Origin of the sequence: Gluconacetobacter entanii, from assembly GCF_003206495.1 — a bacterium.
Classification (GTDB): domain Bacteria; phylum Pseudomonadota; class Alphaproteobacteria; order Acetobacterales; family Acetobacteraceae; genus Novacetimonas; species Novacetimonas entanii.
Genome location: NZ_NKUF01000002.1, coordinates 115,344 through 173,014, shown reverse-complemented (window position 1 = coordinate 173,014; position 57,671 = coordinate 115,344). Strand labels below are relative to the sequence as shown.

The window sequence follows — 57,671 nt, the reverse complement described above, 5'->3', positions numbered from 1 at the left end:
CCTCGGTTCCTTCGATGCCGAACAATTCCTCCTCGAACCGGCCCGGCGCAAGGGTGGCGCAGTTCAGGACGATGAACGGCCCCTCCGCACGGCGCGAACTGGCATGGATCATGCGCGCGGCCACTTCCTTGCCCGCACCCGCGGCCCCGGAAATCAGCACCCGCGATCCGGTGGGCGCCACGCGGTCGATCTGGTTGCGCACCGCGACGATCGCCGCACTGCGCCCGTCAAGCATCGCCTCTGATCCCGCGCGCAGGCGCAGTTCCGCATTTTCACGCGCAAGACGCGACGCCTCCAGCGCACGGCGCACCACGACAAGCAGGCGGTCCGACTGGAAAGGCTTTTCGATAAAGTCATACGCCCCGTGCTGGAGCGCCGCGACAGCGGTCTCGATCGTGCCATGACCCGAGATCATGACAACCGGCACGGAGGGTTCTTCCTTGTGGAAGACATTGAGGATCCCCAGCCCGTCAAGGCGTGATCCCTGCAGCCACACATCGAGGATGACAAGCGACGGGCGGCGTTCGCGAAAGGCGCTGATGGCGGAATCGGCATCGCCTGCCAGCCGTGTCTCGTATCCCTCGTCGCTCAGGATTCCCTCGATAAGCAGCCTTATGTCAGGCTCGTCATCGACGATCAGGATTTCATGTCCCATGGTCGTCCTTTATCGGCAAAATCAACGTCGAAACAGCTCCCCTACCTTCGGGACAATCTTCTAGACCTACACTGCCCCCATGGTCTTCCAGAATCTTCTTGACGATTGCAAGACCCAGACCCGTGCCCTTGGGCTTGTGCGTCACATAGGGCTCCGTCAGGCGGGTGCGGTCTTCCACCGGCAACCCGATCCCGTCATCCGCAACCGACAGGCGCACGACGCCATGCCCGCAGGACAGGTCAAGGCGGATCGTCCCGGCAATGCCATCGCCATCGTGCGCAGCATCCCCTTCTTTGGGGCGCATGGCAATGGCGTCGGCGGAATTCTGCAGAAGGTTTGTCAGCGCCTGCCCGATCAGGCGACGGTCGCATTCGACCATCGGCCCACGATCCGGCAGGTTGACCACATACCGGATTTCAGGATGCGCGCTGCGTTGCAGGATCAGGGTTTCGCGCACGATCCGCGAAAAATCCTCGTCGCGCATCACTGGCTGCGGCATCCGCGCGAACGCGGAAAATTCATCGACCATGCGCCCGATATCGCCCACATGGCGCACGATCGTGTCCACACATTGCGAAAATGTGTCCGGGTCGGAGGCGATTTCACGCAGGAACCGACGCTTCAGCCGCTCCGCCGCAAGCTGGATCGGGGTCAGGGGATTCTTGATCTCGTGCGCGATGCGGCGCGCCACGTCCGCCCACGCCGCCTTGCGCTGCGCCACCTGCAGCGCCGTGATGTCATCGAACGTCACGACATAGCCATCCGCCACGTCGCCGGTCACACTGCTCTGCATCTCCGCGCCGATACGCACCAGCAGCGTGCATGAACGCGTGCCCGCGACCACATGCACCTCGTCCGTCAGTTCGCGGTTCACCCCGCGCGCCACCTGTTCCAGCATGGGCGCGAATTCCGGCACCACATCCACCAGCCGCATACCCACCGCGTCATTGAGGTCGCGGTGCAGAAGCACGCTGGCCGCGCGATTGGGCAGTTCGATGACATGATGGGAATCGAGGCCGATCACCCCCGCCGACACGCCCGACAGCACGGCCTCGGTAAAGCGGCGGCGCTCGTTGATCTGGGTGGAGGCGTTCATCAGTTCGGTGCGCTGGGTCGAAAGCTGGTCGGTCATGCGGTTGAACGCACGCGACAGGCTGGAGACCTCGTCATCGCCATCGCCCTCGGGCACGCGGGAGGCGAGATCGCCGCGACTGACCCGTTCGGAGGCAAGGATCAGCAGGCTGAGCGGACGCACGATCTGCGTCGCCAGCACCAGTCCGATCAGGATCGCAGCCCCCAGCACGAGGATCGCGACCAGCGCGAAGATCAGCACGAAGGTGAACTGGATCTTCGCGCGGTTGCGGTTGAGGCGCTGGTAATCGCTGACCACGCTTTCGGTCTTGCGCATGTGGCCAAGGATGTCGGGATCCACCGGGCGGGAGATCATCAGCATCAGCGGCGGCGTATCACCAAGGGAGATGACCGCGCGCACCGTCTTTTCATCCGGGGAATCGAGGATGGCGATATCGTTGGTCCGCGCCATCAGCGTCGCGGCCGGCGGCGGCAGGTCCTGGCGGTATCCCGAATGTCCCATCAGCCCGCCGGAGGCGACGACGGTATTGGTGATCGGGTCATAGATGACCGCCATGTTCAGCCCGCGCAGCGTCGCCTGCGAATCCAGGATCTGCCCCAGCGCGTCGGGATCGCGCATCAGGTCGGTCCCGTTGCCGAGCAGCCCGCTCTGCGCGCTGACGAGGTAATTGGCGAGCGAGAACGCCTCCGTGCGGATATTGGCGTTATGTTCCTGCAGGTATCCGCGCGATGCCTCCAGCGCCTCGTTCAGGGCGGTGTTGACGCGGTCGCTGAACCAGATCTGGATGCCATAGTGGAAGAAGATGGCCGCGAACACGCCCACGACGATGGTCGGCGCCACCGCGACAATGCCAAACAGCGTCATCAGCCGTACATGCAGCCGTGCCCCCGCCAGCCCGCTGCGCCGTTCGGCCAGCATCCGCCCCACCTGTTCCGTAAGCGCGGTTGCCAGCAGCAGCAGCACGAGGAAATTGAGGATGAAGATCAGCGCCTCGATCTGCGGATGGCGCGCAAGCGACATCCCCCCCGACAGCACGACGAACGTCGCCACCCCGAGGCACAGCGCAAGCAGCACCAGCAGGAGCGAGACATTGCGCTGCACCAGCAGGTCCAGCCCGCGCCGTACCAGCCCATGCGCGCCATCGAGGTCGCCACCCGTTCCCGACATGGATCAGCCACCACCGCGCACGACGGGAATGTCGAGGTCGCGTATCTTCTTGCGTAGCGTGTTGCGGTTCAGGCCCAGCATCGCCGCCGCCTTGATCTGGTTGCCGCGCGTGGCCGACAGCGTCATGCTGATGAGCGGGCGTTCGACCTCCGCGATCACCTTGTCGTAAATGTCGTGCAGCGGCATCCCGTCCTGCCCCGTTTCCAGGAAATGGCGGATATGCCGTCCCACCGCGTCCGACAGCGTTTCGTTATCGCGCACGGCCCCTTCCGCCGCCGGGGTGGACATGGCCTGCGCCTCCGCCAGTTCATGTTCGATCAGGTCCGCGCCCAGCGTCTCCTGCGGATACAGTGCGTTGAGCCTGCGCATCAGGTTTTCAAGCTCACGCACGTTCCCCGGCCAGCGATAGGCCTGCAGCGGCGCGATCGCCGCGTCCTCCAGTATCTTGGCGGGCGTGCCGTCCTCATGGCAGGCATTGAGGAAATGCCGCGCCAGCAGGGGAATGTCCTCCACCCGTTCGCGCAGCGGCGGCAGGCGCATCGGCACGACATTGAGGCGGTAGTACAGGTCCTCGCGGAACGTGCCGGCGCGGATCGCCTGGCGCAGGTCGCGATGGGTGGCGGCGATGATGCGCACGTTCGCCTGCACCGGCTGCACGCCGCCCACGGTCGTGAACTCCCCATCCTGCAGCACGCGCAAAAGCCGCGTCTGCGCCTCGGGCGGCATGTCCCCGATCTCGTCAAGGAACAGCGTCCCGCCCGCCGCCTGCTCGAACCGGCCGGCGACACGGCTGGTCGCCCCCGCGAACGCGCCGCGTTCATGGCCGAACAGTTCGCTTTCGATCATGTCGCGCGGGACGGCGGCCATGTTGATCGCGACGAACGGCCCGGCGCGGCGGCGGCCATATTCATGCAGCGCGCGCGCGACGAGTTCCTTGCCCGTGCCGCTCTCGCCCGAGATCATGACCGTCAGGTCCGACGTCGTCAGCCGCGCGATGATGCGGTAGATGTCCTGCATCACGACCGAACGCCCGATCAGGGGCATCTGCTCCTCGGGCTGGGCCACGGCGGGCGCGGGCACGACGGTGGCGGGCGTCGCCAGCGCGCGCGCCACCACGGCAAGGACTTCCTTCAGGTCGAACGGCTTGGGCAGGTATTCGAACGCCACGCGCTGCGTCGCCTGCACGGCCGTCGTCAGCGTGGACTGCGCGCTCATGACCACGACACGCAGGTCGGGCCGCACCCGGCGGATGCGCGGGATCAGGTCCAGCCCGTTGATGTCCGGCATCACGACATCGGTGATGACCAGGTCGCCTTCGCCTTCCTCCACCCACTGCCACAGGGTGGCGGCATGCGCCGTGGCGCGCACCTGGTATCCCGCGCGCCCAAGCGCCTGGCTGAGCACGGTGCGGATGGAACGGTCATCATCGGCAACAAGGATGGTCGGCAGCGACATGGGGGCTTTACAGTCTTTCAGCTTTTCATGACCCGGGCGCGTGAGGGAGAGGGGCACGGGCGGATGTTCGTAACGGATCGGGGGCAACGGCATGGCCCCTTACGGCATGTCGCGGTCTTCGGCCACCACCGGCAGGTGCAGCAGGACATCGGTCTGGCCCGGGCGGCTTTCGACCTCGATGACGCCACCATGATCGCCCACGATCTTACCCGCGAGCGCCAGTCCAAGCCCGCTGCCACTCGCCTTGGTGGTCAGGAAGGGTTCGAACAGGTGGGGCCGGATGTTTTCGGGAATGCCCGGCCCGTTGTCACGCACCGACACCAGCAGCGGCAACTGCACCCGGCGCTTGCCCCCCACGGTGGAGACCCAGATGCCGGGGCGGTAGCTTGTGCTCAGCGTGATCTGCGCATCAGGCGTCGCGTCGGGGCCATGCAGGGCTTCGGCCGCGTTCTTTACAAGGTTGAGCAGCACCTGCACCAGTTGGTCGCGGTTGCCCCATACCGGCGGGAGCGAGGGGTCATAGACCTCCTCGAAGCGGATGTCGGCGGCAAATCCCTGCTGCGCAAGGCGGCGGACATGTTCAAGGACACGGTGGATGTTGACGGGACGGCGCTCGATCGGCTTGTCGCTGAACATGTCCATCCGGTCCACGAGGTCGCGGATGCGGTTGACCTCGTCCTGGATCAGGACCGCGAGTTCACGGTCCGCCTCCCCCACCGAACTTTCCAGCAACTGCGCAGCACCCCGGATGCCCGACAGCGGGTTCTTGACCTCATGCGCCAGGATCGCGGCCATGCCCGCCACGCTGCGGGCGGCGGAACGGAAGGTCAGTTGCCGGTCAAGCACGCGCGCGGCCGACGAATCATGGAACGTGAGGACGACCGAACCCGGCTCCTCCATCATCGGCGCGCCGTGGACGGTCACGCCCTCGCGGTGAAGGCGCGGCCCCTCGAGTGTGACTTCATGCTCCACCACGGTCTGGCCATGGTCGCGCACCTGCTCGATCAGCAGGAAGACAGGATGGTCGGCGGGGATAATGTCCGTCAGGCGCATCTGCACCAGATGGGTGCGCGACATGCCAAGGAAGGGTTCGGCACTGGCATTGACGTAATGGATCGCCATGTCGCGTCCCACCACCATGACCGGCAGCGGCAGGGCGTCGAGGACGATGCGGCCCGGCCCGGTGATGGTCGCGGGCGTACAGAGGGGGGCGGGAGCCTGCCCCGTCATGCCGCGCGTGCGCTCGGCCCGGCGCCGGAGTCCGTGTTGGTGGTTGACGGGCGCGGCCCGCGCGCATGCCCGGCCGCGATCTGGCGGTCATAGAACTCCCCGATCATCGCCAGCGCGGTCTCCACCGTGTCCACGCGGTTGATCGCGGCACGGAACCCCGCCGAATCCGGCAGGCCGGCGGAGTACCATGACACATGCTTGCGCGCCAGGCGCAGGCCGGGATGCGCGCCGAAATGCTCCACCATCATGTTGTAGTGTTCGAGGACGATGTCCTTTTCCGTCGGCAGGTCGGGTTCATCCACGATCACGCCGCGCGTCAGCGCCGCACCCACCTGCGCGGGGAACCACGGTCGGCCATAGCAGCCACGCCCGATCATCACCCCGTCCGCGCCCGACTGCGCCAGTGCCTCGCGCGCGTCACCCACCGTCAGGATGTCGCCATTGACGATCACCGGCAGGTCGATCGCCTCCTTCACCCGGCGCACGAAGCGCCAGTCCGCCGTGCCGTTATAGAACTGCTGGCGGGTGCGGCCATGGACGGTCACCATGCGGATCCCCGCCTCCTGCGCGATGCGCGCAAGGGTTGGCGCATTGAGGCTGTCATGGTCCCAGCCCATGCGCATCTTGAGCGTGACGGGCACGTCCACCGCACGCACGACGGTGGCCAGCAGGCGCGCGGCCAGTGCCTCGTCACGCATCAGGGCCGAACCTGCCTGCTGCCCCACGGCCACCTTCTTGACCGGGCAGCCGAAATTGATGTCGATCAGGTTCGCGCCACGGTCCACCGCGATCCGCGCGGCCTGCGCCATCGCGTCGGGATCGCACCCGGCCAACTGCACGGCGTTGAGGCCATCGCCCGCAACCTCCGCCATGCGCAGGGTGTTGCTGTTTTCGCGCACCATCGCCCATGACGCGATCATTTCCGACACGACCAGTCCCGCGCCCAGCCGCCGCGCCAGGCGCCGGAACGGCAGGTCGGTCACGCCGGACATGGGGGCAAGGATCACCGGCACGTCAATGACAATGCCGTTTCCCAGATCAATCGGCGACAACAGTTCAGATGACATCAAAAATCCGCTTTCCCCGGCGGCCTGCCCACCCGCACGCCATGTTGCATGCCAGGCGCCACGCCAGCCGTCACCGGCCGGGACACGCCCTGCCGTCCAGACACCACAATGCTTATGATTTAGGCAGAATACCTTTTCCGTTTCCGTCACGCAATTGATGATAATGCACAGGGGGAACGAAATTGGCCGCCATGATGCTTGACGTCGGCGCGACATGGCCGCATTCCTGCCGACCATGCGTGTTGCAGCCATCCTCCTTGCCGCAGGCCAGGGCCGCCGTTTCAGCGCCCAGACCGCGTCCCCCGTCGCCAAGCAGTATCTGACGCTCGGCGGCAGGCCCGTCATCCGCCATGCCGCGGATGCCCTGATCCCGCATGTCCAGATCCTCCAGCCCGTGGGAGAGCGCGCGTCGCTTGACGAGGCGCTGTCGGGTCTGCGCGCCCCGAGCGGATGCACCATCGCGCCGTGCGTCCCCGGCGGGGAAACCCGGCAGGACAGCGTGCGCGCCGGACTCGAGGCGCTCGACCGCCTGCCCGAAGGGGAGAAGCCCGACCTCGTGCTGATCCACGACGGCGCACGCCCCTATGTCCCGGCGGAGGTCACGCGCGCGGTCATCGACGCGCTTTCGGCCCACGGCGGCGCCATTCCCGGCGTGCCGGTCGCCGACACGATCAAGCGCGTGCGCGACGGCGTGATTACCGACACCGTGCCGCGCACCGACCTGTACCGCGCGCAGACGCCGCAGGGCTTCCGCTTTGGCCTGCTGCGCGACCTGCATCGCGGGGCGGCGGCGTCGGATGCGACCGATGATGCCGCACTGCTGGAAACCGCGGGCCACCATGTCGCCATGGTCGCGGGATCCGAAGACAATATCAAACTGACCTACAAGGAGGATCTGGTGCGCCTCGAACGCCTGATCGGCCCGACCCTGCTGCCGCGCACGGGGCTTGGGTATGACGTGCATGCCTTCGCCGAAGGGCGCCCCCTGATCCTGTGTGGCATCACCGTGCCGCACACGCGCGGCCTTGCGGGACATTCGGACGCGGATGTCGGCATCCATGCGCTATGCGATGCGATCTATGGCGCGCTGGCCGAAGGCGATATCGGCCGCCACTTCCCGCCGAGCCAGAATGAATGGAAGGACGCCGACAGCGCGCGCTTCCTGGTCCATGCGGGCGAACGCATCCGCGCGCGTGGCGGCATGCTGATCAATGCCGACCTGACGCTGATCTGCGAACGGCCCAAGATCGGCCCGCATGCGCAGGCGATGCGCGAACGCCTTGCCGACCTGCTGCAGGTCGTGGTGGACCGGATTTCGGTCAAGGCGACAACGTCCGAACGCCTCGGCTTCACCGGGCGGGAGGAAGGCATCGCCTGCACCGCCGCCGTCAGCGTGCTGGTGCCGTGAACCTGCTGACAAACCAATAAGGAGTCTTCGGATGCCGCCTTTAATCCACAAAGGCGGCATTCTTTTTTGAAGCTTTTGTGCGTTACCCCCTGCGGGCGAGTTCGAGGAACGAAGCCGCTTCGGCCACCTCGCGCGCCGTGACCGCCAGCATCGCCTCCTGCTGCGCATCACGGCCCCAGATCTCCATCTGCGTGCGTTCATCAAGTGTCGCGACCTGTGCCGCACGCGCCGCATCGCACGCCCCCGTCACCACCGCGATCCCGAGCACGAGGCTCTTCATCGCCGGCACCATGACGCCAAGTGCGGCAAGCGTCGCGTCGTCATAGCCACGCAGGATCGTGCCCAGCGCCTCCAGCGCCTGCGGCGTCTGGGTGATGGGCATGACCCCTTCGGTCGTATGCAGCGCAATACCGTACCGTTCCCGCAGCCAGTCCAGCCACGGCGTCCACTGCGCCGCCTGACGTTCGCACAATGTCGCAGGATGCGTCGCGCGATAGCACAGCAGTTCGCCATTGGCGTAGTGCAGAAGGGCCGCAACCGTGGCCTCCCGGTCGGGGGCGATACGTTCGATCATCGTGCCCGCGATCCGCGTCAGGGGCAGGTCCTCCGGCGCAAAGAGGCCGCCCTTCCCGCCGCCGGCCTGCGCCCATTCCGCCGCCAGCGCCTGCGCCAGCGCGTGGCTGCGCACCAGCAGCAGCGCACGCCCCGGCAGCCGCACCGGCCTGCCGTCGAGGTTCACGGTATATCCCGCCTCCTCCGCCACCACGGCTGCGCTGTCCCAGAAACGCCTGCGCGCCGGTTTTCCATCCGGGGTTGGCGATGTGCGTTGCGTCGTATCCGTCAATGTATCAGTCCCAGTCCCTTGAGCAGGCTTTTCGCCCTGTCGATCTTCTGCGCGGCCTTGGGGTTGTCACGCACCAGGCTGCCCACATTGCCGGTGGGCTGTGGCGCGGCACCCGTGGGTTCGGGGCCTGCCTGCCCTTCACGCGCGGCCTTCAGCGTGGCGGGGCACAGGTCCGGCACGGTGGTGCCCTTCCCCGACGTACCGCCCAGCAGCAGGCCGATGGCATAACGCCCGTCCGCCCCGGCATCCATGCGCGGGCGTGGCGCCGACAGCGTGCCACCCACGCGCACCGGCACCGACGCCCCCGTCCCGCCGATCATCACCAGCGGTACCAGACGCATGTCCAGCGCATAGGAAGCAAGTCCCACGCTGCCCTGCCCCGTCATGCTGAGCACGGGGGTCTGCAGGCCGAGCGTATCGACATTGGCCTGCCCCTTCGCCATGGTCATGTGCAGCCCGAAGCAGCGCAGCGGGATCGCCCCCGATCCCGTCACACCCCGCGCCGCCTGCCCCACCAGAGAGCCGAGCGCCGCACCGTCGATCGTGCCGTTGACCAGCGACGCCCCCATGTGCCAGTCCATGCTGGCGCGCAGTTCGGCGGCCGTGTTCCCCCGGGCGGAGGCCTCACCCACCAACTGGAACGCCCCCTGCACCGCCACGGGCATGCCTGCATGCTGTTCGATCCATGTCGCGGGCAGTACCAGCGTGGCGATGGTGCCGGACACGACCGGCACGTCACCCGACGCATCAACCGACAGGCGCCCCGAAATCCTGCGTCCCGTGCCCGTGGCCTGCAGCGGGTCGATGCCCAGCCGCCCCTCACGCAGGGCGACATGCATCAGCGCCTGGCGGTAGACATCACTGGCCAGTTCCATCTGCGCCACGCTGACGCGCACATCCATGTCGATATCGCGCAGCCGTTCAAACGCGATGCGCTCCGTCCCCGGCTTCTGCGCCGTGGGGACGGGGGCCGCCTTTGCCGGGGTGGCGGGACCACGCAGGGCGTCGGCGTCAAGCCAACTGGCATCGACCGCGCCGCTGAGCAGCGGGACACCGCCATGCCCGCCATGGACAGTCAGGTCCAGCGTGCCGGTCAGCGCAAGCTGGGTGCTGTGGACATTAAGTTCCGACAGGGCGAAATGCGCGCCGTTGCCGTCGCTGACCAGATGGGTCGTCGCCTCCAGATGGTCGAGGGCCGCGCCATTGGGCAGCGCAAGATGCCCCGACGATGCCGTCACGTTCACCACCGCGCGCGCGCCACCCAGCATCCCCGCGACCCGCAGCGATCCTGCCCCCCCCGACAGGTCCACCGACAGCGGCAGCGAGTCCGACAGGTGCGTCAGCACGGCATGTTCCGCCTGGTCCAGCGATCCGAACTACGCGGCGAGCTTCAGGTCCTGCCCGCTCCATGTGCCGGTGCCCGCGACCGACAGCGTCTCCTTCGGCCCGGCGGCATCGACCGACAGGCTGCCGACCTGCAGGCCGGACAGGTACCGCCCCGCATCGAACGGCCCCGTGCGCAGGTGCAGCGCCTGCACCTGCGGGACGATTTTCGTATCCGTGGGCGCGGAACCATCAACGACACGCGCCGACAGCGTGACATCACGCGCGGCAGGCACGTCATGGCCCGCAAACCATGGCGCAAGGTCCGCAAGCTGCGAAACCTGCCCGTCCACCTTCAGGTCGTATCCCTTCGCCCGGTCGGGGTCGGCCACGGTGCCGTCAAGCGTGAAGGTCCCGGCGGGCCGGTCATGATCGGCGAACGCCACCTGGAAATGGACCGGCCATTTCACGTCCCTTCCGCCCCCGCCCTGCGTCAGGGAGATCGCCCCGGTATGGCCCGACAGGGTAAAGGCCGCGCCATCGCGTGTGCCCGCAACGTCAAATGAAGGCTGCGCGCCCGCAAGGCCATCGACCCTGACATGGGCCAGCGCCAGTTGCATCTTCACCCCGCTCAGGCGATCATCCCATCCCACGCTGGCGTCACTGATGCGCAGGCTGCCGGGCTGGATAACCCATGGCGTGCCGGAGGGAGGCTGCGCGGCGGCAGGCAGGCTGGCCTGCGGGCCATTGGGGATCATGCGCCAGTTGGCCTGCCCGTCCGCATCGCGGCGCAGGTGCAGCACGGGATGGTCCAGCGTGACGTTTTCAAGGGCGATGCGATGATGCAGCAGCGCCATCACCCCCACATCCGCATTCAGCGCGCGGGCGCTGAACATCGGCGTCCCGTCACCGCCCTTCATGTCCGCAAGGGTGATGTCGCGCACGGAAACGGAGGCGGGAAAGACATGCACCTGCACCGAACCGAGCGTGACTTCACGCCCGGTCTGGCGTTCGATCGCCGCGATGGCGCGCGCCCGCAGGGCCTGCGGGTCAAGGACACTGTGCACCGCGAAGGCGCCACCACCCGCCACCACGATGATCGCGGCGGCGCAGGCCAGCAGGCCACGCCGCAAAGTCGCGCTGTTCGCCATGTTCGCGTCCCAATCCCGTGCCGTTGCCCGTGGCGGTGGAATTACCGCCGGGCGGTCATTTACGCTGCGGCGCGGGGGCCGCAGGCGTTGCAAAGCCAAGCTGGCGGAACGTGTCCTTCATGTGTGCCGGCAGGTCCGCCGACACCACCAGTCGCCCGCCCGCCGGATGCGGCAGGTCCAGCATGCGCGCATGCAGGTGCAACTGGTCGGGGAAGCCCTCCACATGGGCACGGTCATCGCCATATTTCGGGTCGCCAAGGATCGGGGTGCCCAGCGCCTCGCAATGCACGCGAAGCTGGTGGGTGCGCCCCGTCAGCGGCGACAGCGCAAGCCATGACAGCTTTCGCCCCGCCGCGTCCAGCACTTCATATTCCGACAGCGCATGCACCGCGTCCTTGTCGCGCCGCCCGGCGACCACCATGATCGCACCCGCCCCCGCGCCAAGGCGGGTCAGGGGCTGGTCGATCACGCCGGATGCGGGCGTGGGACGGCCCACCGTCACAGCCCAGTAGACCTTGTGCACGTCGCGCGAACGAAAGGACGCCGCAAGCTTCGCCGCCACACCGGGCGTACGCGCCAGCAGAAGCAGCCCCGACGTATCGCGGTCAATGCGGTGGACAAGGCGCGGGCGCGGGTCATCGGGCTGGTCCTTCAGCCCGTCGAGCAGCCCGTCGATATGGTGCGTGATGCCCGGCCCGCCCTGCACGGCGATGCCTGCGGGCTTGTTCAGGACGATCACCTGATCGTCGCTGTAGATCACCATCTTGCGGATTTCGCGCACCTGGCGTTCATCGAGCGCCCTGTGCGTCACCGGGGGGGGACGGCTGGCCTGCGGGATCGGGGGCACGCGCACCGCCTGCCCGGGGGCAAGGCGGGTGGACGTGCTGACACGCCCGCCATCGACACGGATCTGTCCCGTGCGGCACAGCTTCTGCAGCGCGCCCTGCGTCAGGTGCGGGTAATGCCGCCTGAACCAGCGGTCAAGGCGGATATCGGCTTCGTCATCACTGACGGTAAGGGTCACGACACTCATGACCCACGGCTTTCGCGCACTCTGTCCCAACTGTCCAGACGTCGTGCGACCTCACGTTCATATCCGCGCCCCGTGGGACGGTAGAATTGCGGGCGGCGCATGCCGTCGGGGAAGTAGTTCTGGCCCGAAATCCCCTCCGCCTGGTCATGGTCGTATTCATACCCCTTGCCATAGCCGATATCCTTCATCAGCTTCGTCGGCGCATTGAGGATATGGGCGGGCGGCATCAGGCTGCCGGTGGCGCGCGCAGCCCGGCGTGCACGGCCATAGGCGACATAGACCGCATTCGATTTCGGCGCCGTGGACAGGTGCACCACAAGCTGCGCCAGCGCCAGTTCCCCTTCGGGCGAGCCCATGCGTTCGTACGTCTCCCACGCAGCAACCGCCAGCGGCAGGGCCTGCGGGTCGGCCATGCCCACGTCCTCCGCCGCGAAGCGGGTCAGGCGGCGGGCGATGTAGCGCGGGTCCTCCACCCCTTCGAGCATCCGGGCAAACCAGTACAGCGCCGCATCCGGGTCCGAACCGCGCATGGATTTATGCAGTGCGGAGATCAGGTTGTAATGTTCCTCCCGGTCCTTGTCATACAGCGCCGCGCGTTTTGCCAGCAGCCGTGACAGGGATTGCGGGTCGAACACCGTATCGCCCGGCTGTGCCAGGATCTGCTCCACCATGTTCAGCAGGTACCGCCCGTCGCCATCGGCCATGGCGCGTAATGTCGCACGTGCGGGCGGTGTCAGCGGCAGGGCGCGCCCGGTCTCCGCCTCCGCCCGGTACAGCAACTGTTCCAGTGCCGCATCATCCAGCCGGCGCAGCACCAGCACCTGACAGCGCGACAGCAGCGCGCCATTGAGCGCGAAGGACGGGTTTTCCGTCGTCGCCCCCACCAGCACGACCGTCCCGTCCTCGACCACCGGCAGGAACCCGTCCTGCTGCGCGCGGTTGAAGCGGTGGATTTCATCCACGAACAACAGCGTGCCTTCGCCATTGGCGGCACGGCGGCGCGCATCCTCGAACGCACGCTTGAGGTCGGCCACGCCAGAAAACACCGCCGAGATCTGCACGAAGCGCAGGCCCGCCGCATGGGCCAGCAGGCGCGCGATGGTCGTCTTGCCAACACCCGGCCCGCCCCACAGGATCAGGCTGGCGAGGCTGTGGTTGCGCAGCATCAGGCTCAGCGTGCCCTCAGGGCCAAGCAGGTGGTCCTGCCCCACGACCTGGTCCAGCGCCTCCGGCCGCAGGCGGTCCGCAAGCGGCCGGTGGCGTGATGCGGCCTCGCCCCCGCGTCCTGTCGCGGGCGCGGCCTGGGGGCGCGCCATGTCCGGCATGTCCCCGAACAGGTCCTGGGTGGGATCGTGCATGGGCTGTGTCTTGTTCCATGAAAAAAGGACGCCACGTCACATCGTAGCGTGTCAGCATGACATATGGGAACACAAACGGCGCGATACACCCCACGCGCCCGACAAAGGTGACGGGTCGGTAAAAAAAGAAAGTCATAAAAGTTTTTGGTGAAGCTTTTTCAAAAAGCTTCAAAGAACGCCGCCTTTTTCGATCAAAAGGCGGCACCCAAAAACTTTTATGACTTTGAATCAGAACTGGAAATAGATGAACGGATCGGGGATACGCCCACCGATCAGCAGGATCAGCAGGACGAAGGCAATCCCGCCCGCCACCGCGACCCATGGCGCGGGCGGCATGTCGCGCAGGATCGCGCGCTGCGACGACGGCCCCACTACCGCCACGGCCATCGCGATGGCCAGCACGACGCCATGGTGCCCGGTCGCGGCGTGGTCATGCCCGCCCATGCCCGCCATCGCCAGCAGCATCGTGCGCGCCGCCCCCATGTCGGGCGCGCGGAACACCACCCATGACAGCATGACGAACAGCATCGTCACCACCCATCCCGCCAGTGCGGGCATGTTGCCGCCCCGCCGCCCCCACCAGTGCGCAACCGCCAGCGCACCGCCATGCAGGCCGCCCCACACAAGATAGGTCCACCCCGCGCCATGCCACGCACCGGCCAGCAGCATCGTCGCCCCGAGGTTGCACGCCTGCCGCGCGGCGCCGCAGCGGTTGCCGCCCATGGGGATGTAAAGGTAATCGCGCAGGAACCGCGACAGGGTCATATGCCACCGCCGCCAGAAATCACGGATGGAGACCGATCGGTACGGGGCCTCGAAATTGAATGGCAGGCGCAGCCCGAACATCAGCGCCATACCGATCGCCATGTCGGAATATCCCGAAAAATCGAAATAGATCTGCAAGGTATAGGCCAGCGCCGCAAGCCACGCCTGCCCCATCCCCGGCACATGTCCCTGCGTCAGCAGGGCAAAGACCGGATCGCACAGGCTCGCCAGCGTATCGGCCAGTCCCGCCTTCTTCGCCAGTCCGACCAGCAGCAGCATCGCCCCGCGCGACAGGTTTTCCCACATCGCGCCGTTACGCGGGGATTGGGCGAACTGCGGCACGATCTCGTTATGCCGCACGATCGGCCCTGCGATCAGTTGCGGAAAGAACGTCACGAATTCAAGGAAGTCCACCAGCCCATAGACCGGGGCCTGCCCCCGCAGCAGGTCCACGAGGTAGGAAATCTTCTGGAACACGAAAAACGACAGGCCCAGCGGCAGGACGATGTCCCACGGATGGAACGCCTGCCCGCGCAGCGCCGCGATCACGCCCGCCAGCCAGTTCGCGTCCTTGAAGAACACCAGCACACATATGTTGAAGGCAATCCCGCCCAGCAGCCACGCCCGCCTGCGTGTGCGCCCCCACAGGCACGCCAGCGCCCAGTTGAGCAGCGTCATCCCCACAAGGAACGGCACGAAGCGCCAGTCCCACAGGCCATAGAACACCAGCGATGCCGCGATCATCAGGCCCTGCCGCGCCCGGCGCACGGGGGCGCACAGGTAATACAGCACCAGCACCACCGGCAGGAACCCAAGCAGGAAGCCCTGCGTGCTGAACAGCATCAGCCCTGCCGCTCCGCCAGAGCCCGCCCCGCCGCATGGCCGCTCGACCATGCCCACTGGAAATTATGGCCGCCCAGCCACCCGGTCACGTCCACGGCCTCGCCCACCGCGAACAGGCCGGGCACGTCGTGCGCCTCCATCGTCTGCGATGACAGGCCATCGGTATCAATGCCGCCGCGCGTGACCTCGGCCTTGGCATAGCCTTCGGTGCCGTTGGGTTTCAGCCGCCATGACGACAGCATCGCCGCCAGCGCGTCCAGCACGCTGTCGGGCATTTCCCCCACCGGGCCATCGGGCAGGTGGCGCGCCGCCAGCATCTGCGCCAGGCGCTGGGGCAGCACGCTCGCCAGCATGGCCGCGCCCCCCATGCGGGGGCGTCCCTTCTTCAGGTCACGCAGGCACCGCGCCGCATCGCGTCCGGGCAGGCAGTCGATATCCAGCGCCGTCCCCGCCGACCAGTAGGACGAGGCCTGCAGGATCGCGGGACCAGACAGGCCACGATGCGTAAACAGCATCCCGTCACGGAACACGACGTCACGTTCACGCCGCCCCGCCCCGTCATGGCACCGTGTCGCAACGTCCAGCGACACACCCGCCAGTTCGACCATCCATTCCCGGTCGGCGACCCCGAATGTCAGCGGCACGAGGGCGGGCGCAGGCTCGACGATCTTCAGGCCGAAGCGGCGCGCGACATCATGCGACAGGCCCGTCGCCCCCAGCTTGGGAATCGACAGCCCCCCTGTCGCCAGCACCACCGCGCGGGCATGCAGCACCATGCGGTCGGTCTCCACCACGAAATGCCCGCCGGCGTCGCGCCGCACCGCGATGATGCGATTCGACAGCGCCATCTCCACCCGGCCCTGCCGGCATTCGCGCACCAGCATCTCCACGATCTCGCTGGCGGAGCGGTCGCAGAACAACTGGCCCGGTGCCTTGGCGTGCCAGGCGATGCGGTGGCGGGCGATCAGGTCGAGGAAATCGCGCGGGGTGTAGCGCGCCAGCGCGGACTTGGCGAAATGCGGGTTGGCCGACAGGAACATCCCCGGCCCCGACTCCAGATGGGTGAAATTGCAGCGCCCGCCCCCCGAAATCAGGATCTTGCGCCCCGGTTGGGCGGCATGGTCCACCACGACGACACGGCATCCCGCCTGCCCCGCCGTCGCGGCCGCCATCATCCCGGCGGCCCCCGCCCCCAGGATTACGGCGTCAAGCACATCGGCACGGGACACGGGCGCGCTCAGAAATCGAGGTCGGCGTAATGGGCGGGCGGCGTCATCCCGCTGACACGGTCCTGCAGCAGGGAGCGAAAGCACGGCCTGCTCTTGATCCGGGCGTACCAGTCCTTGGCCGCAGGTGCCGTGTCCCATGCGATATCGTCGATGAAATCGAGGCACGATAGATGGGCGGCGGCCGCGAAATCCGCAAGCGAGAGCATGTTGCCCGCCATCCACTGCCGCGTTTCCGCCAGCCAGTCGATATAGGACAGGTGAAAGCGGATATTGGCATATCCCGCCCGCAGCGCGCCGCCATCGGGATTGCCCCGGCCGGAGATGCGCTTCATCACCTTTTCATTGAGCAGGTTGCGCGTCACCTCGCTGCCGAATTTTTCGTCGAACCAGACGACAAGCCGCCGCACTTCCACCCGTTCGGCCAGCGTGCGCCCCAGAAGCGGCGTGTCGGGATAGGCTTCCTCCAGGTATTCGCAGATCACCCACGAATCGGGGATCGCAAGGCCCGTCTCCTCCACCAGCATCGGCACGGTGCCGGCAGGGTTCAGCGCAAGGTAATCAGGGCGGCGTTCCCATACCCGTTCCATCTTCAGTTCGAACGGCAACCGCTTCTCTCCCAGCGCAAGGCGCACCTTGCGGGAATAGGGTGAAAGGGGGAGGTGATAGAGGATACGCATGCATCCGCTTTATTGCATCGCGCCACCCTTAGCCAAGCCTTCATGTCAACAAAACCGCATTGCATCGCGCGCCGGCATGCCAAAGGGCTACTGGCCGTGGCATCGGGCATCTTTTTCTGGCACATTGGCGGCATGCCCATGATACCGGTCGGGTCGCAGGCAGACGAATCCCAGGCAGACGAAGGCTGTAACCACTTGTCCGACGAATTGCGTTCCCTTCCGAAAATCCGCGCGCGTGGCCGCTCCTTCCTGGCGCTGGTGCTGTCACCCGAACCCGGCCTGTCCGACTGGATGGCCGGACTGGATGCGCAGATCGCCCGTTCCGCCGCCTTTTTCGCCAGCAAGCCGGTCATCCTCGACCTCTCCCTGCTCGGCCCGGACGAACCCGGCCTGGGCAAGCTGTATCCAGCGCTGCTCGAACGGGGCATCCGCATCATCGCGATCGAGGGCGCCGATCCCACCACGCCCGCCATCGCCCACTGGCAATGGCCGGCGGGGCTGGAGGGGGGACGTGCGTCGGGCGCCGTGGACATTCCCGACGACCACGTCCCCGTCCCGGAACGGATACAGGGATCATCGCTGATCTTCGAACAGCCGATCCGTTCGGGGCAGACGATCGTGAACCCCGATGGCGACATCATCATCATCGGGTCGGTCGGGTCGGGGGCGGAAGTCACCGCCGCAGGGTCGATCCATGTCTATGGCGCGCTGCGCGGGCGGGCGATCGCGGGCATGAACGGGCAGCCCGAAGCCCGCATCTTCGCCCATGACATGCGCGCGGAACTTCTGGCGATCGATGGATATTATATGACCGCCGAGGATATCGACCCCCGATTTTCCGGCAACCCGTCACAGGCCATGCTCAATAATGACACAATCGTGGTGCAGCCACTCAGCCTGCGGACGGCGGCACCCTCAAGAAGATGAATTCAAGATACATTTTTCATCGTCGCAGCGGTTGCATCCCCCCCTGCCGCGCCCTTACTCTTAACAACCATATTTCAACCGTTATGGCCTATACCTCCCCGGGCCGCGGACGGAAATGACAGGACAAGGAAGAACTAGAATGGCGAAAGTGCTGGTCGTCACCTCCGGAAAGGGCGGGGTCGGCAAGACAACGTCCACCGCGGCACTGGGCGCGGCGCTGGCACAGACGGGGCAGAACGTGGTCGTGGTCGATTTCGATGTCGGCCTGCGTAACCTCGACCTTGTCATGGGCGCGGAACGCCGGGTCGTGTACGACCTGATCAATGTCATCCAGGGCGAAGCGAAGCTGTCGCAGGCGCTGATCCGTGACAAGCGCGTCGAAACCCTGTCGATCCTGCCCGCGTCGCAGACCCGCGACAAGGACGCCCTGACGGCCGAAGGCGTCGCCAAAGTGATCGGCGAACTGCGTGAAAAGTTCGACTGGATCATCTGCGACAGCCCTGCGGGCATCGAACGCGGCGCGCAACTGGCGATGTACCATGCGGATTACGCCGTCGTCGTCGCCAATCCCGAGGTATCGTCCGTGCGCGACAGCGACCGCATCATCGGCATGCTCGACAGCACGACTGAAAAGGCCAAGGGCGGCGGCAAGATCGAGAAATACCTGCTGGTGACACGTTATGACCCCGGCCGTGCCTCACGCGGGGAAATGCTGCGTACCGAAGACGTGCTTGAAATCCTGTCGATTCCGCTGCTGGGGATCATCCCCGAAAGCGAAGAAGTCCTGCGCGCGTCGAACCTCGGTTCGCCCGTCACGATTTCCAGCCCGCAAAGCCCGCCCGCCCGCGCCTATTTCGAGGCGGCGCGCAGGCTGGAAGGCGAAAAGATCGACGTCACCATACCAACTGAACGTAGCGGCCTGTTCGGGTGGCTGTTCAAGGGAAGATCCTGATCATGGGCCTGCTTGATACACTTTTCGGTCGCAACCGCAGTTCCGCGCCCGTCGCGCGTGACCGGTTGCAGATCCTGCTGGCGCACGAACGCGCCGGCACGGACGGGCAGGAATCCGAACTGCTCAACACCCTCCATAGCGAGATCCTCGAGGTCATAAAGAAACATATCCCCGTCGATCAGGACAAGGTCCAGATCAAGGTGGATCGGGGGACATCGGTTTCGATGCTGGAAATCGACATCGAAGTGCCCGCCCTCGAAAAAAAGAAACTGCGCGAGGGCCGATAATGCAAAAACGGGGCGATCGCCGTGGCGATGCCCCGTTTTTCATTTTCTATGTGCGGGCCACACCCAAAAACAATTCTTCGATAAATAGATAAACGTTTCCGGGTGCCGCCTTTTTAAAAAAGGCGGCGTCTTTCGAAGCTTTTTGAAAAAAGCTTCACCAAAAACTTTTAAATGTTTTCCATCATTTTTGGGGAATGGCGAGGTCCGGCCTTACGCCAGCATCGGTTCGATCCAGATCCGCGCATTGTTGAAATCCCGCGTGATCGCCTCACGCGCCGCCTGCGGGTCACGCGCGCGCAGCGCATCAATCAGTGCGGCGTGAGGATGAACATCCCCCATGCTGCGCATGCTTGGCATCGGGCGCGACAGGGCATAAAGCGGGCCAATACGCACCCACAGGTTACGCAGGATATTGGCCGTCAGCGGCAGGTCCGCCAGTGCCGCGATCGTGGTGTGGAAATCCGCGTTCAGGGCGGCAACCGCCCCGTCATCACGAATGGCCAGCGCATCGACGAACTGGCGATGCAGCATGGCAAGCGTCTCGATCCCGTGCGCGCTGGCCTTCAGGGCCGCGGCCTCCGCCAGCCTTACCTCAAGGTCGGAACGCAGGGCATGGATTTCCGCGAAATTACGGCGTGTCATCGCCGGCACGACAGCCGTATTGCGGTCATTGAGTTCCAGCGCATGTTCGGACACCAGACGCAGCAGCGCCTCACGCACGGGGGTCGGGCTCAGGCCAAGTTCGGCAGCAAGGGGACGCAGGACAAGACGTTCGCCCGCGCGGTAGCGACTGCGGATCAGGCCACGCCGGACATGTTCATAGGCATCAACGCTGAGGACACGTCGGGGGGGCTTGCTGTTCTGGTCCGTGATATCCGCCACCATACTGCTATCTTATCCTTCGTACAAATATATCTTATTAATCCGTATAAATAATGATCTCCCCGCAGATGGCAACTTGTACTGTGTGTCAGTTGCATTTTTTATGCATATTTCATTTAAATGACACACGACTACAGCCTAGGGTTGATAATCCAGCCCGATATCCATCGCCCTGACACTGTGGGTCAACCATCCCATCGAAATCAGGTCGATCCCTGTCGCGGCGATCGTGGCGGCCGTTTCCGGCGTAACCCCGCCTGAGGCCTCGGCCACGGCGCGGTGGTCGATCATGCTGACCGCCTTGCGCAACTGCTCCGGCGTCATGTTGTCAAGCAGGAAGACATCCACCCCCCCGACCTCAAGCCCCTCGGCCAACTGTTCCAGTGTATCGACTTCCAGTTCGATACTGACCAGATGCCCTGCCGCCGCCCGCGCCCGCGTCAGGGCGGGACGGATGCCCCCCGCGATCGCAAGGTGGTTGTCCTTGATCAGGATCGCATCATCCAGCCCGAAACGGTGGTTGGCGCCACCGCCCGCGCGCACGGCGTATTTCTGGATCGCGCGCATGCCCGGCATGGTCTTGCGCGTACAACTGACCTTGACGCCAAAAGGTTCCACCGCCGCCGCCACCTGCGCCGTCGCGGTGGCGATGCCACACAGGTGCGACAGGAAATTCAGCGCAACCCGTTCTCCCGACAGGATGCCACGCGCCGGACCGCGCACACTTGCGATCACCTGTCCGGGGGTGACATGGGTGCCATCAGGGGCCGCGACCGTGAATTCGATGCTCGGGTCCATCAGGGTGAAGGCCAGGCGCGCCATGTCCAGTCCCGCAACAACCCCGGCCTGCCGGGCGGACAGCACCGCATGGGCGGACGGATTGCCCTCCCCCAGCGTCACATCGGTGGTCAGGTCGCCACCACGGCCCAGATCCTCCATCAGGCCCGCGCGTACCAGCGGTTCAAGCATCAGGTCAGGCAGGGGGCGGATCGATGGGGAACGGATCGTCATGCGATCACTCCGTTATCAGGGGATAATGTCATCTTGCCGGCCTGCGCCATGATCGGCGCGATCGCATCACGCACCGCGCCAAGCGTCAGGCGCGACGGCACGGCCTCATGGGCGGTCCCGGGAAAATCGGCGCGGAAATGACCGCCACGGCTTTCCCTGCGCTGCTGGGCCGCAAGCACCACCATGGCGGCGACAAGGGCCGCATCATCATGTTCCATCCGTGACGCAAACCGCCACAGTGTTTCATGCAGTTCGTCATGCGTGCGCACCACACCCGCGCCACGGGCCATGACGCGACGCAGGGCCTCGCTCGGGGCAGGCGTGAGGGGGGGCGCGACACCATCTTCCCCCGGCGGGGCGGTGCGGGCCAGCGACAGGCCCGACAGGTCACGGGCGACCCATGTGCCGAACGACACGGCCTCCAGCAGGGAATTGCTGGCAAGGCGGTTCGCCCCGTGCAGGCCGGTGCAGGACACCTCCCCGCAGGCCCACAGGCCGGGCACGCCGGTACGCCCGCGACCGTCCACCACGACCCCGCCCATATGGTAATGGGCGGCGGGCCGCACCGGGATCGGCTGCCGGGCGGGGTCGATCCCCTGCGCACGGCACAGCGCGTCGATGGCGGGAAAGCGGGTGGCGAAACGCGCACCAAGCACCTGCCGCGCATCAAGGAAGACATGGTGGCCTGCCCGCATGTGCCGCCACACCGCGCGCGAGACGATGTCGCGTGCAGCCAGTTCCTCGGTAAAGCGGTCACCATTCTCATCCACCAGCACGGCACCTTCGCCACGCACGGCCTCGCTGATGAGCGGCATCGGACCGGCCACATGACGGGCGGCAAGGGCCGTGGGATGGAACTGCACGAACTCAAGGTTGCCCAGGACCGCGCCTGCGCGCGCGGCCAGCGCCAGTCCCTGCCCGCAGGATCCCAGCGGGTTGGTCGTATCGCCAAACAGGCCGCCGATCCCCCCCGTGGCCAGCACCACGGCGGGCGCGGGCCATGTGATGTCACGTCCCATCACGCTGGCGCGCAGGCCGGTTACGGCCCCGTCATGGGTCAGGAGCGCCTGCACGCGGGCATTTTCAAGGACGGTGATGCGCGGGGTTGCGCACACACGCGCCACCAGTGCCTCCATAATCGCGGCCCCGGACGCATCACCCCGCGCATGCACGATGCGATGGCGGCAGTGCGCGGCCTCCAGCCCCAGTTTCAGCGTGCCGTCGGCTGCACGGTCGAAATGCACCCCGAACGCCGAAAGGCGCGCAATGGCGTCCGGCCCGTCGGCGGTCACACGGTCCACGATGGCGGGATCACACAGCCCCGCCCCGGCGGCCAGCGTATCGGCCGCATGCAGCGCGGGCGTGTCATCCGCCCCCACCGCGGCGGCAATCCCGCCCTGCGCCAGCATGCTCGACGCCATTGCGGGACGCGCGGCGGCCAGTGGCCCGGCCGAGAGCAGCACGCATGGCCCCTCAAGCATCAGCGCCGTCATCACCCCGGCCAGTCCGCCGCCGACAATGACGGGTTGCCCGGCAAGGGCGCGCAGGCTTTCGCCGGTCATATCGCCAGCATGCGTTCGACCGCACGCCGCCCGCGTGCCGCCAGCGCCGGGTCGATCGTCACCTCATGCGTCATGGTCTCCAGCGCGTGGCGCAGGCCCGACAGGGTGATGCGCTTCATGTGCGGGCACATGTTGCACGGGCGGACGAAATCGATCTTCGGATGCAAAAGGGCGAGGTTGTCGCTCATGGAGCATTCGGTCACCAGCAGCACCTTGCCGCCGTCATGGGCCTGCACGTAATCGCTCATCATCGCGGTGGAGCCGGAAAAATCCGACACCGCGACGACTTCGGGCGGGCATTCCGGATGCGCCAGCACCACCACGCCGGGATTGTCCTCGCGCATGCGGGTGATTTCCTGCGGGGTGAAGCGTTCATGCACCTCGCAATGGCCGGGCCACGTGATCATCTGGATGCCGGTCTCCGACTCGATATTGCGGGCGAGGAATTCGTCGGGGATCATGATGACCCGGTCCGTGCCAAGGCTTTCGACCACACGCTTCGCATTGCCCGAGGTGCAGCAGATGTCGCTTTCGGCCTTCACCTCCGCCGAGGTGTTGACGTAGGTCACGACGGGCACGCCGGGATGGCGTTCACGCAGAAGGCGCACATCGGCCGCCGTGATGGAATCCGCCAGCGAACATCCTGCCCGCATGTCGGGGATCAGCACGGTACTGTCGGGATTGAGCATCTTCGCCGTCTCGGCCATGAAATGCACGCCCGCCATGACGATGACATCGGCGCTGGCCTCCTGCGCTTCCCGCGCGAGGGCGAGGCTGTCGCCACGGATGTCGGCAACGCAGTGGAAGATTTCCGGCGTCTGGTAATTATGCGCCAGGATGATCGCGTTGCGCTGCTGCTTGAGTTCCTCGATGGCGCGGATGTCGTCAAGGAACGTCGCCCACTCCATCTCGGGGACCAGATGGCGCACGCGGTCATAAAGCCGGTCAGCCGCTTGCCGGGGACCCAGTTGATTCATGATTGCCCTCCTCGCCGGTGGCCCCAGATTTCTTTATACTCAATTTGAGTATAAGTGAGGCACGATCATCCGGCCGGACACTTCCAACGTGAAACCCCGCCTGTGTCAATCAGGATTTTCGTGATCCTGTCCCTGCATCCATCCCGAAGGCGGGGGCGTTCAGCCTGAATGTACGATCGGCAGCTTGCTTCCCGCGAACTGCCGCGCCCGCCGCACCTCGCCACAGAAACGGAACAGGCGGGCGGGCCTGCCGCCGGTCTTTTCGTCAATCCTGCCTGTTTCCTCAATAAGTTGCTGCTGTGTCACCAGCCTGCGGAAATTCTGCTTGTGCACATGGCATCCCGCCAGGCTTTCGACCGTGCGCTGCAACTGGAACAGGGTGAACTCCTCGGGCATCAGTTCGAACACGACTGGGCGGTAACGTATCCTTGCACGCAGGCGCGCCATGGCCGTTGCCAATATGCGACGGTGGTCACGGTGCATGTACCGGCCGGGAATCGCCTGCACGGGGGGGCATCCGGCTTCGGCCACCAGGGTCGCCTCATACAGCAGTTCATAGCGCTGCAGCACGAGTTCATCATCCCACGCGCCGCCATCACCGATGGCGAACAGCGCCATGCAGCGCTGCCACTGGCGCATCCGCGTCTCGATATCCGCCATGCCCGCCACCCACGCGCACAGGCGGCGTTCGATCAGGTCCGTGACCTCCTGCGTCGTGTTGCTGGTGCGGTCCTCCCACGGGAAATAGTCGTACCAGTCCCGCCACCCCGTCTCCCGCGCGTGGCTGCGGGTCAGGGCGAGGTAGGAGATGGAGATGCTGCGGCCCTGTTCGGGATGCAGGGCACGGTCATGGTCGGCAAAGGTATAAAGCTGTTCCACATGGCCGATGGGATGGCCGGTCTGCTGCTCCACCCATGAACGCACGCCCGCCTGCAGGGAACGGTGGCCGCTTTCCAGCGGGCCGGAGGGCAGCAGGCGGCCATCGTCGATCGTCATCACCTGCGGCACGCCGTCACGCACCGCCGTCAGCACCGCGATCAGTTCCGTCACCACATGCGACATCATGCCATCCGCGCCCATCATGCCCCCATCATGCCCCGGTGTAACGTCCGGCGTACTGCCCCTGCCGTACTGCCCTGCCGTGCAGGACGTGCCGTATCACATGCCCATGTATAATGTGCCGGTGTGTTTCGCATGCAACCGTCATGCCCCTCCCCCGTTATGACAGGCACAATCCGCCACGAACGCCACAGGCGCGGGTCTTTCCCGATGCGTGCCCGTTCATGATCCGAAAGGAGCACCGGAATGGCGAAAGCCGCTGAAAACACATTCCTGACCGACGTGCAGACCCTGCGCGCCCGTGCGAAGGCCTCCATCGAACAGGGGGCGCTGACCCCTGCCTATCAGGGGAACGTCAAGACGGCCATCGACCTGCTGCAGACGGTTGTCGCGACGGAACTTGTCTGTGTCCTGCGCTATACCATGCATTCGATTTCCGTCGAAGGCATCACCAGTGAAAGCGTGGCCGCCGAATTCGCGACCCACGCCAAGGAAGAGCGCGCGCATATGATGTGGGCCGCCGAACGCATCGACCAGTTGGGCGGCGTGCCCAACCTGTCACCAGAAGGGCTGGCCACCCGTTCAGCCAGCGAATATGGCGCGGGCGGCAACCTGGTGGAAATGGTGCGCCAGAACCTCGTGGCCGAACGCCTCGTGATCGAGCATTACCGCGAACTGATCCGCTATTTCGCGGACCATGACCCGACCACGCGCATCATGCTTGAAAAGATCCTCGCCGAAGAAGAGGAACACGCAACGGACATGCATGACCTGCTGGTCGCGCATGAAGGCACGCCGTTCCTGCCCTGATCCCTACGTTCGGCCATTTTTCCCTTTTTCGCGGCGCCTGCGTCCCCCGGCCATGTCCCGACATGGCCGGTTGCCCCTGCACGCCCGGTCCCTGCCCTTTTCCCGCACACCGGACGCATCAAGCGCCGCATGACAGCATCCGGCACGGTCGATGGCCCCCTGAACAGGGATGGCCTGACCGCCTGCCAAAACCGGACCAACCATTACGGAGACCCTGACATGACGGACGTCAGAACCTACGACCTGTTCATTGGTGGCGAATGGGTGCCCGCCACGACCGAGGAACGCGACACCATCCGCAACCCCGCAACGGGCGAGGCGCTGGCCAGCGTCGGCATCGCCAGCAAGGACGACGTCGATCGCGCCCTGCAGACCGCGCAGGACGCCTTTGGCACCTGGAGCCGCCTGATCGCCACCGACCGCGCGGACTACCTGTACAAGCTGATCGACCTGATCCGCCGGGACGAGGACAGGCTGGCGCGCATCATCACCAGCGAAAACGGCAAGCCCATCCGCGAGGCGAAAGTGGAGGTCAACTTCGCCATCCAGTTGATCCGCTTCGCTGCGGAAAATGCCCGCAGGCTGGAGGGTAACATCATCCCCGGCAGCCGCCCGGGCGAAAAGATCCTGATCGAGAAGATCCCCCATGGCGTCGTCGCCGGGATTTCGGCATGGAACTTCCCCCTTGCCCTGACGGCGCGCAAGCTTGGCCCGGCGCTGGCGGCGGGCAACACCTTCGTCATCAAGCCGCATGAACTGACGCCGTTGGCCACACTCGCGCTGGCGGAACTGTCGGTGGAAGCAGGCTTCCCCAAGGGCGTGTTCAACGTCGTCACCGGCGGCGGCCTGACGGTGGGCAACCAGCTTGTCACCAACCCGATCACCAAGCTGATCACCATGACCGGCAGCACGCCCGCAGGCCGCAAGATCATGGCGGCGGCGTCCGAAGGGCTGAAGGAAGTGCGGCTTGAACTGGGCGGCAAGGCCCCGTTCATCGTCATGGACGACGCGGATATCGAGGCCGCGGCGAACGCTGCCGTTGCTGCACGATTCATGAATTGCGGGCAGGTCTGCACCGCCAACGAACGCACCTATGTCCACCAGGCGGTCTATGACCAGTTCCTCGACCTGCTGCGCAGGAAGATCGCGGAAATCAAGGTCGGCAACCCGCTTGACGCGGATACAACCATGGGGCCGAAGATCAGCAAGGCGGAGATGGAAAAGGTCGATGACATGGTCCAGCGCGCCGTGGCGCAGGGTGCGAAGGTCGAGATCGGGGGCAAGGCCCTGACGGGTGGCATCTATGACACGGGCAATTTCTATGCGCCCACGCTGCTGACGAACGTGACGAACGAAATGGACATCACGCAGAACGAGGTGTTCGGCCCGGTCCTGTCGCTCATCAAGGTCGAGGACTTTGACGAGGCGCTGATGATGGCCAACAAGTCGCGCTATGGCCTGTCGGCCTATATGTTCACGCAGGACCTGAAAAAGATCATGCGCATGAGCAATGAACTGAATTTTGGCGAGATCTACGTCAACCGCGAAGGGGGCGAGGCCGCGCAGGGCTTCCACCATGGTTATGGCGACAGCGGCATCGGGGGCGAGGACGGTCAGTACGGCCTCGAAGCCTATGTCGATACCAAGACCATCTACCTCAATTACTGAGGCGGTTTTCGCATCGCGCGACCATGACAGGGGGCCTTCGGGCTCCCTGTTTTCGTATGAACCGACTGAAGTAAAAGAAGTTTTTGGTGAAGCTTCTTCCAAAAAGCTTCAAAGAACGCCGCCCTTTCAGATCAAAAGGCGGCACCCAAAAACTTTTAATATTTATCCAAAAACACGCACGCCCTCAGATCTGGCGCATCCAGACCGTGCTGACGCTGTGGCTTGGCCCCTTGCGCAGGATCAGGCGCGCGCGTTCGCGCGTGGGCAGGATGTTTTCCTCAAGGTTCGGCAGGTTGATGCGCCGCCAGATATCATGCGCCACCTTCTCCGCCTGTTCCGGGGTCAGGTCGCGGTAATGGTGGAAATATGACGTCGGCTTGCGAAAGGCGGTCTGCTGCAGCAACTGGAAACGCTGCACGTACCACCGTTCGATATCCTGCGTATCCGCGTCGAGATAGATGGAAAAGTCAAAGAAGTCCGACGCCATGAAGGGCTGTTCGGACGCGGTCTGCAGCACGTTCAGTCCCTCGAAGATCAGGATGTCCGGCTGGTCCACCACCTGATAGCGGTCGGGGATGATGTCATAGGCCTCGTGCGAATAGATGGGCACGTCGAGGTTACGCTCCCCCGCCTTGAGCGCGGCGAGGAAGGAGATCATCTGCCGCAGGTCATAGCTTTCGGGAAAGCCCTTGCGCGCCATCAGGTCACGCTCCTGCAGCACGCGCGTCGGCAGCAGGAAGCCGTCCGTCGTCACCAGCGACACGTTGGGATGGTCGGGCCAGCGCGACATCACCGCCTGCAGCAGGCGGGCGAACGTGCTCTTGCCCACGCCCACACTTCCGGCGATGCCGATGATGAAGGGCACCGTCCGGCGCGGCACGCCGAGGAAGGCGCTCTTGACCATGTTGTTGAGGCTGCGACTGGCAAGCACATGCAGGTTGAGCAGGCGCGACAGCGGCAGGTACACCTCCGCAATGTCTTCCAGAGAGACCGGTTCGTTATGGCCGCGCAGGGACGCGACCTCCGCCTCGTTCAGGGACTGGGGCACATTGGCGCGCAGGGCCGCCCATTCGGGGCGGGGGAAAATCATGTATGGCCGGGTCGCGCCATATGACGGGACCTGTGGCGTGTCGGGACTGTTACCCTTTCCACTCTCCAAGGGCCGCTCTCCTCCTGATGGTCGATCCGGGCACAGGTGCCCTTATCCACGCCGGGCGGCGTAACATCTTACCCTGCCCCGATCCAGAGCCACGGGCCCCAATTTCGCGTGTGCAGGCCCTGTATCGCATCCTACGGCCCCTACCTGATACAGTCGTGACAATTGTGACACGCCTACGCCCCCCTGTCTGGCGGCCCTGTTCGGGTGCGATACAGGGGCGTGCAAGACGGGTTTGCAGGACGGCCCGGGAGACACTGGCCCTGTTAAGTGCTGGTGATGAGCATCAGGGCCCTGCCCTGAAACCCGCCAAAGGGGATTGCCCTTTGGAAACCATGACTTATCAGTGAATTGAGGGGGTGAGAGGTCAGCGACCCCTTGAAAAATCGCCCTTCAACACGCAACGAGAACAGAGCCTGCCCCCTTCCGCATGATGGATCGTCCGATGTCCCCCACACTTTTCCCCTCCGCAGCACCAGATGCGTGGCACGACGAGACCGCACGCGCCGCATTGCGACGGATCTTCGACGCCGCCATCCACAGCGCGCAGCCAGCACGCGTGCTGGCGCGCCACCTGCCCCCGCCACCAGCGGGACGGTGCGTGGTGATCGGCGCGGGCAAGGCCGCCGCTGCCATGGCCGCGGCCCTGGAACAGGCATGGCCGGACGTGCCGCTGCGTGGGGTTGTGGTGACGCGCGACGGGCACATGGCCACGACATCGCGCATCCGGGTGATGGAAGCCGCCCATCCCGTCCCCGACAGCCGCAGCGAGGACGCGGCGCGCGCCATGCTTGACGAAGTGCGGGGCCTTGGGCCGGATGACCTTGTCATCGCCCTGATTTCCGGGGGTGGTTCGGCGCTGATGGAACTGCCCGCACCGGGCCTGACGCTGGAGGACATGCGCGCACTCAACCGCGCCCTGCTCCATTCGGGGGCGGATATCGGCGACATGAACCTGGTGCGCCGCCACCTGTCGCAGGTCAAGGGGGGACGCCTGGCCTGCGCCTGCGCGCCAGCGCCCGTGCTGACACTGGCCATCAGCGACGTGCCGGGGGATGACCCGCTGACCATCGCAAGCGGGCCGACCGTGCCGGACCCCACGACACCTGCCGATGCGCTCGCGGTGCTGCGCCGCCGCGACATCACCGTCCCGCCACAGGTCATCGACGCCCTGACACATCCTGCGCCCGCACGCATGCAGCCCAACCCGGACAATCGCTACATCCTGATTTCCACACCGCTGATGGCGCTGGAGGCCGCGGCAGACGAGGCACGCAGCCTTGGCCTGACGCCGCTGATCCTTGGCGATGCGCTGGAGGGAGAAAGCCGGGAAGCCGCGATCATCATGGCTGGCATCGCGCAGTCCGCGCGTCACCACGGCATGCCGGTGGCGGGGCCTGCCGTGCTGCTGTCGGGTGGGGAGACGACCGTCAGCATCCGCCCGGCCGATGGCCCACCCGGGCGCGGCGGCCGCAATACGGAATTCCTGCTCTCCCTCGCCCTTGCGTTGCGGGGACAGGACGGGATCTGGGCCATCGCGGGGGACAGCGACGGCATCGACGGGACCGAGGACGCGGCAGGTGCGCTCATCACGCCCGATACGCTGTCACGCGCCCGCGCGCTGGGACTGGACCCGCGGGAGTTCCTGCGCCGCCATGACAGCTACGGCCTGTTTGACGCCACGGGAGACCTGATCCGCACCGGCCCGACGCTGACGAACGTCAACGACATCCGTGCAATCATGGTGCTGTAGGGGATTCGAAAAATCATTGATAAAATAAAAAGTTTTTGGTGAAGCTTTTTTCAAAAAGCTTCAAGGAACGCCGCCTTTTTGAAAAAAGGCGGCACCCAAAAACTTTTAATCATTCTTCCCGGACAGACGGGTCAGTTCGCATTGCCCCCATGCGGCTTGCCGTAACTGACCTGCGTGTCAGGCACGACGAAGTGCTTGGGATCTTCCTGATTCTGGGAATCATCGTCATCCCCCGCCTGCGACGGGTCGTAGCCGGAGGAGATCATCTGCATCGCCGCCGCGTCGGGCATGGGGTGATAGGCCTCGGTCGCGGCGTCGGGGTCCGGGTCGATGCGCGGCAACTGCCGCACATGCCCGGCGGCGGAGGCATGGGCCGGGCCTGGCACCGTGGTCCCGTTGGCGCGATGCCCGCCAATGGGGGGCATCGCCTCATCAACATCCACGGGATCGGTGGGGTCGCCATGCATCGTATCGGCGCACGACGCCAGGCACAGCAAAAGCCCGATCATGACAAGACGCGGTTTCATGCGCGCACAGTATCATCCCGCGCCACGGCACAAAGCCCGATTATTGCATATCCTGCCGTCACGCCATGGTGACGGCAGAAGACGTCCATGCGGGCGGGTGCGTCATTCCGCCTCATCTTCGGGATCGACCAGCATGGCTTCGGCCACCACGCCCGCCTGCTCACGCACGCGGCGTTCGATGTCGGCGGCCATTTCGGGATGCTCACGCAGGAACTGCTTGGCGTTTTCACGCCCCTGCCCGATGCGCTGGCTGTCGCAGGAGAACCACGCCCCGGACTTTTCCACAATCCCGGCCTTTACGCCAAGGTCGATCAGTTCGCCCATCTTGCTGATGCCTTCGCCATACATGATGTCGAATTCCACCTGCCGGAAGGGCGGCGCCATCTTGTTCTTGACCACCTTGACGCGGGTCTGGTTGCCCACGACCTCGTCCTTGTCCTTGATGGAGCCGATGCGGCGGATGTCCATGCGCACCGAGGCATAGAATTTCAGCGCATTGCCGCCCGTCGTCGTCTCCGGGCTGCCGAACATGACGCCGATCTTCAGGCGGATCTGGTTGAGGAAGATCATCATGGTGTTCGAACGCGACACCGATCCCGTCAGCTTGCGCAGCGCCTGGCTCATCAGGCGGGCATGCAGGCCGACATGGCTGTCGCCCATGTCGCCCTCAAGTTCCGCGCGTGGGACAAGGGCGGCCACACTGTCGATCACCAGCACGTCGATCGCCCCCGAACGCACCAGCGTATCGGCAATCTCCAGCGCCTGTTCGCCGGCGTCAGGCTGGCTGATGAGGAGGTTGTCCACATCCACCCCAAGCTTGCGCGCATAGCCGGGATCAAGCGCGTGCTCCGCGTCGATGAAGGCGCAGGTGCCGCCCTTTTTCTGCGCCTCCGCAATGGCGTGGAGCGCCATGGTCGTCTTGCCCGAACTTTCGGGGCCATAGATTTCCACGATACGCCCGCGCGGCAGGCCACCGATGCCAAGGCCGATATCAAGGCCAAGCGAGCCGGTGGAGATCACATCGACCTCCGCCTTGGGCCGTTCGCCCATGCGCATGATCGATCCCTTGCCGAATGCGCGTTCGATCTGGCTCAGCGCACCTTCGAGAGCCTTGCCTTTGTCAATACCCGGAGCCTGTGCCATGGCCTGCTTACCTTTTCGACGAAGCTGTGTTTCGCGCATTCCATGTTCCTGTCTGTGGGTCAACACAGGATCCGCCGGACGGGATGGACGTGTCCGGGGGCTTTCCACATGGAAGCGGCCTTGCTGCTTCCTATATGGAACAAAACAAGATCATTTACAACCTTGCCCCTGTCATTTGCCGTATCATTTCTCCCGCCCCGACATGACGCGGGAGGTCACGCCTCACCGTGGCCCGACCGCAAGGCCGGTTTCACGCGGGTCCGAACCGGCGACGCATGCCGCGCCATCACCGGGCAGGCCACGGGGACAGACGATGGCGTTGACGCGCCCTTCGGCCGTGACCGCGCGCGATGCGGGCGCCTGCCCGGACAGGACAAGCTTCATCTCCTCCGCCACGGCGGCGGCGGCATCGTTCTGGCCCGACCCGGCCACGGCGGCGCGGAAGGCATGGCCGTCACTGGCGATCGCGGCAGACAGCAGCGCTGCGGGCATGCGCGCGGGTGACGCCGCAAGCACGATGCCTGTATTGCCCGCGATGCGTCCCGTGCCGAACAGGTTGTTCATCGTCAGGCTGCACGCCACGGCCATCCCGGCATGGTCCACCACGGCAAAGGAGGTCGAGGCCGGAAGCGGCGGCAGCATGCCACTGCCCGGCGTGCCGGAATCAAGGACGGCCTGCGCGCGGGCGGTCTGGTCATCATTGGTCAGTTTGCCCTGCGTATCCCCGCCACGCGCGCGCCATGCGGCGACGGCCCCCTGTGACAGGGCCTCGGGGTTGCCCTGCCCGGCCAGCAGCGCGCGGAAGGCAACGGCGCTGCCGAGGCCACCATCGGCGGGGGGCGGCAGGAACGCGACCGTCAGGCCGCCTGCGGCACTGACCCGCAGCGGCAGGCGTTCGGAGGGGATGGCCGCGCGCAGGTCGCTGGTCTGCAACCCGCCGCCCGCGGCCTGGCTGCCTGCGGTGAAGGACTGCGCCAGCGCGCCGTTATACATGTCGCCCACGCCCATGCTGCGGATCTGGTCCAGCACGCCGGACAGGTGCGTCTGCACCAGTGCGTCCCCTTCGACCAGGGCCGTGCCGTCGGTGCGACTGAAGATCGCGCGCATGCCCGGATCCGCCAGCAGAGGTCCCTGCACGGTGGCAAGATCACTTGCCAACTGGTGGCTGACATTGACGCCATTGACCGCAAGCGACATCGCATCAGGCAGGATTTCGGCGAAGGAGGTGGTGCCATATTGCAGGTGCATCAGGTACATCCCGCGCGCCAGCATCGGGACCGCCGCGGGACGATCCGCATGGGGCGCGCCGGGGATGCCATCGGTGGTGCCCCCGCGCGGGGTGAAGATGAAGGCGCGGCCCCCTTCATTATCGCCGGGGCGGTAGGCAAGGCACGCCCCGCCCGATCCCATCGACGCGCGGGACGGCAGCGTCACCGCCAGCGCCATGCCCATTGCCGCCGCCGCATCGGCCGCATTGCCACCACGCGAAAGGATATCGCGCCCGACCATGGCGGCCTGTGGTTCATCGGCGGCCACGGTCCCGATCAGCGCACCGGGCGACGGGCCGAACATGTGGGTGACAAGGTGCATGGGCGAGGAATGGCCACATCCGGCGACGGAAACCGCAAGCATTGCCGACAACGCGACCCGGACGGACCTGCGCGCAAAGGAATTCATGGAATGCTCTGGCACGCGTCTTCTTCTCCATTTGACCACAACAGCATATGCCCCGCCAGCCATGGCATCGACACACCGGCATTCCGCCATTAGCGGTCTTGCGCGCAGGGGGCAAGCGGCCTTTTGCACCACTGCCACCACGGGCGCGGCGACATGAGAGCGCCCCCCGGCAGGCTGTTGCATGGATTTTCCATACCCCGGTTCCATGGACAGAAAACTGATGGAAAAGGCTTTTTCCAGACCATGTCCCCTGCTGGTGCCCGGCCGGCAGGGGAACTGCGGATCATTGCGCAAATATAGTGAACATGGGTGCCGACCACGCGAAAGACGGGATAACGAGGATATGGTCAGGGCATGTACCATGGATACGCCATGGGTATGCATGATCTGGTCACATCATGGCCGGACACAGGCCAAAGCGTAGGACAGGAAGAAAAACAATTCCCTAGAATATCTCATATTCTTTTTCGTTTAAGTTCGGTGAAAATTCAATCAGGCATACAACACGCAATCATGCCGGGATTCATAAATGAAATCGTTTCAATTTATTCGGGATAAGTATATAAATTAAAATAACATAATTTTAAATGCAGTTTCAATAATATATGCGGACATAAAATCACATTGAATTATTTTATATGAAAAAACAATTTCTATTTTCAGATAATAACTTAAAAAGTCTACCTATTTATTGAGTAAATAATACACAATTATCCGCACCCACAAATGGGAAAATACATTTTATACATCAAAAAAAATTATGCCGTGTGCTTTCCCATATATGCCTCAGGATAACTCGCGCCCTGCCTTTACTGGCACTTTGTCTGAAATGTTTTTTGCCCTGATTGAAATAACCACATCACTCATGTGCCTTTTGACCTTGATATTCCTTCCTGTAACCAAAGCAGAACTTTCCGGGACAAGTAGGGCCCCAAGACCTGAAATACGCACATCGACCTTTCCCCCTGCGGGGCCAGTCCTGATCCTGCCGGTTGCCGTGGCATTTCATTTCGGCTTCCCGCCCGATCACGTGTGAAACCCGTCACGGCATTGCCATGCATGGCGGATCTTTAACATGCCATCTTCTTTCCTTACCTGCTGGCATCCTTTACATACCCCCATCCTGACCCGATTGACGGAGGCCGCCCGTGTCCATTTCCCACAATACCCGCCGATTGCGCCGCCTGTTGCCCGTCTCCATGGCCGCAGCCCTGCTGGCGGGCGGGCTTTACGCCCCGACCGGGGCCCTTGCCCAGAGCGCGAGCGACACCTTCACCCCCGCGCAGCGCAAGGCAATCGTGGAAATCGTGCGCGATGCGCTGAAGACCGATCCCTCCATCCTGACCGATGCGATCACCGCGCTGCGGCAGAATGCCGCCAACCAGGCGCAGGCCTCGGCACAGGGGGCGCTGGCCGCCCATCGGGCACAACTGCTCAACCCCGTGGCGTCGGACGCGATCCTTGGCAATGCGCAGGCCACGACCACCGTGGTCGAATTCTATGACCCGCGCTGCCCCTACTGCCGCAAGGTCCTGCCCGACCTTGACCGGATCGTGGCGGAGGACAAGAGCGTGCGCATCATCGAAAAGGTCGTCCCCGTACTGGGACAGGGCAGCCTGATTGCATCACAGGCGCTGGTCGCCGCGTTCCAGCAGGGCGGACAGGCGGCGTATTTCAAGATGCAGCACGCCATCATGACGGACTCGGAACATCCCACCGTCGATCGCATGCGTACGCTCGCCAAACAGTGCGGACTGGATGCGGACCAGATGGCCAAGGCGATGAACGGGGAGAAAGTTACCGCCGTGCTTCAGGCGAACATGGAACTTGCCCACGGCATCGGCCTTGACGGGACACCCACCTTTGTCTTCAACGCCCGCCAGATCATTCCCGGCGCGGTGGATTACGACGAACTCAAGAAGGCCATCGCCCATACCCGCTGATCCGGCGGCATCACGCAGCACCCCCGCCATACGGGCCGCCCGTCCGGGGGATGCCGCGTTCCTGCCGGCAATCGAACGCTCGGCCGCGCAACGCTTCGCCACCATTCCCGCACTGGCGGGACTGGCGACTGGTGATGTCATGACGGCACAGGCGCATCGGGCATGTATCGCGGAATGCACATGCTGGGTGGCGCAGGACGACACGGGCATGATTGTCGGCTTCCTCAGCGCCCGGACGCAGCATGACAGCCTGCATATCCTCGAACTTTCAGTCCGCCGGGAATCACAGGGGCAGGGCTTGGGACGCGCGCTTCTGCATGCGGCCATGCATCAGGTGCGGCAGTCGCGCAGGACGGGCGGCCTGACCCTGACCACATTTCGTGATGTCGCGTGGAATGCGCCGTTCTACCGCGCGATGGGGTTCGTGGACATGGATACCCCGCCCCCATGGCTGGGGGCACTGCTGGCGGAAGAAATCGCGGGGGGATTTCCGGCCGGCTCGCGCTGCGCAATGCGGTGGCGGCCGGGGGAAGAGATTATCCGGAAATAATCCGTTGATAAAAAGATAAGGTTTCTGGGTGTCGCCTTTTTCCAGAAAGGCGACGTTCCCTGAAGCTTTTTGAAAAAAGCTTTACCAAAAACTTCTTTGAATTTTCAGGGTTCTTCTGGATGCGTGCATCCATTGCAGGTGAAGGAAAAGGCACCATCGCGCCCTTTCCTTGCGTGGGGTCACTTCACCGCTTCGGCAACCTTCTGCCCGACATCCACCGGCGCATTGATGCGCATCAGCTTCGACAGCGCCGTGACCATCTGGTCCATCATCTCGTCCGTATGGAACGGCCCCGGCGTCAGGCGCAGACGCTCCGTCCCGCGCGGCACGGTGGGATAGTTGATCGGCGTGGCATACAGCCCGTATTCATTGAGCAGTCGGTCACTGAGGTCGCGGCAGCGCTGCGCATCGCCCACCGGGATGGGCACGATATGGCTGGGCGTCATGGTGAACGGGATCCCCGCCTTGCGCAGGCGCGCGCGGAAGGCATTGACGCGCTCGAACATCTTTTCACGACGCCACGCATCCTTGCGCACCTGCCGCACGCTCGTCAGGGCGGCGGCAACCACGGCAGGCGGCAGCGCGGTGGTGAAGATGAAGCCCGACGCGGCAAGGCGCAGATATTCCACGATCTCGCTCGACGCGGTGATGTATCCGCCATGGACGCCAAACCCCTTGGCCAGCGTGCCTTCGATGATGTCCACCTGGTCCGCCACGCCGTCGCGTTCGGAAATGCCACCGCCCTGCGCGCCGTACAGGCCCACCGCATGCACTTCGTCCAGATAGGTGATGGCGTTGTATTTCCGCGCCAGCGCGCATGTCCCGGCGATGTCGGAAATGTCGCCGTCCATGGAATACACGCTTTCGAACGCGATCAGCTTTGGCGCGTCAGGCGGGGCGGCCGCCAGCTTGGCTTCGAGGTCCTCGAGGTCGTTATGTTCGTAAATGACCGTGGTGGAACCACGCGCGCCCTTGATGCCCGCGATCATGGAGGCATGGTTCAGGCGGTCGGAAAAGCAGATCCAGCCCGGCATGCTGGTCAGGATGCTCTGCAGGCTCGCCTGGTTGGAGACATAGCCCGACACGAACAGAAGCCCCGCCTCCTTGCCATGCAGGTCCGCCAGTTCATGTTCGATCGCGGTGTGGTAGGGACTGGTGCCCGCGATGTTGCGCGTGCCGCCAGCACCCGCGCCATGTTCACGGATCGCGGTGATCGCCGCATCCATCACGACGGGTTCGACACCCATGCCCAGGTAATCGTTCGAGGACCATACCACGACCTCACGGTCATGGTCGCATGCGGGGGTCGCAGGCGTGGCGGGGGCCTTTTCCTGCTCGTATACGGGGTAACGGTCCGCCTCCCGCGCAAGGGGGGTGAACTGGCGGTACCGGCCCTGCGTACGGATATCCGCCAGCGCGGTGCGGCAGAACCGGTAAAACGGATGGCCGTCCGGATGATTACTGGACACTGATCTTCCTTTCCATGCGAACCTCGTTCCATACCCGCACCGAACCGTCATTCCAGCGCCGGACGCGGCCCCGTCGCGCCATGGGCGACGATGTGCGGGCCGGGCGTCCCATGGCGTGGAACGGCAATGTCACGCCCCACAGGCAGGATTATTTCCCTATCCGTCCAGTCTTATAAGCCTTCTGCCGTCAGGTCACCATGCCACGGCCGTCGTGAAATTTAAAAAATCTCCACTTTTCGGGGCGTCCTAGCGGACATAGATGCGGATCGTGGGGGCATCAACGCCCGGATCCGTCATGCCTGTCATCTCCATCTGTGCAGGGTCGGCACCGTCATGGACGATCTCCGTGGCGACCTCCTGCGCATCGGTCGCGACGATACGTGACAGCAATGTGGCCTGCGCATCCGGGGACAGGGCATCGGGAATGGCGGCGACAATGGTGAACAGCACGTTGGGCTTGCGCGCCAGCGCTTCCGCCACGGCCTTCTTCAGGTCGGGCTGCCATTGGGGCTGCGGCGTTCCGGCCCGGATTTCAAGCAGCGGCGTGACATGGCGGACCTCCACCGGCGGCGGGGGCGGGATGACCACCTGCGGCGGGTCGCCTGCATGGCGGTTGAACGTCTTTTGCCCGATCAGCGTACATCCCCCGAGCCAGAACATGCTGGAGGCAAGGACGACACAGACGGGCAGCGCAAGGCGGCATGATACGGGCATGACCGCCAAGCGATACAGCATCCACGTCGCGGGGCAAGGGCCAAAAACGTCAGCCACGGCATCAGCCCTCCCCCGCGCGCCCCGACAATCAAACGCCTGTGACCCTGCATCCCCTCAGGGGACTTGCGATCAGGAAGCATCATCCTGTAGTCGTGGGACATCACGTGATGCCCCGACACGGCAATATCCGGACATGGCAGACATGGCGCGATGCGGCATCCCGCCTGTGGCATATTCGCCCTGCCACCATGAACCAACAGGTGGATCAGGCCAGACGGCATGAAACAGCCCCCCATGACCGACGCTGGACACAGCGCCCCCCTGCCCCCGTCCCCGACGGCGGAGGATGGCGCGCCGCTGGACCAGACGGGACGGATCGCGGCCTCCATCCGGCAGATCATCCGCACCAAAGAACATGACAGCCATCATGTCATCCATGCCTGTGCGATGGCCGATGCCTGCGCGGTGCTGTGGAGCAGGTACCTGAGGTTCGACCCCGCCTGCCCCACATGGTTCGACCGTGACCGTTTCGTGGTGTCCTCCGTGCGGTACCGCACGCTGGTCGATGCGCTGGTCACGCTGTCGGGACAGGCGGCCATCCGCATGGACGACACCCCCCACCCCGCCACAACCATGGGCTTCGGACCCAGCGGGCAGGGGCTGGGGGCAGCCATCGGCATGGCCATGGCGGAACAGCACATGGCCGCGCGTTTTGGCCGCACGCTCGTCAACCACCGCATCTGGGCCGTCAGTTGCTGGTCCGAACTGTCCACCGGCGTCGCGCTGGAGGCCGCGGTGCTGGCGGGGCAGATGGGGCTGGACCGCATCACGGTGCTGGTGGGCCTGTCGGAACATGAACGCACGCAGGCCGAGGCCGCCCTCCCCCGCTATGCCGCGTCGGGCTGGTCCGTGCGCAAGGTCGCGGCCGATCAGCCCGAACAGATCGCCGCCGCCCTTGCATCGTCCATGCGCACGCACCGTCCCTGCCTGATTGCATGCCTGTCCCCCGCGCCCGACCCGGAAACGGCGGAACCCTTTGTCGATGATCCCGGCCTGTGGGCGTCGGCAGCACGGCGCGGGGCCACCGCGCGGCGGTCATGGCTGCGCAGGCTGGCCAAGGACCGGCAGCGCGTCGATTTCGAACGCCTCATCTCCGGCGAGCGCCCGGCCCTGTGGCGCACCGACTGGCGGCGGTCATGGCAGGGCGCGGGACGCCACCGCATGTCCCACCCCGCCCTGCCGACCACCAGCTATGCCCGGCGCGGGCTTGATATCCTGCGCGAACTCCTGCCCGAGGTGCTGTGCCTGCGCTCCCGCCTCGGGCTGGCGTCGGGGGCGACGACGGGACATGGCCCCGCCGCCCTGCCGACACGCTGCGACACGCAGGTGCACGGCATGGCGGCGCTGCTGAACGGGATCGCGCTGCATGGCGGGTTCCTGCCCTGCGGGGCCGCGACCTTCGTCGCCGTGGACCGCATGCGTCCCGCCCTGCGCTTTGCTGCCATGATGAAACGCCAGGTCATCTATTTCCTGACCGATGGCGGCCTGTCACCGGAGGAGGACGGCCCGGCATGGCTGCCGGTGGAACAGCTTGCCAGCCTGCGCGCCATGCCCAATGTCGCGGTCTTCCGCCCCGCCACCCGGCGCGAGACGATGGAGTGCATGGAACTGGCCCTTGAACGCACCGACGGGCCAAGCCTGCTGACGCTGTGCCCGTTCATCCCGGCGGCCGACGTGGCGGCGGACACCACTCTGCCCAACGTCAACCCGCTGACGAACCTGTGCGCGCGCGGTGGCTATGTCGTGGCCGAATCCCCCATCGCGCCCCGGCAGGTCACGCTGATCGCCACGGGGCAGGAGGTCGCGACCGCACGCATGGCGCAACTGCTGCTGTGTGAACAGGGGATCGGCGCGGCGCTGGTGTCGCTGCCATGCTGGGAACTGTTCGCGGCGCAAAAAATATCCTATCGTGAGCAGGTGCTGGGAACGGCACCCCGGATTGGCGTGGAGGCCGCATCCGGGTTCGGGTGGGAACGCTGGCTGGGACAGGAAGGGACATTCATCGGGATTGATGGTTTCGGCGAAAACGTCACCGCCGGCACGCGCCAGGGACGCAACGTGACCATACAGCCCGAACATATCGTCGCCCGCGCGCTGGAGGTGATCCGCGCCACGGGCAACGGCCCCGCCGGAAATACAGGCAACCGGCGGCATGATGACGGGGTTCTTCCTTTTTCGGACACGTCATCCCGAAGCGCTGCACTACAGAACTGACCTTGAACGGAGAATAAGAAATGGCTGTCAAAGTCGCGATCAACGGTTTCGGTCGCATAGGTCGCCTCGTCCTGCGCGGGATCATCGAAAGCGGACGCACCGACGTCGTCCCTGTCGCCATCAACGACCTCGGCAGTGTCGAGGCGAACGCCCACCTCCTGTCCTATGACAGCGTGCACGGCCGCTTCCCGGCCGAAGTCCGTGTCGAAGGCAACAGCATCATCATAAAGGCCAATGGCCGCACCTATGCCCCCATCCATGTCTCGGCCGAGGCGGACCCGACGAAGGTCCCGTTCGAAGGCGTGGACGTGGCCATGGAATGCACCGGCCGCTTCACCGACAAGGAAAGTGCGTCGCAGCTTATCAAGGCTGGCGCGCGCAAGGTCATCGTCTCCGCCCCGGCGTCGGGCGTCGATGCGACGATCGTCTATGGCGTGAACCAGGACGTGCTGACGTCAGACATGACGGTCATTTCCAATGCGTCATGCACGACCAACTGCCTCGCCCCGGTGGCGAAGGTGCTGGACGATGCGTTCGGCATCGAATGTGGCTACATGGTCACCATCCATTCCTATACCGGCGACCAGCGCACGGTGGATACGCTGCACAAGGATCCGCGCCGCGCGCGTGGCGCCGCCCTGAACATGATCCCGACCTCCACCGGGGCGGCGCGGGCCGTGGGCCTCGTCCTGCCGCACCTGAAGGGACGCCTTGACGGGACCGCCATCCGCGTGCCGACGCCCAACGTCTCGCTCGTCTCGCTCGACTTCGTGCCAAAGCGCGCGCCCTCGTCCGTCGAAGAAGTGAACGAGGCGATGCGCAAGGCCGCATCCGAAGGGCCGCTCAAGGGGATCCTCGACTACAACACCGCCCCGCTGGTGAGTTCGGATTTCAACCACTCGGTTGCCTCCTCCACCTTTGACGCGACGCAGACGGCGGTGATCGACGGCGGCAAGCTGGTGCGCATCTGTAGCTGGTACGACAACGAATGGGGCTTCTCCAACCGTATGTCCGATACCGCCGCCCTGTTTGGCAGCCTGTGATGACGACCGTCGCATTCAAGACGCTGGATCAGCTTCAGCCCGCGGGCAAGAAGGTTCTTCTGCGCGCGGACCTGAACGTTCCGGTCAAGGGGGGGCAGATTACCGACGCCACCCGCCTGCTGCGCCTGCTGCCGACGATCCAGGAACTGGCGCAGAAGGGTGCGCGCGTCATCGTGGTCAGCCATTTCGACCGCCCCAAGGGGCAGCGCGTGCCTGAAATGTCGCTGGCCCCGATTGCCGATGCGCTGGGCGATGCGCTGGGCCGTCCCGTGACCTTTGCCGATGACTGCATTGGCCCCGTGGCGCAGAAGGCCGTCGATGCGATGCAGGACGGCGATGTGGTGGTGCTGGAAAACACCCGTTTCCACCCCGGCGAGGAAGCGAACGACCCCGACCTTGCCAAATCGCTGGCGTCGCTGGCGGATTTCTACGTCAATGACGCGTTTTCCGCGGCCCACCGCGCCCATGCCTCCACCGAGGGCGTGGCCCGCCACCTGCCGTCCTTTGCCGGGCGCCTGATGGAGACGGAACTGAACGCGCTGAACATCGCGCTGGAAAACCCCGAACGTCCGGTCGGCGCAATCATTGGCGGGGCCAAGATCTCCACCAAGCTGGACCTGATCGGCAACCTGCTGGAGAAGGTACAGGTGCTGATCATCGGTGGTGCGATGGCCAACACGTTCCTTGCCGCGCAGGGCGTGAAGGTCGGCCGTTCCCTGCAGGAAGGCGAGATGCACGACACCGCGCGCGCCATCCTTGCAAAGGCCAGGGAAAAAGGGTGCGAGGTGGTGCTGCCGGTCGATGCGGTGACGGCGACCGAGTTCAAGGCCAACGTGCCCACGCAGGTTGTCGCCATCGACGCCATCCCCGATGACGCGATGATCCTTGATGTCGGCCCGCAGACCGTGCGCAACCTGTGCGCAAAGATCGCCACGTTCAAGACGCTGGTCTGGAACGGGCCGCTTGGCGCGTTCGAGATCCCGCCCTTTGACGCGGGCACGAACGCGGTGGCGCAGGAGGTCGGTCGCCTGACGCAGGAAGGCAGGCTGAAAAGCATTGCCGGCGGGGGGGACACCGTCTCCGCCCTGCGTCATGCCGGTGTGACGAAGGAGATTTCCTACATTTCCACCGCGGGCGGTGCGTTCCTTGAATGGCTGGAGGGCAAGACCCTGCCGGGCATCATGGCGCTGGAATCCGTGTTCGAGCGCGCATTGCCGATCTGAGCGGCCGTTTCGTAACCGCCCGGATGGGTCTGGGGGATCATCCTTTGTGGGATGGTCCCCTTTTTTGTAGACGGAAAAGACTTCAAAAAATAAAAGTTTTTGGGTGCCGCCTTTTTCCAAAAAGGCGGCGTCTTTCGAAGCTTTTTGAAAAAAGCTTCACCAAAAACTTCTTTTACTTTTCTTCTGGTGGTGGCGCTTCTTCCTTCTTTTCCCCGCCTTCGGCCGGGGTGTCGCGGTCGATCACCTTGATGTCGTCACCCACCAGTCCCTGCGCAAACGCCTGTGCGGAGAACGGACGCAGGTCCTCCGCCTGTTCGCCCACGCCGACCATATGGACCGGCAGGCCGAATGCATCCGCCAGCGCCACGACAATGCCGCCACGCGCCGAACCATCCAGCTTTGTCACCACCAGTCCCGTGACATTCACCAGTTCCTTGAACACGCGCACCTGCTCCATCGCGTTCTGGCCCGTGGTGGCGTCCAGCACGAGGAAGACGGAATGGGGGGCGGTTTCATCGAACTTGCGCATCACGCGGATGATCTTCGCCAGTTCCTCCATCAGCGCGCCCTTGTTATGCAGGCGCCCGGCGGTATCGACCAGCAGCAGGTCCGCACCCTCCGCCTTGCCCTTCTTCAGCGCTTCGAACGCAAGGCCTGCGGCATCGGCATTGGGGGGACCGGCAATGACCGGCGCGCCCACGCGTTCGCCCCAGACCTGCAACTGCTCCACCGCGGCGGCGCGGAACGTGTCGCCCGCGACCATCATCACTTTCTTGCCCTGCTCGCCATAATAGCGGGCCATCTTGCCGATCGTCGTGGTCTTGCCGGTGCCGTTGACGCCCACCACCAGCACGACATGCGGCTTGTGCGCGTGATCGGGTTCGAACGGGATGGCGACGGGTTCAAGGATCTTTGCGATTTCTTCCGCCAGCGCGCTGCGGACTTCCTCGTCCGTGACTTCCTTGCCGAATTTCGACGTGCGGAAGGAATCAATCACCTTCGCCGCCACATTCGGCCCGAGGTCAGCGGAAATCAGCAGGTCCTCCAGATCCTCCAGCGCCTGGTCATCAAGCTTGCGCCGGGTGAAGACCGCGCTCAACCCACCGCTGAGTTTCTGTGTGGAGCGCGACAGCCCCGCCTTGAGTCGTGAAAAGAAACCAAGAGCCATGTCAGGAAATTTCCGCCACCAGTCCGTTATCGTCAAAAGCCACGGGCCGCACCGTCTCGATCCGTCCCGCCTGCGACGGCGCAACACCATCCGCCAGCCGCACCGGGGCGAATTCCTCGGAATGCCCGGATGTCTGCGTCTCCATCAGCACCCGCAGCGGCCGCCCGAGCAGCCCCGCGTGATAGGTGCGCGCCGCCTGCGCCCCGGCCGCGCGCAGGCGTGCGGCACGTTCGCGTCGCTGCGCCATGGGGATGGCGGGCATCCTTGCTGCGGGCGTGCCGGGCCGTTCGCTGTAGGGGAAGACATGCAGGTAAGGCAGCGCCTGCCCCGCGATGAAGTCCAGCGTCTCGTTGAACAGCGCCTCGTCCTCGGTCGGGAAACCGGCGATCACGTCCGCGCCGATCCCGATATCGGGCCGCAATCCGCGCGCCCGCGCAATGACGGCGGCGACATCCGCCGTCAGGTGGCGACGCTTCATGCGCTTGAGGATCATGTCAGACCCCGCCTGCAGCGACAGGTGCAGATACGGCATGAAACGCGGTTCCTGCGCCAGCAGTTGCCACAGATCGTCATCAATCTCCACCGGATCGACCGACGACAGGCGCAGCCGTTCGAGTTCGGGCACCAGAGCCAGCAGCCTGCGGCACAACTGCCCCAGCGAGGGCTGCCCCGGCAGGTCACCCCCCCATGAGGTGATGTCCACGCCGGTCATCACCACCTCCCGGTAGCCTGAGGCGACGAGCGCACGCACCTGCTCCACCACCGCGCCGACGGGGACGGAGCGCGACGGCCCGCGCCCGAAGGGAATGATGCAGAAGGTGCAGCGATGGTCGCACCCCTGCTGCACCTCCACAAAGGCGCGGGTGCGGCCCGCGAATTCCGTCACCAGATGCGGCGCGCTTTCACGCGCGGCCATGATGTCGGACACGGCATTGCCCTGCGACAGCGCGGCCTCGCTCCAGCTTTCGGCGGACAGTTTTTCCCGGTTGCCCAGCACCCGCGTCACACCGGGCAGCGCGGCCCAGCGTTCGGGGTCGATCTGGGCCGCGCATCCCGTCACGACGATGCGCGCGTCGGGACGGTCGCGATGGGCGCGGCGCACCGCCTGACGCGCCTGGCGCTCGGCCTCCGCCGTCACCGCGCAGGTATTGACGATCACGACATTGTCCAGACCGGCCGCATGGGTGCGCATCACCTCGCTTTCATAGGTGTTGAGCCGGCAGCCGAATGTCAGGATTTCAGGCTTTTTCATCGGGGATAGGTATCCAGCACAACAGAGCCTTCGAAACTCAGCGTGGCGGGGCCACGCATCAGGACATGGCCGTCGGACTCGCGCCATGTCACCGACAGCACGCCGCCATCCATTTCCACGGCACAGGTGCGATCGACCAGTCCGCGCCGCACGCCATTGACCACGGCGGCACACGCCCCGGACCCGCATGCCAGCGTCAGGCCCGCACCACGTTCCCACACCCGCAGGCGCATGTCGTCGCGCGCGCGTACCTGCGCAAAGCCAATATTGGCGCGTTCGGGGAACAGCGGGTCATGTTCCATCACCGGCCCCTGCTGGCGCGGGTCGGTCGCATCATCGGCCTCAAGGAAGACGGTGGCATGCGGGTTGCCCATCGACGCCGCCGCCGGGTCCCCCCACAGCGGCAGGTGCAGGGTATCGACCTCCCGCGCCAGTGGAATGTCACGCCAGCCCAGTGCGGGCGGTCCCATATCGACCCTGACCGTACCATCCGGGGCGATTTCACTTTCCAGCAGTCCGGCGCGGGTCTGCAGCACGGGGGACGTGATGCCCCGTTCGCCCCCGACCAGCGACGCAACACAGCGCGAGGCATTGCCGCATGCCCCGGATTCGCTGCCATCGGCGTTGAAGAAGCGTACGAACACGTCCGCGCCCTCGCGGCAGGCGGGGCGCAGCACCACGAACTGGTCACAGCCGATCCCGCGCTGACGGTCCGACAGGGCGGCGATGCGCGCGGGCGTCAGGTCAAGGCGGGCGGCGCGTTCGTCCATGACGACGAAATCGTTCCCCAGGCCATGCATCTTGTAAAAGCTGGTCTTCATCCGAACCCTATATACGCCAACATCATCCCCGTCGCGACCATGCCCGCCACCTGCGGCGAGTCGCCCGCCGACGCGTTTTTACAGGAAACGCCCCGGCGCGCCACGCTGCAGCACCTCGATCCGGTAACCATCGGGGTCGGTGATGAAGAAAAACCGCCCCACGAACCGCTCCCCGCACGACATGTCCTTGACCGGCAGCGGCGACAGGCCGGCGGCGGACAGGCGCGCATGTTCGGCGTCCACATCCGCGACCGAGACGGCAAGGTGGCCATACCCGTCGCCAAGGTCATACGGGCGGTCGCGGTCGTGGTTGACCGTCAGTTCGAGTTCGAACGTCTGCTCCGCATTCGCAAGGTAGATCAGCGTGAACGTCTCGAACACAAGCCGGTCCACCGGCCTGAGGCCGAATGCGAGGTCATAGAACGCCATGGAGGCATCCGCGTCACGCACACGGATCATGGAATGGATCATTCTGGCCATGTCTGCGCTTTCTCCCTTGATGCAATCTGTCGTAAATGGCGGCAACCGGCGGCATTCTCAACATGCCGTGGCGTCTTTTCGCGCACGGCGAAACGTGCAGGCGACCGGCCGTTTCGTCCAACCCCGTCGCATCTGGCATATTCATGAACGATCTGCACGGCTTTCATCCCGGCGCCTTCCTCAGCGCATCGCACGACTCCGACACCGCCTTCTGGTCCACCCGTCCCTCCGGCCCGATGCTGGATGCCGGGGCCTGCACGGCGGTCACGGCGCTGTACCGCACCATGCTGCCCGAAGGCGGGCGTATCCTTGACCTGATGGCCGGAAGCGACAGCCACCTGCCTGACAACGTCGCATTTGACGCCGTGATCGGCATCGGGGTGGACGCCCCGGCGCTTGAATCCAACGACCGCCTGACGCAGCGCATCGTCCAGGACCTCAATGACACGCCCGAACTGCCGCTGGCCGATGAATCGCTTGACGCCGTATGCCTGTGCGATGTCGTGCCCTACCTGCGGCACCCTGTCGCGCTGTTTCGCGAAATCGCGCGCGTCCTGCAACCCGGCGGACTGGTCCTTGTTACATATGGAAACAGTTTTGTTCCACAAAAAGCCGTCGCATTATGGCAGGCACTCGAAAGCGATGAACGCCAGCGCCTTGTGCGTATCCTCATGCAGCGCGCGGGCTTCGCCCATACCGATACCGGCAGCGTGACGCCGCCCCCCAACGATGCCGTCTGGCATGACACGGTTTATGGCGTCACCGCGCGGCGTGATGGCAGCGTGACATGAAAAAAGCGCCCCGAACCGCGTATCCGATATTACAGAAGGTAAAAATATCCTTCTTAAAAGAAATTATCATTTACGCCGAAGCCGGGAAATGTTTTGACACACAGTAGTCTTGACCCGTAGTCCGAGGCCCACTGGTAATATATGCCGAATCTTTTCCCCCGCCGTGCCGTCTGGCTCAGCCTGTCGGCCGCCCTGCTGCTGTGTTCCTTCATGGTGCCTGCCTCGGCCGGCTTGGCCGATGATGATCCGGAATCGCTCGATATCATGGAGCGGCAGATGGAACATCTCCAGCAACAGCAGATGGAACTGCAGCGCAGCCTGCAGGCCATGCGCCAGCAGATCGCGCAGCACCGCGCCCACGCCGGAACCGGCACGGGTTCGGGCACGGGGGGACATTCCCTGCAGGTTTCAGGCAGCGCAGGCCATGTGCGTGGTGGCTGGACCCCGCAGGAAGGGCGCCTTACGGCCACGGGCGAACGCACGCCACCAGGCATGGGGAGCCCGCATATCGGGGGACATTCGGACAATCCGAACGGGTCGTTCATCGACACGCCGACATTCGAATCCGTCGTCGCCCATCGTGACGAGGACCTGATTTCGCACATGGCGAACAACAATGTCGGCCCGCACACGCGTGAAACCGTGGGCGCGCAGTCCGCCGGCGCACTGGGCAGCAAGGTGTTCCATGCCGGGTCCGTGTCGATCATCCTTGGTGGATTCTTCGACGCCGCCGCGGTGGAGGAAAACCGCCATGTCGCCTCGGGCATCTTCAATTCGTGGGCGAACATCCCCTTCCGCAACAGTTCGAACTTCCACACCGACAACTTTACCGGGGACGCGCGCTATACCCGCTTCTCCCTGATGGCGCGCGCGCCGCTGGGCACGCACATGACGGTGGCGGGATTTGTCGAAAGCGATTTCGGCGCAAGTGCGGAGACGACCAACCCGTATGAAAGCAATTCCTATGTCCCGCGCCTGCGCCAGGCGTACCTGACGCTCGATGATTCCAAGACCAACTGGCACTTCCTGATCGGGCAGGCCTGGACGATGCTGACCCCGGATCGCGTCGGCATCATCCCGCGCCAGGAAAGCTTGCCGGAAACCATCGAATCCTCCATCCTTGCCGGGCAGACATGGGCGCGGCAGTGGCAGGTGCGCCTCGTCAAGGACTTCCTGGAGCATCGCCTGTGGGCGGGCCTGTCGATCGAAAACCCGGCCACGATCTATGACACCACCGGCTTTTCCGCCTATAGCGACAATGGCGAATATGCCCTGCCCGGCAGCGGCAACTATGCCAAGGTGGGATCGAACGGCGTGGGCCTGACGGGATCGAGCACGAACTACTCCAACGAAATCGCGCCCGACATCATCGCAAAGGTCGCAGGCGACCCGTCATGGGGCCATTATGAAATGGAAGGCATCCTGCATTTCCCGCATGACCGTTCGGTCATCGGGGGTGAGGGCGTGAACCACACCGCCATCGCATGGGGCGGTGGCGGATCCATGATCGTGCCGATCCTCCAGCATCACCTCGAAGTGCGCCTTGCCGGACTGGCGGGCAAGGGGATCGGGCGCTATGGCTCGGTCCTGCTGCCTGACGCCACGCTGAAGGAGAATGGCGCGCCCGACCTGCTTAGCAGCGCGCAGGCCACGGCGGGCATCATCGCCCATCCCAACCGCCTGTTCGATGTCTATGGCTATTTCGGGATGCAGCGTTCGGGACGTGGATATTTCGATTCCGATGGCACTGCCTATGGCTATGGCAACCCGATGTCCGACAACAGCGGATGCTGGACCGAAGGGTCGTCGGCCTGCACCGCAAGCATCAAGTCGGTGGAGGAATTCACGATCGGCGCATGGTACCGCTTCATCAAGGGCAAGTACGGCACGGTGCAGGCCGGAACGCAGCTTGCCTACTCGCGCGTGCATGCGTGGGGGGGCACCGGTGGCGCGCCAAGCACGAGCATGAGCGAGATCTTCTTCGACTTCCGCTACCTGCCGTTCCAGTAATCCCCCATCCACGCCACAACAGCCATGACGCCAACGCCTTGCGCCCGCCGGAAAAAAGGGGGATGTTGCCCCAACCTGTCGGGACAAGGCGAAAGGGTGCCACGCAGATGCCGGTAAAGCAGCGATACTGGAAGATTGCCGGATGCGTGGCCGTGGGGCTTCTGCCGGTCCTCCTGTCCTCCATTCCCGCCATGGCGCAGGAGGACGAGGATGACGCGGAATTCAAGCGCCACCAGTCCATGCACCAGCTTTCGCGCCATCCGCCGCTGCCGCGCCTGCACATGGATTACAGCCAGTACCGCTTCATTCCCCCCGGCGACAAGGTGAAGGAACAGCCCGACGTCAACCGGCTGCTGTTCTGGACCCAGCACGGCACGCCCGATGGCTATGCCGAACGTCATGGTGTGGCCATCGTCTATTACGACAGCACGGGCAAGGCGATCCGCGTCGATAATGTCCCGGCCACGCCCAATCGCTGAGGGGCGATCTGAAATACCCCATTGATAAGTAATGAAAGTTTTTGGGTGTCGTCTTTCATCAAAAAGGCGGCGTCTTTCGGAGCCTTTTCGTAAAAAAGCTTCACCAGAAACTTTCACCAGTGCGTTTTTAAATACGCTCACCGGTCCCGCGCGCATACAGACGCGCAATCCCTTCGGCATCCAGCACCTGTACCGCAGGGCCGTCGCGCATCACCCGTCCATGGCGCAGCAGCACGGCATGGTCGTACGCCACCGCAGCACGCAGCGGATCGTGCGTTGTTGCAACAATGGCATACCCATCTTCGGCAAGTTCACGCAGCAACGCATACAGCCGCTTCTGCTGCCCGTAATCAAGGCCGGTTTCAGGCTCGTCCAGCACCAGGATCCGCCCCCCATGCGCCAGCGCGCGCGCAATCAGCACGGCCTGACGCTCCCCGCCCGACAGGTCGGTATAGGGACGCGCGGCAAGGTGGGAGATCGACAGCCGCGCCAGCGCATCATCCACGATGGCCGCCTCCGCCTCGTCGATCCCGCGGGCAAACGGCGTATAGGACACCAGCCCCAGCGCCACCACATCACGCACGGCATAGGGGAACAGCGACATGTGCCCCTGCGGGACATAGGCGATGCGGTGCGCGATCTCCCGCCGCCGCCAGTGCGACAGGTCCCGCCCGTCCAGCAGTACCTGCCCCGCCTCTGGCCGCAGCAGGCCCAGCAGCACGCGCAGGAGCGTGCTTTTCCCCGCCCCGTTCGGTCCCAGCAATCCGGTCATCCGCCCCGCCACCACCGACAGCGACACGTCATCAAGCACGCACCGCCCGTTGCGGCGCAGCCCGACCTGACGCACCTCCAGCACCGGATCGCTCACAACCGCCATCCCCGTTTCAGCAGACGCAGGACCGAGAGGAAGACCACAACGCCAAGCAGGTCCGTCAGCAGCCCGACTGGGATTTCCTCCACCGACAGGCAGCGCGCAAGGTCGTCACATACCAGCAGGAAGATCGCGCCCAGACCCGCGCTCAGCGGCACGACACGCGCATTGCATGGCCCCGCCAGCAGGCGCGCCACATGCGGGATGATCAGCCCGACCCAGCCGATCATCCCCACGGCGGAAACCGTCAGCGCCGAAAGCGCGGTGGCGATGCCGATCGTGCCGTAACGCAGCGCCGTGACCGGCACGCCAAGGGTCCGGGCCTCGTCATCGCCCATCGCCAGCGCATCGAGCATCCGCCCGCAGGCCGACAGCACCACGATGCCCAGCAGAACCGGGACTGCCATGATTTCCAGCCGCAGCACATCAACCTGCGTCAGGCTGCCCAGCAGCCAGAACACGATGTCGGGCAACTGCTGCTGCGGGTCGGCGACATATTTCAGCATGGACATCAGCGCGGTGAACAGCGCCGAACTGATCAGTCCACCGAACACCAGCATCAGGACGGAGGCCGCATCGAACATGCGCGCCACCCCCACCCCGAACGAGACGGCCAGTATCCCGCCCGCGAATGACAGCGCCTGCACCACCGTCGTCCCCATGCCGCCGACAATGCCCAGCGCCGCGCCAAACCCCGCCCCCGCCAGCACGCCCAGCAGGCCGGGGGACACGAGCGGATTGCGAAAGACCGCCTGATAGGTCGCGCCCGATACCGACAGTGCGGCGCCGACGCACACCGCCGCCCCGATCCGCGGCAGGCGTGCACCCGTCAGGATCGCGTGCACCATGTCATATTGCGCCGACGGCAGCGCATGTCCCCCCATGGCGGTCACGATGAAGCGTGCGATCACGCCCGGCGCAATGGCATACCGCCCGAGGCAGGCGGACATCAGGACACACAGCACCAACCCGCCGGAGACCACCCACCCGGCATGCCGCCCCATCGCACGCAGGATCAACGGGGGCTGTCCCCCCCACCCTTTGCGCCATCTGCGGGCGGCAGTCCGGCCAGTATCCGCCCTGCCTGCGCGGCATCGAGGTCGTAATGGAAGAAATCGCGATAGAATGCGCGCGTCTGTTCCACCATGTTGGTGGCCGCGAACAGGTCGGGATGCAGCACCTGCGCCGCCCATGCGACCTGCAGCGGGAATTCGCTGCCATAACGATCCCACGGGAACACGCCCGCCGGATTATGGACCACACGCCCCGCCTGCACGGCCCTGATATTACGCCACACCCCGCCATCCGCCGCCGGGTCGAACGTGCCGCTGTCGGGACCAAGGATGATGACATCGGGGTTCCACGCGGCCACCTGCTCGACCGAGACGGGTTTCATGTTCCCGTCCACCCCGTCCGCCGCGTTGCGCGCACCGGCAATCGCCAGCCATTCGTCAATGATCGTATGCGCCCCGTCCACGCGCAGCGGATGCAGCGACTGGATATGCACCACGCGCGGCCGCGCATCAGGGGCCAGCGCGTCGGTGCGTGCGCGGGTATCGTGGATCACCCCGTCGAGCATGGTTTCATAGGCCCGCGTCACATCACGCGCCTGCGGTGTGCCAATCACCTGCGCCGTCATTTACAGCGAACGGCGCAGGCTTGCGACATCGATAAACCCGGCCACCAGCACCGGAATCCCCACCGCGCGCAACGCCGCCGCCGTGGCCGACCCGTTGGGGACAAAGGCGACATCCACCCCGGCCTTCAGCAGGCTTTCGGCATTGACCGCAGGCCCGTTGACCCAGATGGCCTTGTACAGGACGGGGGCGACACGGAACATCCACGGGCGCGTATCCGGCCGGTCCACCGTCACCGCGATCCGGTCCGCGGCACCAAGCATGATCGTCAGTTCATTATGGGCGAACCACAGGTCCGCGATATGGCGGGGGGAGGCAGGCACCTGCTGCACCTGTCCCGTCATGTCGGTCACACCATGGGTTGCCGCATGGGCGGAAAACGCCGAAAGCACCATCGCGCCAATCAACCCGACGCCCCATTTCCGCGAATGCCGCATGCCCCTGATATCCCTTCTGCCTGATGGCCCCGATATATCCCATCGGATACATCTCCGGCCAGAGGCGATGTTGTGCCCGCAAAAGCACGTTTTAAAATAATGGATTGAAAAAATTAAAAGTTTTTGGGTGCCGGCTTTTTTCAAAAAGGCGGCGTCCTTCGAAGCTTTTTGAAAAAAAAGCTTCACCAAAAAACTTCTTAATGATGTTCCCGACGGACCATAAAAAAAGCCGCCCCGGTAAGGGCGGCTTTTCCAGATCCATCCAGCAGCCGTGGATCAGTCCTCGGCATAGGTGGAGATGTCAGGGCACGAACACACAAGGTTGCGGTCCCCATAGGCATTGTCCAGCCGGTTGACCGGCGACCAGTATTTGGTCCCCGCCTGCACTTCACCGGGCAGGCAGCCACGCGCACGGTCATACGCACGGTTCCATTCCGGGTCGGTCACGTCACGCACCGTATGCGGCGCATGGCGCAGGGGGCTGTCCTCCACCTTGATCCCACCATCCAGGATCTCGCTGATTTCCGCGTGGATGGCGATCATCGCATCGCAGAACCGGTCGAGTTCACGCAGGCCCTCGGACTCGGTCGGTTCGATCATGAAGGTACCGGCGACGGGGAAGCTGACGGTCGGGGCGTGGAAGCCATGATCGACCAGGCGCTTGGCGATGTCATCGACCGTCACCCCGGCCGTATCACGCACGGGACGCAGGTCGATGATGCATTCATGCGCCACCCGCCCGTTCGCCCCGCGATACAGCACAGGGTAGTAATCCGACAGCCGTGCCGCGATGTAGTTGGAGTTCAGGATCGCGGCCTCGGTCGCGCGGCGCAGGCCCGCATCCCCCATCATCTTCATGTAGGTCCACGAAATCGGCAGCACGTCGGCCGACCCGAACGGCGCGGCGCACACGGCATTGGCCTCGCCCAGTTCGGGCCGCCCCGGCAGGAACGGCGCAAGGTGCGCGCCCACCCCGATCGGCCCCATGCCCGGGCCACCGCCGCCATGTGGGATGCAGAACGTCTTGTGCAGGTTGAAGTGGCTGACGTCGGAGCCATAGGACCCCGGCCGCGACAGCCCGACCTGCGCGTTCATGTTCGCCCCATCAAGGTACACCTGCCCGCCCGCCGCATGGACCAGGTCGCACAGTTCACGCACGCTCTGCTCGAACACGCCATGGGTGGAGGGATAGGTGATCATGATCGCGGCAAGCTGCGGCGCGTACTGTGCGATGCGCGCCTTCAGGTCATCCATGTCCACGTTGCCATGTTCGTCGCACTTGACGACGACAACCTTCATCCCCGCCATCTGCGCCGATGCCGGGTTGGTCCCGTGCGCGGATGCCGGGATCAGGCACACGTCACGCCCGGCCTCGCCCCGCGCACGGTGATAGGCACGGATCGCCAGCAGCCCGGCATATTCGCCCTGCGCGCCCGAATTGGGCTGGAGCGAGACAGCGTCATACCCGCTGATGCGGCACAGCATCTGCTGCAGTTCCGCGAACAGTTCGGCATAGCCTTCCATCTGGTCCGCCGGGGCGAAGGGATGGATGTCGCAGAATTCCGGCCACGTGATCGGCATCATCTCCGCCGTGGCGTTCAGCTTCATCGTGCACGACCCCAGCGGGATCATCGAACGGTCCAGCGCAAGGTCCTTGTCCGCCAGACGACGCAGGTAGCGCAGCATGTCGGTTTCGGAGCGATAGGCGCTGAAGACCGGCTGCGTCAGCAGCGTGCCCTTACGCACCAGCGCCTGCGGGATCGCACTGCCCGAAGCGTCAAGGCTCGCTTCCATCGTCGCCACGCGGGCCGCGTCCCCGGCGAAGCACGTCCAGATCTTGCGCACGATTTCAGGCGTCGTCGTCTCGTCAAGGCTGAGGCCAAGGGTATGCGCATCAATACGGCGCAGGTTCATCCCTGCCGCCACCGCGCGCTCCGCAATGGCTGCCGTGCGGTCACCCGTGGCAATGCTCAGCGTGTCGAAGAAGGCGTCCGTGCGCACGTCCTCGCCTAGCGCGCGCAGGCCTGCGGCCGCGACAACACACAGGCGATGGATGCGCTGCGCAATCGCGCGCAGGCCATCCGGGCCATGATACAGCGCATACATCGACGACACGACGGCCGGCAGCACCTGCGCGGTGCAGATGTTCGACGTCGCCTTTTCGCGGCGGATATGCTGCTCACGCGTCTGCAGCGCAAGGCGATAGGCAGGCTCGCCGCGCGAATCGATCGACACGCCGACAAGGCGGCCGGGCATGTTGCGCTTGAACGCATCGCGCACCGCCATGTACGCCGCATGCGGGCCACCGGCCCCCATCGGCATGCCATAGCGCTGCATCGAACCGACCGCGATATCGGCACCCAGCGCGCCGGGGCTTTCGAGCAGCAGCAGCGCCATCGGGTCCGCCGTCATCGCGGCAATCGCGCCCGCCGCATGCAGGGCCTCGATCGCGGCGCGCGGGTCGCGCACCTGCCCCGATGAGCCGGGATACTGGAACAGCGCACCGAATACCGCATCCGCGCGCAGGTCGTGCGCGGGATCGCCCACCACCAGCGTCCAGCCCATCGGTTCCGCCCGTGTGCGCAGGACGGAGATCACCTGCGGGTGGCAGTCCGCATCGACGAAGAACGACGTCGCCTTGCTGCGTGCGACACGACGCGCCATGGCCATGGCTTCCGCCGCCGCCGTGGCTTCGTCCAGCAGCGAGGCATTGGCCACGTCCAGCCCGGTCAGTTCGATCACCAGCGTCTGGAAGTTCAGCAGCGCCTCCAGCCGGCCCTGGCTGATTTCGGGCTGGTACGGGGTATAGGCCGTGTACCAGGCCGGGCTTTCCAGCACGTTGCGCTGGATCACGCCCGGCAGGATCGTGTTGTAATATCCCTGCCCGATCAGGGACGTCATCACCTTGTTGCGGCGCGCGATCTGGCGCAGGCGATCAAGCGCCTGCGTTTCGGACACGCCGGCACCCAGACCCATTTCCCCCTTCAGGCGGATATCGCCGGGGACGGTCTGCGCCATCAGGTCCTCAAGGCTTTCCGCCCCGACGACACGCAGCATGTCGCGCACGTCATGGGCGTCGGGGCCGACATGACGCGCACAGAACGCGTCAGGATCGCTGCCCGCGCCCTGCCACAGGGGAGAGTTATCAGTGGAAGACGTCATGATCGGGAACTCCGTCAGGTCACAGGCAGCAGGAGGGATATCAGGCCAGCAGCGCGGCGTAGGCCGCAGCGTCGAGCAGGTCGTCAAGCTGCGCCTTGTCGGCCATCTTCATGCGCACGATCCAGCCATCGGCTTCCGGCGCGCGGTTGATGAGCGACGGATCTTCCGACAGCGCATCGTTGAACGCGGTGACCGTGCCGCCAACGGGGGCATAGATGTCGGACGCGGCCTTCACCGATTCCACGACCGCGACGCTGTCGCCCTGCGCAACCTCGGTGCCTGCGTCCTTGCCTTCGACGAACACGAGTTCGCCAAGCTCATCGGCCGCATGCTGCGTGATGCCGACGACAACCTCGTCGCCCTCGATGCGCAGCCACTCATGTTCCTTGGTGTAATAGGTGCTCATGATCCGCTCATTTCCTGATGATGGTGGATGTTGGAAAAACCGTGTGAAAATCTTGCCCTAGCGCCGGAAGGTCGGCGCCACGAACGGCAGTGCGACGACATGGACCGGCAGGAAGCGCCCGCGCACGCCCGCGAACAGCGGCGTGCCGACGGCGGCCGACGCCGCATCGACATAACCCATCGAAACCGGGCCGGGGACGCTGGGGCCAAACGCGCCGGACGTCACATGCCCGACGCGGTGCGTGCCCTCGGCATCGCTGAACAGCGGCGCGCCACCACGGATCGGGGCGCGCCCCTCCCCTTTCAGGCCGACGCGGCGGCGTGCCGGCCCTTCGGCAAGCTGCTTCGCCACGATGTCGGCACCGGGATAGCCACCGGCACGCGCGCCATCGGGACGGCGGCTTTTCTGGATCGACCATTCCAGCGCGCCCTCGACCGGCGAGGTCGTGGTGTCGATGTCCGAACCATACAGGCACAGCCCGGCCTCCAGACGCAGGCTGTCACGCGCGCCAAGGCCCGCCGCCGCCATGTCCGTGCAGGCCAGCAGCGCGCTGGCGACCTTTTCGGCCCGGGCTGCGGGCATGCCGATCTCGAACCCGTCCTCGCCGGTATAGCCGGAGCGCGAGACGATGCAGGACACACCCGCGACCTCGGTTTCGATCACATCCATGAAGCGCATCTCCGTCGTCGCAGGGGCCAGTTCGGCCATCGCCGCAACCGCCGCAGGCCCCTGGGCCGCGATCAGCGCACGATCCGACAGGAATTCCACCTCGCACACATCGGAAATCCCGGCCTCGATCAGCGCGAAATCCGCTTCCTTGCACGCGGCGTTGACCACCAGCAGGAACCACGTCCCCATGTTGGCGATCATCAGGTCGTCGCTGATGCCGCCATCCTCGCGCATCAGCAGCGCATAACGCTGCCGACCGGGACGCAGGGCGACGATGTCGGCGGGGACAAGGCGTTCCAGCGCCAGCGCCGCATCCGCCATCACGCCCGAACGCGGGCGCACGCGCACCTGCCCCATGTGCGAGACGTCAAAGATGCTGCCCGCCGTGCGGGTATGCAGGTGTTCGGCCATGACACCGGCGGCATACTGGACCGGCATTTCATACCCGGCGAAGGGCACCATGCGTCCCCCCAGTTCAAGATGCAGCGCGTGCAGCGGCGTGCGCAGAAGACCCTCGGTCATGCGAAGACTACCTCGTCATTGCGATATGTCCCCACGACGCGCGCGCCACGGCCCGCATCCC

Annotated in this window: 51 protein-coding genes (2 of these 51 cut by a window edge); 15 read left to right on the top strand and 36 right to left on the bottom strand. The window is 65.0% G+C overall.

Going from position 1 to position 57,671, the window contains the following annotated elements; genetic code table 11:
- The 5 genes from ntrX to dusB all read right to left on the bottom strand — a co-directional run.
- Positions 1-655, bottom strand: partial view of a nitrogen assimilation response regulator NtrX gene (gene ntrX / locus CFR72_RS01775; protein WP_110912340.1) — the start only. 737 nt of this gene lie to the left of the window's left edge; only the first 655 of its 1,392 coding nucleotides appear in the window; its start codon is at positions 653-655; its stop codon lies beyond the left edge, outside the window.
- Complete coding sequence (locus CFR72_RS01770; RefSeq protein ID WP_110912339.1) at positions 645-2,915, bottom strand: sensor histidine kinase NtrY-like; 2,271 nt, start codon at positions 2,913-2,915, stop codon at positions 645-647. Before CFR72_RS01770 ends, ntrX begins: the two co-directional genes overlap by 11 nt.
- Before the next feature lie 3 nt (positions 2,916-2,918).
- Complete coding sequence (ntrC, locus tag CFR72_RS01765) at positions 2,919-4,370, bottom strand: nitrogen regulation protein NR(I) (protein WP_110912338.1); 1,452 nt, start codon at positions 4,368-4,370, stop codon at positions 2,919-2,921.
- Between the two features lie 99 nt (positions 4,371-4,469).
- Complete coding sequence (locus CFR72_RS01760; protein WP_110912337.1) at positions 4,470-5,600, bottom strand: two-component system sensor histidine kinase NtrB; 1,131 nt, start codon at positions 5,598-5,600, stop codon at positions 4,470-4,472.
- Entirely contained in the window at positions 5,597-6,667 is a 1,071-nt protein-coding gene (gene dusB, locus CFR72_RS01755) for a tRNA dihydrouridine synthase DusB (RefSeq protein ID WP_110912399.1), read from the bottom strand. The genes CFR72_RS01760 and dusB overlap by 4 nt, the downstream gene beginning before the upstream one ends.
- Before the next feature lie 235 nt (positions 6,668-6,902).
- Between dusB and ispF the strand changes: the two genes are divergently transcribed.
- The gene (gene ispF / locus CFR72_RS01750) at positions 6,903-8,075 is read left to right on the top strand and encodes a 2-C-methyl-D-erythritol 2,4-cyclodiphosphate synthase (protein ID WP_110912398.1); all 1,173 of its coding nucleotides are present in this window, start codon (positions 6,903-6,905) and stop codon (positions 8,073-8,075) included.
- An 82-nt stretch (positions 8,076-8,157) separates the two neighbouring features.
- Here the strand turns inward: ispF and CFR72_RS01745 are convergent, their stop codons facing one another.
- The 8 genes from CFR72_RS01745 to fzlA form a co-directional block, all read right to left on the bottom strand.
- Complete coding sequence (locus tag CFR72_RS01745) at positions 8,158-8,919, bottom strand: ATP12 family chaperone protein (protein ID WP_110912336.1); 762 nt, start codon at positions 8,917-8,919, stop codon at positions 8,158-8,160.
- A complete protein-coding gene (locus tag CFR72_RS18360) occupies positions 8,916-10,265 on the bottom strand; it encodes an AsmA family protein (protein WP_341865255.1) in 1,350 nt (449 codons plus the stop codon). The genes CFR72_RS01745 and CFR72_RS18360 overlap by 4 nt, the downstream gene beginning before the upstream one ends.
- A 30-nt stretch (positions 10,266-10,295) precedes the next feature.
- On the bottom strand, positions 10,296-11,393 hold the full coding sequence (locus tag CFR72_RS18355; protein ID WP_341865254.1) for an AsmA family protein: 1,098 nt from the start codon (positions 11,391-11,393) through the stop codon (positions 10,296-10,298).
- A gap of 55 nt (positions 11,394-11,448) precedes the next feature.
- Positions 11,449-12,426, bottom strand: coding sequence for an RluA family pseudouridine synthase (locus tag CFR72_RS01735; protein ID WP_110912335.1), 978 nt, complete (start codon positions 12,424-12,426; stop codon positions 11,449-11,451).
- The gene (locus CFR72_RS01730; protein WP_110912334.1) at positions 12,423-13,784 is read right to left on the bottom strand and encodes a replication-associated recombination protein A; all 1,362 of its coding nucleotides are present in this window, start codon (positions 13,782-13,784) and stop codon (positions 12,423-12,425) included. Before CFR72_RS01730 ends, CFR72_RS01735 begins: the two co-directional genes overlap by 4 nt.
- Positions 13,785-14,012: 228 nt before the next feature.
- Entirely contained in the window at positions 14,013-15,392 is a 1,380-nt protein-coding gene (locus CFR72_RS01725; RefSeq protein ID WP_110912333.1) for an MBOAT family O-acyltransferase, read from the bottom strand.
- Positions 15,392-16,621: a BaiN/RdsA family NAD(P)/FAD-dependent oxidoreductase gene (locus CFR72_RS01720; protein ID WP_110912332.1), complete on the bottom strand. Its 1,230-nt coding sequence runs from the start codon at positions 16,619-16,621 to the stop codon at positions 15,392-15,394. The genes CFR72_RS01725 and CFR72_RS01720 overlap by 1 nt, the downstream gene beginning before the upstream one ends.
- 8 nt (positions 16,622-16,629) lie before the next feature.
- The gene (gene fzlA / locus CFR72_RS01715) at positions 16,630-17,298 is read right to left on the bottom strand and encodes an FtsZ-binding protein FzlA (protein ID WP_110912331.1); all 669 of its coding nucleotides are present in this window, start codon (positions 17,296-17,298) and stop codon (positions 16,630-16,632) included.
- Positions 17,299-17,493: 195 nt separating this feature from the next.
- Here fzlA and minC point away from each other — a divergent pair, with 195 nt between their 5' ends.
- From minC to minE, 3 genes are all read left to right on the top strand, one after another.
- On the top strand, positions 17,494-18,225 hold the full coding sequence (gene minC, locus CFR72_RS01710; RefSeq protein WP_110912397.1) for a septum site-determining protein MinC: 732 nt from the start codon (positions 17,494-17,496) through the stop codon (positions 18,223-18,225).
- Positions 18,226-18,364: 139 nt separating this feature from the next.
- On the top strand, positions 18,365-19,177 hold the full coding sequence (gene minD, locus CFR72_RS01705) for a septum site-determining protein MinD (protein ID WP_110094512.1): 813 nt from the start codon (positions 18,365-18,367) through the stop codon (positions 19,175-19,177).
- Positions 19,178-19,179: 2 nt separating this feature from the next.
- A complete protein-coding gene (minE, locus tag CFR72_RS01700) occupies positions 19,180-19,464 on the top strand; it encodes a cell division topological specificity factor MinE (RefSeq protein ID WP_110912330.1) in 285 nt (94 codons plus the stop codon).
- A 210-nt stretch (positions 19,465-19,674) separates the two neighbouring features.
- Here minE and CFR72_RS01695 read toward each other — a convergent pair whose 3' ends face one another.
- The 5 genes from CFR72_RS01695 to CFR72_RS01675 all read right to left on the bottom strand — a co-directional run bounded on the left by CFR72_RS01695 (position 19,675) and on the right by CFR72_RS01675 (position 24,979).
- Entirely contained in the window at positions 19,675-20,349 is a 675-nt protein-coding gene (locus CFR72_RS01695) for a GntR family transcriptional regulator (protein ID WP_110912329.1), read from the bottom strand.
- 135 nt (positions 20,350-20,484) lie between these two features.
- Positions 20,485-21,357, bottom strand: a complete 873-nt coding sequence (gene nadC / locus CFR72_RS01690) for a carboxylating nicotinate-nucleotide diphosphorylase (protein WP_110912328.1) — start codon at positions 21,355-21,357, stop codon at positions 20,485-20,487.
- Complete coding sequence (locus CFR72_RS01685) at positions 21,354-22,919, bottom strand: L-aspartate oxidase (protein ID WP_110912327.1); 1,566 nt, start codon at positions 22,917-22,919, stop codon at positions 21,354-21,356. Before CFR72_RS01685 ends, nadC begins: the two co-directional genes overlap by 4 nt.
- Positions 22,916-23,896 (bottom strand): quinolinate synthase NadA, encoded by a 981-nt coding sequence (gene nadA, locus CFR72_RS01680; protein ID WP_110912326.1) that lies wholly within the window; start codon positions 23,894-23,896, stop codon positions 22,916-22,918. Before nadA ends, CFR72_RS01685 begins: the two co-directional genes overlap by 4 nt.
- A 159-nt stretch (positions 23,897-24,055) precedes the next feature.
- Entirely contained in the window at positions 24,056-24,979 is a 924-nt protein-coding gene (locus CFR72_RS01675; RefSeq protein WP_227744574.1) for an NUDIX hydrolase, read from the bottom strand.
- A gap of 222 nt (positions 24,980-25,201) precedes the next feature.
- Between CFR72_RS01675 and CFR72_RS01670 the strand changes: the two genes are divergently transcribed.
- Both CFR72_RS01670 and aldA read left to right on the top strand, forming a co-directional pair.
- Positions 25,202-25,765 carry a ferritin-like domain-containing protein gene (locus CFR72_RS01670; RefSeq protein ID WP_110912325.1) on the top strand — a complete coding sequence of 188 codons (564 nt, stop codon included), beginning with the start codon at positions 25,202-25,204 and terminating at the stop codon, positions 25,763-25,765.
- Positions 25,766-25,984: 219 nt separating this feature from the next.
- The gene (aldA, locus tag CFR72_RS01665; RefSeq protein ID WP_110912395.1) at positions 25,985-27,433 is read left to right on the top strand and encodes an aldehyde dehydrogenase; all 1,449 of its coding nucleotides are present in this window, start codon (positions 25,985-25,987) and stop codon (positions 27,431-27,433) included.
- Between the two features lie 184 nt (positions 27,434-27,617).
- Here the strand turns inward: aldA and coaA are convergent, their stop codons facing one another.
- The gene (coaA, locus tag CFR72_RS01660) at positions 27,618-28,592 is read right to left on the bottom strand and encodes a type I pantothenate kinase (RefSeq protein WP_110912324.1); all 975 of its coding nucleotides are present in this window, start codon (positions 28,590-28,592) and stop codon (positions 27,618-27,620) included.
- Between the two features lie 442 nt (positions 28,593-29,034).
- On the opposite strand from coaA, the gene CFR72_RS01655 reads away from it, so the two are divergent.
- Complete coding sequence (locus CFR72_RS01655) at positions 29,035-30,342, top strand: glycerate kinase type-2 family protein (protein WP_208629936.1); 1,308 nt, start codon at positions 29,035-29,037, stop codon at positions 30,340-30,342.
- Positions 30,343-30,473: 131 nt separating this feature from the next.
- Here the strand turns inward: CFR72_RS01655 and CFR72_RS01650 are convergent, their stop codons facing one another.
- The 3 genes from CFR72_RS01650 to CFR72_RS01640 form a co-directional block, all read right to left on the bottom strand.
- Positions 30,474-30,869, bottom strand: a complete 396-nt coding sequence (locus CFR72_RS01650; RefSeq protein WP_227744576.1) for a hypothetical protein — start codon at positions 30,867-30,869, stop codon at positions 30,474-30,476.
- A gap of 102 nt (positions 30,870-30,971) precedes the next feature.
- Entirely contained in the window at positions 30,972-32,012 is a 1,041-nt protein-coding gene (recA, locus tag CFR72_RS01645; protein WP_110094523.1) for a recombinase RecA, read from the bottom strand.
- A gap of 222 nt (positions 32,013-32,234) precedes the next feature.
- Positions 32,235-33,644, bottom strand: a complete 1,410-nt coding sequence (locus CFR72_RS01640; protein WP_193713955.1) for a gamma-glutamyltransferase — start codon at positions 33,642-33,644, stop codon at positions 32,235-32,237.
- 1,244 nt (positions 33,645-34,888) lie between these two features.
- Here CFR72_RS01640 and CFR72_RS01635 point away from each other — a divergent pair.
- Entirely contained in the window at positions 34,889-35,632 is a 744-nt protein-coding gene (locus CFR72_RS01635; RefSeq protein ID WP_110912320.1) for a DsbA family protein, read from the top strand.
- A complete protein-coding gene (locus CFR72_RS01630) occupies positions 35,553-36,182 on the top strand; it encodes a GNAT family N-acetyltransferase (protein WP_244182108.1) in 630 nt (209 codons plus the stop codon). Before CFR72_RS01635 ends, CFR72_RS01630 begins: the two co-directional genes overlap by 80 nt.
- Before the next feature lie 179 nt (positions 36,183-36,361).
- Here the strand turns inward: CFR72_RS01630 and hemA are convergent, their stop codons facing one another.
- A complete protein-coding gene (hemA, locus tag CFR72_RS01625) occupies positions 36,362-37,651 on the bottom strand; it encodes a 5-aminolevulinate synthase (RefSeq protein WP_110912319.1) in 1,290 nt (429 codons plus the stop codon).
- Positions 37,652-37,897: 246 nt separating this feature from the next.
- Positions 37,898-38,374: a hypothetical protein gene (locus tag CFR72_RS01620; protein WP_146220634.1), complete on the bottom strand. Its 477-nt coding sequence runs from the start codon at positions 38,372-38,374 to the stop codon at positions 37,898-37,900.
- Positions 38,375-38,659: 285 nt separating this feature from the next.
- On the opposite strand from CFR72_RS01620, the gene CFR72_RS01615 reads away from it, so the two are divergent.
- From CFR72_RS01615 to CFR72_RS01605, 3 genes are read left to right on the top strand one after another with little or no spacing between them, the layout of a single operon-like run.
- Positions 38,660-40,639, top strand: a complete 1,980-nt coding sequence (locus CFR72_RS01615; protein WP_244182107.1) for a transketolase-like TK C-terminal-containing protein — start codon at positions 38,660-38,662, stop codon at positions 40,637-40,639.
- Positions 40,640-40,659: 20 nt separating this feature from the next.
- Positions 40,660-41,682 carry a type I glyceraldehyde-3-phosphate dehydrogenase gene (gene gap, locus CFR72_RS01610; RefSeq protein ID WP_110912316.1) on the top strand — a complete coding sequence of 341 codons (1,023 nt, stop codon included), beginning with the start codon at positions 40,660-40,662 and terminating at the stop codon, positions 41,680-41,682.
- A complete protein-coding gene (locus tag CFR72_RS01605) occupies positions 41,682-42,905 on the top strand; it encodes a phosphoglycerate kinase (protein WP_110912315.1) in 1,224 nt (407 codons plus the stop codon). The genes gap and CFR72_RS01605 overlap by 1 nt, the downstream gene beginning before the upstream one ends.
- 172 nt (positions 42,906-43,077) lie before the next feature.
- Here CFR72_RS01605 and ftsY read toward each other — a convergent pair whose 3' ends face one another.
- The 4 genes from ftsY to CFR72_RS01585 form a co-directional block, all read right to left on the bottom strand.
- Complete coding sequence (ftsY, locus tag CFR72_RS01600) at positions 43,078-44,073, bottom strand: signal recognition particle-docking protein FtsY (protein ID WP_110912314.1); 996 nt, start codon at positions 44,071-44,073, stop codon at positions 43,078-43,080.
- 1 nt (position 44,074) lies between these two features.
- Entirely contained in the window at positions 44,075-45,325 is a 1,251-nt protein-coding gene (mtaB, locus tag CFR72_RS01595; RefSeq protein WP_110912313.1) for a tRNA (N(6)-L-threonylcarbamoyladenosine(37)-C(2))-methylthiotransferase MtaB, read from the bottom strand.
- Positions 45,322-46,146: a diaminopimelate epimerase gene (gene dapF, locus CFR72_RS01590; protein WP_110912312.1), complete on the bottom strand. Its 825-nt coding sequence runs from the start codon at positions 46,144-46,146 to the stop codon at positions 45,322-45,324. The genes mtaB and dapF overlap by 4 nt, the downstream gene beginning before the upstream one ends.
- Before the next feature lie 78 nt (positions 46,147-46,224).
- Positions 46,225-46,626, bottom strand: coding sequence for a VOC family protein (locus CFR72_RS01585; protein ID WP_110912311.1), 402 nt, complete (start codon positions 46,624-46,626; stop codon positions 46,225-46,227).
- 143 nt (positions 46,627-46,769) lie between these two features.
- Here CFR72_RS01585 and CFR72_RS01580 point away from each other — a divergent pair, with 143 nt between their 5' ends.
- From CFR72_RS01580 to CFR72_RS01570, 3 genes are all read left to right on the top strand, one after another.
- A complete protein-coding gene (locus tag CFR72_RS01580; RefSeq protein ID WP_110912393.1) occupies positions 46,770-47,417 on the top strand; it encodes a class I SAM-dependent methyltransferase in 648 nt (215 codons plus the stop codon).
- Positions 47,418-47,558: 141 nt separating this feature from the next.
- Positions 47,559-49,427 (top strand): hypothetical protein, encoded by a 1,869-nt coding sequence (locus CFR72_RS01575; protein ID WP_110912310.1) that lies wholly within the window; start codon positions 47,559-47,561, stop codon positions 49,425-49,427.
- Between the two features lie 107 nt (positions 49,428-49,534).
- On the top strand, positions 49,535-49,906 hold the full coding sequence (locus CFR72_RS01570) for a hypothetical protein (protein WP_244182106.1): 372 nt from the start codon (positions 49,535-49,537) through the stop codon (positions 49,904-49,906).
- A 127-nt stretch (positions 49,907-50,033) separates the two neighbouring features.
- Here CFR72_RS01570 and CFR72_RS01565 read toward each other — a convergent pair whose 3' ends face one another.
- The 8 genes from CFR72_RS01565 to CFR72_RS01535 form a co-directional block, all read right to left on the bottom strand.
- Positions 50,034-50,783 (bottom strand): ABC transporter ATP-binding protein, encoded by a 750-nt coding sequence (locus CFR72_RS01565; protein WP_110912309.1) that lies wholly within the window; start codon positions 50,781-50,783, stop codon positions 50,034-50,036.
- Positions 50,771-51,781 carry a FecCD family ABC transporter permease gene (locus CFR72_RS01560; RefSeq protein ID WP_110912391.1) on the bottom strand — a complete coding sequence of 337 codons (1,011 nt, stop codon included), beginning with the start codon at positions 51,779-51,781 and terminating at the stop codon, positions 50,771-50,773. The genes CFR72_RS01565 and CFR72_RS01560 overlap by 13 nt, the downstream gene beginning before the upstream one ends.
- Before the next feature lie 11 nt (positions 51,782-51,792).
- The gene (locus tag CFR72_RS17910; RefSeq protein WP_244182104.1) at positions 51,793-52,404 is read right to left on the bottom strand and encodes a TroA family protein; all 612 of its coding nucleotides are present in this window, start codon (positions 52,402-52,404) and stop codon (positions 51,793-51,795) included.
- Positions 52,405-52,416: 12 nt separating this feature from the next.
- Positions 52,417-52,851 carry a TroA family protein gene (locus tag CFR72_RS17905; protein WP_244182102.1) on the bottom strand — a complete coding sequence of 145 codons (435 nt, stop codon included), beginning with the start codon at positions 52,849-52,851 and terminating at the stop codon, positions 52,417-52,419.
- Between the two features lie 276 nt (positions 52,852-53,127).
- Positions 53,128-56,013 carry an aminomethyl-transferring glycine dehydrogenase gene (gcvP, locus tag CFR72_RS01550; protein ID WP_110912308.1) on the bottom strand — a complete coding sequence of 962 codons (2,886 nt, stop codon included), beginning with the start codon at positions 56,011-56,013 and terminating at the stop codon, positions 53,128-53,130.
- Between the two features lie 40 nt (positions 56,014-56,053).
- On the bottom strand, positions 56,054-56,419 hold the full coding sequence (gcvH, locus tag CFR72_RS01545; protein ID WP_110912307.1) for a glycine cleavage system protein GcvH: 366 nt from the start codon (positions 56,417-56,419) through the stop codon (positions 56,054-56,056).
- Between the two features lie 57 nt (positions 56,420-56,476).
- Complete coding sequence (gcvT, locus tag CFR72_RS01540) at positions 56,477-57,610, bottom strand: glycine cleavage system aminomethyltransferase GcvT (RefSeq protein WP_110912306.1); 1,134 nt, start codon at positions 57,608-57,610, stop codon at positions 56,477-56,479.
- A protein-coding gene (locus CFR72_RS01535; protein ID WP_110912305.1) for a hypothetical protein crosses the window boundary here: on the bottom strand, positions 57,607-57,671 show its end. It continues 121 nt past the right edge of the window; the window shows 65 of its 186 coding nt (coding positions 122-186); its start codon lies off the right edge, out of view; the stop codon is at positions 57,607-57,609. Before CFR72_RS01535 ends, gcvT begins: the two co-directional genes overlap by 4 nt.

What these genes read in the sequence shown, in the direction of transcription:
- CFR72_RS01770 (WP_110912339.1), bottom strand. Translation starts at nt 2,915, where the DNA reads ATGTCGGGAACGGGTGGCGACCTCGATGGCGCGCATGGGCTGGTACGG.
- ntrC (WP_110912338.1), bottom strand. Translation starts at nt 4,370, where the DNA reads ATGTCGCTGCCGACCATCCTTGTTGCCGATGATGACCGTTCCATCCGC.
- CFR72_RS01760 (WP_110912337.1), bottom strand. Translation starts at nt 5,600, where the DNA reads ATGACGGGGCAGGCTCCCGCCCCCCTCTGTACGCCCGCGACCATCACC.
- dusB (WP_110912399.1), bottom strand. Translation starts at nt 6,667, where the DNA reads ATGTCATCTGAACTGTTGTCGCCGATTGATCTGGGAAACGGCATTGTC.
- ispF (WP_110912398.1), top strand. Translation starts at nt 6,903, where the DNA reads ATGCGTGTTGCAGCCATCCTCCTTGCCGCAGGCCAGGGCCGCCGTTTC.
- CFR72_RS18355 (WP_341865254.1), bottom strand. Translation starts at nt 11,393, where the DNA reads ATGGCGAACAGCGCGACTTTGCGGCGTGGCCTGCTGGCCTGCGCCGCC.
- CFR72_RS01735 (WP_110912335.1), bottom strand. Translation starts at nt 12,426, where the DNA reads ATGAGTGTCGTGACCCTTACCGTCAGTGATGACGAAGCCGATATCCGC.
- CFR72_RS01730 (WP_110912334.1), bottom strand. Translation starts at nt 13,784, where the DNA reads ATGCACGATCCCACCCAGGACCTGTTCGGGGACATGCCGGACATGGCG.
- CFR72_RS01725 (WP_110912333.1), bottom strand. Translation starts at nt 15,392, where the DNA reads ATGCTGTTCAGCACGCAGGGCTTCCTGCTTGGGTTCCTGCCGGTGGTG.
- fzlA (WP_110912331.1), bottom strand. Translation starts at nt 17,298, where the DNA reads ATGCGTATCCTCTATCACCTCCCCCTTTCACCCTATTCCCGCAAGGTG.
- minD (WP_110094512.1), top strand. Translation starts at nt 18,365, where the DNA reads ATGGCGAAAGTGCTGGTCGTCACCTCCGGAAAGGGCGGGGTCGGCAAG.
- minE (WP_110912330.1), top strand. Translation starts at nt 19,180, where the DNA reads ATGGGCCTGCTTGATACACTTTTCGGTCGCAACCGCAGTTCCGCGCCC.
- CFR72_RS01695 (WP_110912329.1), bottom strand. Translation starts at nt 20,349, where the DNA reads ATGGTGGCGGATATCACGGACCAGAACAGCAAGCCCCCCCGACGTGTC.
- nadC (WP_110912328.1), bottom strand. Translation starts at nt 21,357, where the DNA reads ATGACGATCCGTTCCCCATCGATCCGCCCCCTGCCTGACCTGATGCTT.
- CFR72_RS01685 (WP_110912327.1), bottom strand. Translation starts at nt 22,919, where the DNA reads ATGACCGGCGAAAGCCTGCGCGCCCTTGCCGGGCAACCCGTCATTGTC.
- nadA (WP_110912326.1), bottom strand. Translation starts at nt 23,896, where the DNA reads ATGAATCAACTGGGTCCCCGGCAAGCGGCTGACCGGCTTTATGACCGC.
- CFR72_RS01675 (WP_227744574.1), bottom strand. Translation starts at nt 24,979, where the DNA reads ATGATGGGCGCGGATGGCATGATGTCGCATGTGGTGACGGAACTGATC.
- CFR72_RS01670 (WP_110912325.1), top strand. Translation starts at nt 25,202, where the DNA reads ATGGCGAAAGCCGCTGAAAACACATTCCTGACCGACGTGCAGACCCTG.
- aldA (WP_110912395.1), top strand. Translation starts at nt 25,985, where the DNA reads ATGACGGACGTCAGAACCTACGACCTGTTCATTGGTGGCGAATGGGTG.
- CFR72_RS01655 (WP_208629936.1), top strand. Translation starts at nt 29,035, where the DNA reads ATGTCCCCCACACTTTTCCCCTCCGCAGCACCAGATGCGTGGCACGAC.
- CFR72_RS01650 (WP_227744576.1), bottom strand. Translation starts at nt 30,869, where the DNA reads ATGAAACCGCGTCTTGTCATGATCGGGCTTTTGCTGTGCCTGGCGTCG.
- recA (WP_110094523.1), bottom strand. Translation starts at nt 32,012, where the DNA reads ATGGCACAGGCTCCGGGTATTGACAAAGGCAAGGCTCTCGAAGGTGCG.
- CFR72_RS01640 (WP_193713955.1), bottom strand. Translation starts at nt 33,644, where the DNA reads ATGCTTGCGGTTTCCGTCGCCGGATGTGGCCATTCCTCGCCCATGCAC.
- CFR72_RS01635 (WP_110912320.1), top strand. Translation starts at nt 34,889, where the DNA reads ATGGCCGCAGCCCTGCTGGCGGGCGGGCTTTACGCCCCGACCGGGGCC.
- CFR72_RS01615 (WP_244182107.1), top strand. Translation starts at nt 38,660, where the DNA reads ATGACCGACGCTGGACACAGCGCCCCCCTGCCCCCGTCCCCGACGGCG.
- gap (WP_110912316.1), top strand. Translation starts at nt 40,660, where the DNA reads ATGGCTGTCAAAGTCGCGATCAACGGTTTCGGTCGCATAGGTCGCCTC.
- CFR72_RS01605 (WP_110912315.1), top strand. Translation starts at nt 41,682, where the DNA reads ATGACGACCGTCGCATTCAAGACGCTGGATCAGCTTCAGCCCGCGGGC.
- ftsY (WP_110912314.1), bottom strand. Translation starts at nt 44,073, where the DNA reads ATGGCTCTTGGTTTCTTTTCACGACTCAAGGCGGGGCTGTCGCGCTCC.
- mtaB (WP_110912313.1), bottom strand. Translation starts at nt 45,325, where the DNA reads ATGAAAAAGCCTGAAATCCTGACATTCGGCTGCCGGCTCAACACCTAT.
- dapF (WP_110912312.1), bottom strand. Translation starts at nt 46,146, where the DNA reads ATGAAGACCAGCTTTTACAAGATGCATGGCCTGGGGAACGATTTCGTC.
- CFR72_RS01585 (WP_110912311.1), bottom strand. Translation starts at nt 46,626, where the DNA reads ATGGCCAGAATGATCCATTCCATGATCCGTGTGCGTGACGCGGATGCC.
- CFR72_RS01580 (WP_110912393.1), top strand. Translation starts at nt 46,770, where the DNA reads ATGAACGATCTGCACGGCTTTCATCCCGGCGCCTTCCTCAGCGCATCG.
- CFR72_RS01575 (WP_110912310.1), top strand. Translation starts at nt 47,559, where the DNA reads ATGCCGAATCTTTTCCCCCGCCGTGCCGTCTGGCTCAGCCTGTCGGCC.
- CFR72_RS01570 (WP_244182106.1), top strand. Translation starts at nt 49,535, where the DNA reads ATGCCGGTAAAGCAGCGATACTGGAAGATTGCCGGATGCGTGGCCGTG.
- CFR72_RS01565 (WP_110912309.1), bottom strand. Translation starts at nt 50,783, where the DNA reads ATGGCGGTTGTGAGCGATCCGGTGCTGGAGGTGCGTCAGGTCGGGCTG.
- CFR72_RS01560 (WP_110912391.1), bottom strand. Translation starts at nt 51,781, where the DNA reads ATGGGGCGGCATGCCGGGTGGGTGGTCTCCGGCGGGTTGGTGCTGTGT.
- CFR72_RS17905 (WP_244182102.1), bottom strand. Translation starts at nt 52,851, where the DNA reads ATGCGGCATTCGCGGAAATGGGGCGTCGGGTTGATTGGCGCGATGGTG.
- gcvP (WP_110912308.1), bottom strand. Translation starts at nt 56,013, where the DNA reads ATGACGTCTTCCACTGATAACTCTCCCCTGTGGCAGGGCGCGGGCAGC.
- gcvH (WP_110912307.1), bottom strand. Translation starts at nt 56,419, where the DNA reads ATGAGCACCTATTACACCAAGGAACATGAGTGGCTGCGCATCGAGGGC.
- gcvT (WP_110912306.1), bottom strand. Translation starts at nt 57,610, where the DNA reads ATGACCGAGGGTCTTCTGCGCACGCCGCTGCACGCGCTGCATCTTGAA.